The organism is Bacillus sp. FAU20 (assembly GCF_056033865.1).
In genome coordinates this window covers 402,501-460,171 of the sequence record NZ_JBVYHY010000027.1, presented here as the reverse complement: position 1 = coordinate 460,171, position 57,671 = coordinate 402,501, and the positions used below count along the sequence as shown (strand labels likewise).

The window sequence follows — 57,671 nt, the reverse complement described above, 5'->3', positions numbered from 1 at the left end:
TGTCCGTGGAAAAGAATATGGTGAAGCTATAAGAACAGACGCGCTTTTACTTGCAACATTTAATAAAGATAGCAAAACTGTTAAACTATTAAGTATCCCACGTGACACATATACTTATATTCCAATAGAAAAGAAAAAAGATAAAATTACACACGCTCATGCATTCGGTTCTGCTAAAAATGGAAAAAATGGTGGACCACAAGCAAGCATTGATGCAGTTGAAAAATTAATGAATGTTCCTGTTGATTATTTTGTGAAATTTAACTTTAAATCATTTATAAAAATCGTCGATGACTTGGGCGGTGTTGAAGTTGATGTACCAGTTGAATTTACTGAGCAAGATAGCAATGATAATGCTGAGGCAATTCACCTAGAAAAAGGTGTTCAAAAGTTAAATGGCGAAGAAGCTCTTGCTCTTGCTAGAACAAGACACATCGATAGTGATGCAATGCGTGGACAACGTCAACAACTCGTTATCGAGGCTATTTTAAAGAAACTAACAAGTGTTGGTTCTGTAACAAAAGTTGGCAGCATCATTGATGATATTAACGGACAATTCGTTACAAACTTAACATTTGATGATATGCTTTCATTCTATAAATATGGATCGGATTCGGAAATTGAGAAATTACAAATCCAAGGTGATGATTGCTATATGGCAAAAGGTGACGATACTTGTAGCAAATCTGCTGGTGGTGGTCGAACTTACTATTACAATCCAGATAAAAAAGAATTAGCTAATGTTACAAATGAACTTCGTACTCATCTTGGACTACCTGCATATACAAAGTCTGACTCAGACTCTGATTCGAAAAAGACAAAAGAATCTAAGTCTGAAAATAAGAACGAGCACAAATCAAGCAAAAATGAAAATAGTAGTGAAGGTACAGAAACATCGTCTAATGACAATGAATAATATAGAAGCGGTTCTCTATGGAGGTAGAGAACCGCTTCTTTTATTCTTCCAAATACAAAAATCAGAACTTTCTAACTATCTTTTTTAATATTTTTAAATTATAATAAATAGTAGCAATCTATTCCAATTATCAGGGGGCTCATACATATGAAAGCTGCAGTAAAACATAACATCTCAGATTTTAAAGACTACTTAAAATCCAACGATATATACATGGAAGAAAATATAGATGAAAATGATGGCTCTGTTCATTTTTCAGTAGGATTAGAGACTGAAGCTGGCGCAAAAATTCAACTTATCGCTGCTTTCCAAAACGAACATCCTACGGTGGATATATACTGCTTCAATGTTGCTCACGTGCCTGATGCAACATCAACAAATGATATTTTACATGTCATCAATGAATTAAATACATCTTATCGCTTTGCAAAATTCACATTAAACAAGCAAAATGCAATTGATATTTCAACATCTCTTGCATTCTCAGAACCAAATTTTAATCCAGCACTTGTCTTTGAACATACAAGAATGCTATATAAATTAGCAAATGACGAGTATAAAAACTTAATGAAAGTTATTTGGGCATAAATAAAAGGATGGGCTGCAAGCAGCGCCATCCTTTTATTTCGATATCATATCAATCCACATTTTAACAGCAGTGCCGACAATTAAAATCGATAACATATATTGTAGTACTTTTTGATTTATCCTCTTCCCGACTCGTGCTCCAAGTGGCGCAGCAAATATACTTGCAACCGCAATAATTAGAGCTGGAATCACAACTACTTGTCCAGTAATCATTTTTCCAGTCGTAATCCCTACTGAAGAAATAAACGTAATAGCGATAGATGTTGCTATCGTCATGCGCAATGGTAATTTTAAAATAACTAGCATAATAGGAACTAAAAGAAATGCACCGCCAGCTCCAATAATGCCCGAAACACCTCCTACAATAAACGCTAACACACTTGCTAACCATTTATTATAATTAATTGCTCCGCTATTATTTTTCTTCGGTACAAACATCATCATAGCTGCAATGGTCGCTAATACTGTATAAACAACATTTACAGCATGTTCATCTAATAGATTTGCACTAAAACTTCCTATAAAACTTCCTATTAATATACTAGCTCCCATATACACAACTAACGTTTTATTCATATCAGTACTTTTCCGATATGCCCACGCACCTGCAAAAGTTGCAAAGAATACTTGTACCGCTGTAATACCGCTCACTTCATGAGACGTATAGCCAGTAAATCCTAACAGTACTGGAATGTATAAAATCATTGGATAGTTAATAATCGCACCGCCAATTCCAACCATTCCTGATATAAACGATCCTATAAACCCAATTATAAAAAGTAATAATACTAAACTCACCTTACATCCCCCTCCTTCTAAAAAGAAGGTGATTTAAATGAATAAGTTCACATTCCCATCCGAAGCATCTGCTAAATATGCCCCTACACCTGCAAACTCTACCCCTTCCATAATCTCTTCCTCTTTTAACCCTAATAAATCTACTGTCATTTGACAAGCTACAAGTTTAATCCCCTGTTCCTTTGCCAAATCAATTAAATCTGGCAAAGGCATTGCATTATGTTTTTTCATAATGCCTTTAATCATCTTTGGTCCCATACCAGCAAAATTCATTTTAGATAACCCCATCTTATCAGCACCGCGTGGCATCATTTTTCCAAATACTTTTTCTATAAATGTTTTCTTTACATTCACATGTTCATCTTTCCTTAAAGCATTTAATCCCCAGAAAGTATGAAAAATAGTTACCTCTTGATCATACGCCGCTGCACCATTTGCAATAATATAAGCAGCCATTGCTTTATCGTAATCTCCGCTAAATAACACGATTGTCGTTTTCTTCTGTTGTTCCATATTGTTCTCCCTCCAATTACCTATAGGGGTATTTTTTTATTTATAAAAAATTGTTTCTCCCTATTCTACTTTTCCTTCCCAAGCTAACATACCGCCTACCATATTGATTACTCGAAAACCGTAACTTTCTAAAAATTGAACAGCTCTTGCACTTCTCCCGCCTGAACGACAAACGATAATATATTCCTGATTTTTATTTAATTCATGCATACGAAACTCTAATAGTCCTAGTGGAATATTACATGCTTCTGGAATTTTCCCTTCAGCTACTTCTTCTACTTCACGTACGTCCACAATATTTACCACTTCTTTACGCAACAATTTTTCTTCTAATTCTTTTGTAGTCATTTCTTTCATTTTAAAGTCCCTCCTCACAAACTATTCATACCACCTGAAACGTTTATTACTTGCTGAAACCCTAGTTTTTTCAATATCTTTGCTGCTTGCTTACTTCTCATTCCACTTTGGCAAATAACGATTACTTCCTTATTCTTATCTAATTGATTCGCCTTGCTTGCTAGATCATTTAGGGGGATATTTTGAAAGCCTTCCATATGATTCCCTCTATATTCACCTACTGTACGGACATCAATAAAATACTTCCCCTTTTTTCCCACTATACTTTTCAATTCTTTGCCATTTATATTTTGAACACCTTTCACTGGTAAAAATCGTGAAATAACAAACCATGCAGCAAGTACAATGAAAAGCGTACTTAATATTGTGTTCATATAACCAACCTCTCTATATTTACAAAACTATTGCTTCACTACGCCTTCTTAATCCAAAACTTCAGCACATCAGCTTCTTCTACATGCTTTACGATGTCATGACCAGTTTTATTTGCCCACGCTGGAATATCTTTCACTGATCCTTTATCCGTTACCTGTATTTCTAACACTTCTCCAGTTTGTAAAGTATCCATCGCTTTCTTCGTTCTTACAATCGGTATTGGACATGCTAATCCTTTCGCATCTAATACTTGTTTTACATTCATCATCTATTCCTCCATGTTTTATTTATTTTATTATTCATGAACTGCACAACGATTTGGACCAATCTCCATTTCACGTTCTTCCTCTGCACTCGGATGAATTTTACCCATATTCGTTTGACGAATTTCTTCGTAAGCATTTGGCTGAGGTGGTAAATTCTCCGTTACAACTTTACGAAACTCTCCCTCATCCTCAATATTTAATCCTGCATTATACGCAAATAAATCTTTTAATTTAGCACTAACGATACCACTCTCGTCCATTTCACTTATTTTTGAATAATGAGCCGGTAACACAACTAAGTTTTGAGATAGTTCTTTATATCGGCTATACAAAGTAGTACGTAAATCACTTACCCAATCTTCAGCTTTCCCAGCAAGGTCTGGACGTCCAATTGAATCTACAAATAAAATATCACCTGATAATAAATAGGAATCATCTACAATAAATGACGTACTCCCAATCGTATGCCCCGGTGAGTATAATGCGTCAATTTCAATTTTAGTACCCCCAACCGTAATAACAGATCCTTCAACAAGCGGTTTATATGAGAACACAACCTCCTCTGCATCTTTTGGCGGCAACCAATACGTACCACCTACTTTTTCCGCTAACTTACGTCCGCCAGAAATATGGTCTGCATGTAAATGTGTATCCATTACATTCGTAATCGTAACGCCATGCTCTTTCGCAAACTCTTCGTACGCTTCAACTGTTCTTACTGCATCAATAACTGCTGCTTCACCGTTTGAAATCACCATATATGATAAGCAACCTTTTCCAAGGCGGTTAAACTGATACATACTTCCGCCATCTTTTAAATCTCCCACTTTTATAGGCTTTACATATTCACTCCAAGCCTTCATACCACCAGATAAATAATAAATATTTTCTAATCCAGCCTCTGTTAATTGCTCTGCCACAAATATAGAAGATCCTTCTTTTGCACATACTACTAAAACATCTTTATCTTTAGGTAGTTCACCGATAATATGATCTACCCCCTCTAATAAATCAAAGTACGGTACATTTATTGAAGTAATTTCTTTTCCTTCAATTTTCCAATCTTCATAATCCGTCTCATTACGAACATCTAAAATAAACAACTCCCCGAATAAAACTTTCTCTGCAACATCTTTTGCTTGTAATGCTTTAACACTCATCTAATTACCCCCATAGGTATGTTTTTGTTTAAAAAATTTTATCCCGCTTTAATGGGCAGTAAGCCCCCACTGATTAAAGTTTCACTTTATTTTTCCACATTCCCTTGCCACTCTAACATGCCTGGAATGACATTTTTCACATTTGCATAACCTTTCTCTTTCAACATGTGGCAAGCTACATCACTACGGTTGCCAGTTCGGCAAACAACATAAATTTGCTTCGTTTGATCTAACACTGCACTGTCTAATTCTCCTAACGGTATGGAAACAGCCGATGGAATATGACCAAAAGCGAATTCCGCCGCTTCACGAACATCTACTACAATACACTCTTGACCACTTAATACTATCTCTTCCACTTCCGAATTCGTAATTGTATGAGGATATTTCACTATTTCATTCATTTCATGCTCATTTGCTTTTCTAACGTAATGCATCAATACATCACCTTCATGTTTCGTCCCGATATATTGATGACCTACTTTACTCGCCCAACTTTGTATATCCACAATAGACCCTTTATCTGTTGCCTGAACCTCAATCACTTGCCCTGACGTCAATCCTTCCATCGCCTTCTTCGTCTTTACAATCGGCATCGGACAAGCCAAACCTTTACAATCTAGATTCATATCCACTTTTATACTCATAGTCGATTCCTCCATAATTTATATACATATACCTGTATGGGTATATGAAAGTGTTTTTGAAAATCTGTCAACAATTATGTTTGACAGATTATCGGCTTTTTACAAGTAATTGAACAGCTTCTTTAATTAATTCTTCATTTGAACCATTACCGCTTTCAAACTGCTCACGCAAACATTGCTCTAAATTTGTCCCAACAACAAGTCCAATTGTACGATCAAGTGCAGAACGAGATGCCGTTAACTGTGTAATAACCTCTCGGCAATCTTTTCCTTCTTCCATCATACGAAGCACACCGCGAACTTGCCCTTCAATACGTTTTAATCTATTTTTCATGTCTTGATTATATTCCATTGTATAATCACCTCATTACCATTATGTCACTATTTATAACCTATGACAATATATTATACCCTATAGGGTATTTTGTAAACCCTATTTTTAATTTTCACCTTATATGTTCACAAAACAAAAAGTAAAACCTTAATCTATAGGTTTTCATCTTCCACTAAATCTTGAAGTAGAAAATGAAAAATATCAATATACAACACGTTCTGGCAATACTGTCCCATACAATTTAAAACCACCATCTACATTCTTTACCTTATATCCTTTTTCCATTAACATACGCGCTGCAACATACCCTCTCATACCAAGTTGACAAGTGATATATATTTCTTTGTCCATTGGCACTTCATCCAATCGATCACGTAATTCATCTAATGGAATATTAATAGTGCCTTTAATCATTCCCTGTTTTAGTTCATTAGGCTCTCGAACATCAATAAGGTACCCACCATTTTCAACAATGTGATCTATTTCATGCCATTGCACTGTGTCCACAAAACCATCTACTATATTACTTGCAGCATACCCCACCATGTTTACTGGATCTTTTGCAGAAGAATACGGCGGGGCATATGATAATTCTAAATCCGGTAAATCGATTACTGTTAAGTTTGCCTTCATTGCCGTCGCGATAACATCTATACACTTATCTACCCCGTCACGTCCTAAAGCCTGTGCTCCGTAAATCTTTCCGCTATCTTTATTAAAAATTAATTTTATTAGCACTGGCGTAGCATTTGGATAGTATCCTGCATGAGAATTTGCCTGTACATGTACTACCTCATAGGGTATATTTAATCGTTTTAATATTTTCTCATTTACTCCAGTCGAAGCAACTGTTAAATCAAAAACTTTAGCCACAGAAGTTCCCATCGTACCTTTATATAAAGAATCTGTATGACCATGAATAATATCTGCTAACATGCGACCTTGACGATTAGCTGGCCAAGCTAAAGGAATCATCGTTTCTGTTTCTATAACAAAATCTTTCACTTCAATCGCATCACCAATTGCATATACATATGGGTCAGATGTTTGAAATTTCTCATTTACCTTTATCGTTCCTCTAACTCCTAATGCTAATCCTGCATCTTTCGCTAAACTACTCTCTGGTTGTACACCAATTGCTAAAATAATCATATCTGTTTTTATAACTGAGCCACTTTTTAAACGTACAACAGTCCCATTCTCCTCTAACGCATCTACACCATCTTCAAAAACAAGCTCAACATTGTGCACCTTCATATGCTCATGTACATATGCCGCCATTTCGTAATCAATTGGTGGCATCACTTGATTTGCCATCTCTACAAGAGTAACCTCAATCCCGCGTTCTCTTAAATTCTCAACCATTTCCACTCCAATAAATCCTCCACCAATAACCGTCGCATGACGTGGTTTCTTCTCATCAATATACGCTTTTATACGATCTGTATCAGGTACATTTCGTAACGTAAACAACGCCTTCGCTTCTTCAATGCCCGGAATAGGTGGAACAATTGGTTTCGCCCCTGGTGAAAGAATCAAAACATCATATTCCTCGTTATATGTTTCATTTGTAGTTACATTCTTTATCGTAATTGTTTTCTCTTCTTTATTAACCTTTACCACTTCACTCAATACACGTATATCTAAATTAAAACGCTTTGACATCCTTTCAACAGTTTGTACTAATAACTTTTGTCTTTCTGTAATGACACCGCCAATATAATATGGCAATCCACAGTTTGCGAACGAAATGTATTCACCGCGTTCAACCATAATAATTTCATCTTCCTCACTTAAACGACGAAGCCTTGCAGCTACTGAGGCCCCGCCAGCAACTCCGCCTACTACAACAATTTTTCTGAACATATTTCAAACCTCCATCCTATTGATTATTTAATTTTCTAACACATCACAAATAACCTATACCTGTATGGGTATATGATAGAATATAAAAAAACTAATTTCAATATATATGGCTTTCTTTCACAAATTTGAAACAAATAAACAGAACGGACACAGTATCCTATGTCCGTTCTTCCCCTCACACATACTTCCGATGCACCATCTTCCCATCATAAGAAAACACAACGCCCTTACTCTCCACAATCGACTCCATATGCACTGTTCTTCCCCACAGCTGATGAAGGTATGGTAATACCTTTTCTAAGTATTTTAAATCAAGCTCGATTCCTTCGTAACTATGTTTAATGTATAATTCCCCGTTCTTTAAGTAGTCTCCATCTTCTACTACTAAGTACGGGAAGCCGCCATTTGTACGCATATTTACGAGCTGATCACGTACATGTTCCCACTCTTTATCTATTACTTTATATTCTTTTCCTTGGCGCTGGAATAAGTACATATCTTCTCTCATTACGAGATCTTTATTTAAGTAGTTTCTTAAGAACGATACGTCCCATTCGATTTCGCGCACTTCAAAGATTTTGTCACGACCAGATCCTGGTTTGACGCCTCTTCGTTTCATTTCTTCTGTCGGGTTGTTGTAGCGTTCTTCAATATCTTCAAACATTTTAATACCGAGGTAGTATGGATTAATGCTCGTTTTTGATGGCTGTACAACACCTGCATTTAATTTCGCAAATTCGATGGCTTCATCAGATGTTAAGTCCATTTCGCGAAGTATGCGTTGATGCCAGAAGGACGCCCAGCCTTCGTTCATGATCTTTGTTTCAAGCTGCGGCCAGAAATATAACATTTCTTCACGCATCATCGTTAATATGTCTCGCTGCCAATCTTCTAACTCACGGCTATATTCTTCAATAAAGAGAAGTAAATCTTTCTCTGGCTTTGGTGGGATTTTCTTCTTTTTACGCACATTGGAACGTTCCTGTTTTTTATTGCGATTATCTAAATTCCATAAGTCATCGTATTGCGACACCTTTTTCTTTTCTATTTCTTCCTCTTCTAAATCATCGATACTCCATGTGAGTTTCGGACGCATAAGCGAGGGATCAATATGCTCTTGAATGGCAAGTACGGCATCTAAAAATGTTTCTACCTCTTCTTTTCCGTACTTATGCTCATATGCTTTCACCCGTTCAGCTGTCGCCGACATACTTTCTACCATATCCCGCTTCGTATTTGAAAAACGAATATTATTTTTGAAGAAATCACAGTGTGCTAAAACGTGCGCTACAATTAATTTGTTTTGAATTAACGAGTTCGTATCTAATAAAAAGGCGTAACATGGATCAGAGTTAATAACGAGTTCGTATATTTTACTAAGTCCTAAATCGTATTGTAATTTCATTCTGAAAAATTGTTTTCCAAAACTCCAATGTGAAAACCTTGTTGGCATCCCATATGCACCAAATGTATAAATAATTTCCGCTGGACATATTTCATAACGCATCGGATAAAAATCAAGCCCAAATCCAGTCGCAATTTCCGTAATTTCCGCAATCGCATATTGCAGTGCTTTATCGTCACTTGCTCTCATTATTTTCCCTCCTTACACTTTCCCTTAAGAAAGTGTATGATGGAGAACAAGCTTTCATGAGGATTGATTGCATAATAAAAAGACACCCCCGCAAAAACGGGAATGTCTCATCTATTAACCTTCAATAATCTCCATCTTCTCCGTAATCGGAGTACGCGCTTTTCCTTCAGGCGCTTTATCAAAATAACCGATATGAAGAATTCCAACGATACGTTGGCCTCTTGTTAAACCGATTCCTTCTATAAATAATGGATTGTAGTTTAATCCGCCTGATTTCCAAACGCAACCTAATCCGCGTTCCCAAGCAAGAAGTTGGAAGTTTTGCATAAATGCACATGTTGCAGCGTAATCTTCGTCACGCTGAATTTGACGTGGATCTTCATTTATATATACAACGATTTGTGCAGGCGTGCTTAAGAAACGATCTGATAAAATTTTACCGCGTTTCGCTCTTTCTTCTTCTGTGAAAGAGTTTAATACTGCATCTACTAATTTCTTGCGGCCTTCTCCGATGTATAGTTTACAATTCCATGGTTCACGGTGCTTATGATTAGGTGCCCATGTTGCATCGTTTAATAGTTCAATTAATAAATCTTTTTCTACTGCTTTGTCTGTAAATGTACGAACAGAGCGTCTTTCTTTAATCACATTTGCGATGGAAGTATATGTAGTCATATTTTTCTCTCCCTTATTTTTATCTATATGTATACGTTTATTATTGATATTGATTTTCAATTTCGATTATACCTTAGTTTTTTACTATTAATCAATGTTTTATGTTGGAAAACTTCTAAAAAACGTCATTCCATACTGTGAATAAAAAAACTTAACTTGTTCACAAGTATTTCACATTTTATGGAAATGATATGTGTACAGTTTTCTACATTATCCATCTAGGAGGAGTTTACATGTACAAAAAAATCGCTGTTTGTATGACTATGACAGCATTATTATGCGGGATATCTACCTTCCCCGCTTCCGCTGCCACGCCAAAAGAAGTAACAATGCATCACCATAACCCAATTTCAGAAGAAGAAATGCAATCGCTAGAAAAACTCAGCTATAACAAACATGAAATTTGGAAAGCTGCTCACATTGCAAGAATGAGTAAAAAAGAAATTAAAGATGTTTTAGCTTACTATAAGCAAAATAAATCTTGGGAGAAAACAGCCGAGCATTTCGGTGTAGATCCAAGTAAGCTGAAAAAGCATCATATAAATAAAGAAACAAAGCAAGCGCTGCTACAACAGTTAGCAACTATGCAAAAATCCACACCTGATCAGCTAAAGCAAAAAATGAATGAATATAACATAAAATTGCGTCATCTTACTGTGTTAACAATCATCTCTCAAAAAAGCAATACCCCACTTGATGATGTACTAAAGATGAAAAAAGATGGAATGGACATGAAACAAATTGCCGAAAAATTAAATGTAAAAAGAGAAGATATACGAGCGGAAATGATGAAGTTAGTGCAGTCTATTAAAGAAAAGAAAGCAAATTAACACCCCAAAAAGGAAGAGGGATTCAATGCTCTTCCTTTTTCGTATGAACTTTCAATTTTCAAGTATAAATTCCCGGATTTCCCAAAAACTAACACAAGTAAATGATGTAAGTTAGGGGTGAGAAAATGTTCGGTTTATCATCTAAGAAATCAAAAAAGACTAATACGAAAACACTTTGTTCTATTCCAGAATTTATACAAACCATGAAAGAATCAAGCGATTTTGTCTCTTATAACATACTTAAAGATGAAACGTTGTGCTTGTTTTATTATAAATCTGTCGTGGAAGCACTTATTATTAAACAATTTATTTTAACTCCTCTAAAAAAGGAATCGGAACAAATCCAAAACATCTCTGATTTATGTAATATCATCTCTATTGAAGACATTATTACCTCCCCTTCTATTGATGATATTCGTGAAAAATTATTAGGTGGATATATTTTAATACGCTTAAAAAACAATGCGAATCCTGATCAATATGCTTTAATTCGTGCCGAAAGTACTGTTTTAGGAAAACGATTATATAACGATACAGAAAATGAGTATAGTGTAATCGGGCCTAAAATCGGTTTCGTTGAAAACCTTGATACAAATATCCACTTATTGCGCCGAAATATCGTAACGGAGCAACTCATTTTTAAAGAAGTTACCGTCGGATCTATATCAAAAACGAAAGTAGCAGTTGCTTATATAGAAGGAATTACAAATGAACAATTTATCAACACCGCAATACAACGGCTAGAAGACATTGATTTTGATGTCCCATTTGATGCAACTATGATTGAGCAATTTATTAGTGATAATAGCAATTCACCTTTTCCCGTTCTATTACCTACAGAACGATTAGATCGAGCTGTATTTGCATTAATTAACGGAGAAGTTTTAATTTTAACAGATGGCTCTCCATATGCTTTATCAGGACCAACAACGTTACTGGATTTTTTCATTTCACCAGAAGATTATTATTTACCGTGGATGATTGGATCTTTTTTTCGTGTTATTCGTTTTTTCGGAGCTATATTTTCTCTTTTTTTCCTCCGCTATTTATACAGCGGCTTTAACATATCATTATCAAATGATTCCTGCTGATTTACTAGGTCCTATTATTTTCTCGAGAGCTAACGTACCTTTCCCTCCTATTCTAGAAGCACTCTTTTTAGAAATTACAATTGAATTGCTTCGTGAAGCAGGAGCACGTTTACCAACGAAAGTCGGACAAACGATTGGGATTGTTGGGGGGATTGTAATTGGACAAGCATCTGTTGAAGCAGCTTTAACAAGTACAATTTTATTAATTGCAGTTGCTTTATCCGCACTTGCATCTTTCACAACACCGACTGTAAAGATGTCTTCTACTATCCGTTTATTACGCTTTCCGCTTATTCTTTTAGCCGGTGCATTTGGAGGATTAGGCCTTATTGTCGGATTTGTATTTATTTTAGCTCATTTAATTAAATTAAAATCACTTGGATCACCTTATTTATTACCTTTATATCCATTTCGTGGTTTAGGTACAGCAGAAGGTTTTCTTCGATTACCATTTAGCCAAACGGCTCAAAGACCTTCTTTTCTGAGACCAAAATCAAAATGGCGCTATAATCCAAACAAATCGAAGCAAAAACATGATGGTGAGAATGAATGAAGAAAATTTTATTGCACCTTATCATTATCTTCTTCGTTTTACAAACTGGCTGTACACAAACGTATATAGTAGATGCACAGCGTATTATTCATATTGCTGGATTTGATATCACAAAAAACAAAAGATTCCAAGGAACTATTCTATTCCCAGAGTACACACATGGTGTAAAGTCTAAGCCAGAGACTCAAACAACATCTGCCCGTTCACTTGAAACAATTGCTTCACGATTGAATGCGAAATCTCCTCACAATGTTGTTGTAGGTCAAATGCGTGTTGTCCTATTTGGAAAGGCTCTAGGAGAACGCGGAATGGGAGAGATTATTACTAACTTACAACGTGACCCAAATATCGGGCGTGATGTACAACTAGCAATTGTAGATGGATCGGCTGAAGAGCTTTTAAATTACGGAAAAAAAAATGGGTCTTTATATATCGCTGATTTACTCGAGCAAAATATAAGAAATGAGAACATCCCACAAACCACATTAAACATTTTTTTATATAATTATTACTCTTCTGTATGTGATGCCTATGTTCCTTATATTAAAATGGACGATAATCATTCTATCGCTGTCAAAGGACTTGCCTTTTTAAAAGGCGATAAAGTAGTCATGTATACAGATAAAAGACATTCTGTTTTAGCAAAATTACTTATTAATCCTACGAAAAATGGACGTTACGAAGCAGTAATAAAAAAGGATAAGCATAAAGGTATGGTTGTTATACAAAACTTAGCTGGAGAAAATAAGTATGATATAGATCAAACTGACGACATACCAAAAGTAAAAATTCATTTAAAATTAAATGGATTAATTAAAAACTCTCCTAATTGGATTGATCTAAGAAAAAAAACAAATATCAATTATATAAAAAAACAAATTGAACAAAATGTTGAAAAAGACTGTGAAGATTTAATAAAACAATTTCAAGAAAAGGAAATTGACCCTTTAGGAATACGAGATGAAATTAGAAGCCATACGAGAAAATGGAATATAAAACAAATTCGAAATATGTATAAAAACGTAGCGGTGGATATAAATTTAGATCTTAATATTGTACAATCTGGAATCGGGGAATAGTGAGGTGAAATGAGCAATGAATACAATGAATAAGACAAAAACTGTCTCTCCATATTTTGCATTTATTTTATTGCATTCTCTCCAAATCGGCATAGGAATTCTCGGCTATCAACGTGTAATTTTGAAAAATGCAGGTTATGATGCTTGGATTTCTCTTATTATTGCGGGGATTGCAACTCATATTGTACTGTTTTGTATGTTAAAAATGCTTGAAAAAGACGGAGATTTAATTAGCATTCATACAACCACCTTTGGAAAATGGATTGGCTCTATATTTTCTGTAATTTTCACTCTTTATTGCTTATTATTTTGCCTTACTGTTCTTCGTACATATATGGAAGTAATACAAGTTTGGATTTTCCCTACCATTAAGTTATGGAAACTAACCTTTATGTTTTTATTAGTGACTTGCTATATTATAAAGGGTGGATTTCGCTCTGTAACCGGAATATGTTTTTGGGGAGTCGTTCTACCTATTTTCGTTGTATTCTTTTTAATTTATCCAATGAAATATGCACATTTCCGCAATATTTTACCTATTTTTACACATTCACCTTTTGACATGCTTATATCAGCAAAACACTCTGCGTTAGAGTTTCTTGGTTTCGAGACAATCTTAATCTTCTATCCATTTATTAAAAAAGGAAAATCCTTAAAAAGATGGGCCCATGCTGGAATTGCTTTTAGCACCTTAATTTATGTAATTTTAGCTATCGTATCTTTTATGTATTATAGCGAGGGACAATTAAACCGTACTATTTGGCCTACTTTAACGATGTTAAAAATAATTAAAGTTCCTTTTATTCAGCGTTTTGAATATATTATTATTTTCGTTTGGTTTTTAATTATTTTACCAAACCTTTGCTTAACTATTTGGTCATCATGTCAAACGATGAAGCGCTCCTTTCATATTTCATTTAAATTTACATTACCGTTTTTTATTTTCATCATATTTTCAGCTTCTCTGCTTTTCACAAACCGTGAAAGTATCAACACATTAAATACCATACTATCTCAAGCTGGTTTATATATTGTATACGCTTATATCCCAATTTTATTTCTATTTCATTCGCTAAGATGGCGCTTCAAAAATCAGTCAAAAAAATCTTCAACCGATACACCGTAATCTCTGATACAATTTGATTAATACATTTGTAAAGGGGACAAGCGAATGAAAAAGTATGTATTTTCTTTACTTGCAGTACTAAGTTTAATTCTTGCTGGATGCGGAAGTACTGGTACAAATGACCAAAAATCTTCTGAATCAAAAAAAGAAGAACATGACCATGCATCGCACACTCAGCAAGCTGACATTCAAGAGAAAACAAAAGGAGTCGACACACTTCCGGCCTTCCTAGATAAGCTTGATCCACAAATGAAAGATATCTACACCGTCGCTGGACAAAATGCAGAGCTATTAGATTGGATTCCATGCTATTGTGGTTGCGGTGAAAGTGTAGGACATAAAAATAATAAAAACTGCTTTATTCGTGAAATTAAAAAGAATGGTGAAGTTGTTTGGGATTCCCACGCAACGACTTGCGTCAATTGCCTAGAAATCGCAGTTGAATCTGCTTCCATGAAACAAAAAGGAAAATCAACGCTTGAAATTCGTAACTATATCGATAATAAATACAAAGAAGGTTATGGCAAACCAACACCTACGCCAATGCCAAAAGCTTAAAAAACGAGGAAACTCCTCGTTTTTTCTTTTCATTCACTTTTTTTCTTAACAAATTCTTTCAAGTGTATTTCCCCTTACTTATCACACACTATATATAACTCTCGGTAAGGAGGGTACACAGTGCAAACATACAACGACTATGATAAAGCTCTCTATTACACGTATTGCTGTAATTGGGATAAATTACTCGTTCTCATGGTTCAAACGAACGATCAATTATTTTCTAAGCGTATTGAGCATTTTTTACACGCTTATCAATACAGTAAAGAACTGCCAGAAGTTGATAAACAATTGCAGCTCCTATTTCAATATATTGACCACGCATCCCAAAAGTCGCATGTAGAAGAAGTAGAACAAATTCAAATGTAAAATATAGCGCTATTCTCTTCCAGAGAATGGCGCTTTTTTAAAATATTAATACTAATAAAAGTTTCCTCTTATAAAACTTTTATTGATAAACATATTTTTTCTTTCTTTTCCATACCACTTCATACTATAATTTAGTATGTAACTATTATAAGAGAGGTATAAAATATGGGACGAGAAAAAAAGCAAGAATATGCTTTACTTACCGCATGGGGAGCTTCTTTTATTGCTACACTAGGAAGTCTGTACTTTTCCGAAATCATGAAATTTGAGCCTTGTGTCCTTTGTTGGTATCAACGCATTTTTATGTATCCATTCGTTTTATGGCTTGGTATTGCTGTAGCAAAAAAAGACTATCGCATCACAAGTTATTCTTTACCAATCGCAACTATTGGCGCTTGTATTTCTTTATATCACTATGCAATTCAAAAAGTCGCAGCATTTTCAGCTGCTGGGGCAGCTTGTGGACGTGTACCATGTACGGGAGAATACATAAACTGGTTCGGCTTTGTGACAATCCCGTTTTTAGCACTTATCGGCTTTATTACAATCGCTGTTTGTAGCTTTATTGTCATCAAAAACAAATAAGGAGATGAAAGAATGAAAAAAATGCTTATATTTGGTGGTATTATTATCGCCTTGTTCGTGGCAATTTTTGCAGTAACACAAATGGAAGAAAAAAATGCTACTAGCCAAAAAATTGATAATCCTACTGAAAGTAAGACAAACGGTTCTGACTACTACACAAATAAAATTTCTCTTTCAGATCTTCAAAAGAACTTAAAAGAGAAAAAAGAAGAAACAGTATACTTTTATCAAACATCTTGCGTTCATTGTCAAAAATTATCTCCTGTCGTAGTACCAATGGCTAAAGACTTGAACGTTGATATGAAAGTTATGGATATTGAAAAATTAGATGCTCCTTGGGATGAATATAAAATTCAAGGTACACCAACAATCATTCATTTTAAAGATGGCAAAGAAGTGAGCCGTATTAGCGGTGAACAGCCGAAAGACAAATTAAAAGAATGGCTTGAGCAAACGAAAAAGTAACGAGAAAAGGAAACTCCTTCTACACATGAAATGGGCGTAAAATCCCAAACTAATGTATAAGGAGGGGGTTTTATGCCAGAAGTAAGATGTTCTGTTTCCAACTGTTCTTTTTGGGGACAAGGTAACTTTTGTCAAGCAAGTGCGATCATCGTTCAGCCTGATGCAGATGAAACTGGTCAAACTGAAAATGATTCATATACAGCTGCTGTTTTAACAAACGAGACGCTAGAAAGTTCTGTAGCAACGAGTGTAGAGACTTGTTGTCATACATTTAAGCCTAGATATTAACAATTATTCCACCTCATATACGTGAGGTGGTTTTTTCTTTCCCTCTTCTTGTTTACGTCATCTCTAATTCTCCCTATAATAAAGTTAACATTTTTATGAATACGAAGGTGAAATACTATGGCTAAAACAATTGCAGATATCGCCAAATTGGCTGGAGTTGCAAAAAGCACAGTCTCTCGTTACTTAAACGGCGGATATGTAAGTGATAAAACAAAACTTAAAATCGAAGGTATTATTCAGGAAACAAATTTCTCTCCCAATACATTTGCTCAAAGTTTAAAAGCAAAAACAACAAATTTAATTGGTGTCATCATCCCCCGATTAGACTCCTTCGCTACAATGAAAACACTTATCGGGATTGATAAAACATTACAGGAAAATAACTATCAAATGCTTGTAGCAAATGCAAATCAAACAACCGAAACTGAAATACAAGCTATGGAAAACTTTATAAAACAAAGAGTAGCTGGCATTATTTTATTAACAAAAACATTAACGAATGAACATCAAAAAATTATGGCTAATTCAAACATCCCTATTTTATTCGTCGGGCAAGAATATAAAGATCAATATTGCCTCGTTCACGATGATTATGATGCAGCTTATGAGTTAGGGGCATACGTGTTATCACAAGGTCATCGACATATTGCCTATTTAGGGATAGAAAAAGATGATATTTCTGTTGGAATAAATCGAAAAAATGGTTTTCAAAAAGCAATTGAAAATTTAGAACCGGCTTGCAACGTTTCATATTACGAAACAACTTTCCGCATAGAAGATGCCATGAAACAAGTACAACATATTTTAGATAATAATCGCCCAACTCTTATCGTATGTGCTACAGATAACATCGCTCTTGGCGCAATGAAAGTGATTCACTCCCACTCCCTTTCTGTACCAGGTGATATTTCTGTAACAGGATTCGGTGGATATGATATTTCAGAAATGGTACACCCTAGCTTAACGACAATTGCGTTTGACTATGAGTATGCTGGAAAGCTTGCTGCCACTTCTCTTTCACAGCTTGTTGAAAACAAAACTATACCAAAAATATTACACTCTCGTTATACATTAAAAATCCAAGAAAGCGTTGACAAAATATAAAGGCGCTCTATAATAAAATTAAAACCGGTTCCACATTTTAAAAACAGGATTTTCAACATCATTTCCCTGTTTTTTATTTTAACTTATTGCGGAACCGGTTCCACAAGAGAAATTTATAGTAAGGGGGAATTTTTATGGATATGAAACAAATTGCAAATCAAGTATTACAGAACATTGGTGGAAAGGAAAACATTGTTCGTGCCACACATTGCGCGACTCGCCTTCGTCTTATATTAAAGGATGATACGAAAATAAACGCTGCAGAAATCGAAAACATCGATGGAGTAAAAGGTGCTTTCGCAACGACCGAGCAATATCAAATTATTTTTGGAACTGGCATAGTAAACAAAGTATATGATGAATTCTCAAAACTAATTGGAATAGCCGAACTAGATTCTACAACATCAAACGATATACCTAAGAAAAAAATGAATCCTATCGCCCGCCTAGCAAAGACACTATCCAATATTTTCGTTCCAATTATTCCAGCTATCGTCGCAAGCGGTTTACTTATGGGTCTACTCGGAATGTTGAAAGCGTTTAAATTAGTTCCTGGAGATCACTCACTTATCCAATTACTTGATATGTTCTCAAGTGCAGCTTTCATTATTTTACCTATTTTAATTGGAGTAAGTGCCGCTAAAGAATTTGGTGGAAATATTTTCTTAGGGGCAGTTGTTGGTGGTATATTAACTCACCCAAGCTTAACAAATCCTTGGACTCTTTCAAATGCAAAACCAACTGTTTTACATTTCCTTGGCATGGATATTGATATGATTGGCTATCAAGGTACTGTTTTACCTATTTTATTATGCGTATACGTTATGAGTACAATTGAAAAAGAACTTCGAAAACGTGTTCCGAACTCTTTAGATTTATTAGTTACACCATTCTTAACAATTATTATAACTGGCTTTTTATCACTTATTATTATTGGACCAATTGGATATAAAATCGGTGACGGTATTACGTACCTTTTAAATACAATTTATCAATTTGCAGGACCAGTAGCTGGTCTTATATTCGGTGGTCTATATTCAACAATTGTTCTTACTGGTTTACATCATAGCTTCCATGCTATTGAAGCAGGCTTACTCGCAAATAAAGATATCGGTGTCAATTTCTTACTCCCTATTTGGTCAATGGCGAACGTTGCACAGGGCGGCGCTACTTTAGCTGTCTATTTCAAAACAAAAAACAAAAAAACGAAAGAAATTGCAATTCCGGCAGCAGCTTCAGCATTTTTAGGAATTACAGAACCAGCTATTTTTGGTGTCAATTTAAAACTAGGTAAACCATTTATTGCAGCAGCTATTGGCGGCGCAATTGGAGGCGCTTACGTTGTTTGGATGCAAGTAGCAGCTAACGCATACGGTTTAACAGGTATTCCGATGCTTACAATTGTTGCACCTCTTGGCATGATGAACATGATTCACTATATAATTGGCTTCGCTATTGCAGTTATCACTGCTTTTGTTGCCACATTCATTTTATATAAAGAAAGTAAATAATAACGAGGTGAAAACCTATGTCAAAATATAAAACAATACTGCAATCTAATAAAGACGAATTACATTCTTTATATGAAATTGCAAACCAAGATTCATGGAAACCAATTTATCATATCCATCCACCATTTGGATTAATGAATGATCCTAACGGTGTATCATACTACAATGATGAATATCACGTTTTTTATCAATGGTATCCATTTGGTCCCATTCATGGAATGAAGCATTGGGGGCATGTGAAGTCAAAAGACCTTATTAACTGGGAGCGTATGCCTGTAGCCATCATCCCTACTGAAAGCTATGAATCACACGGTGCATATTCTGGTAGTGCTATTGTAAAAGATGGCCTTCTTCATTTACTTTATACAGGGAATATAAAAAATCCTGATGATTCCCGTGATGCAAAACAATGTATGGCAACAATGGATTCACAATATACGATGACGAAATATAGTAATAATCCTGTTATTGATATAATTCCTGACGGATATACAAAACATGTACGTGATCCAAAAGTCTGGAAACATAATGATATGTACTATATGTTACTCGGTGCCCAACGTGAAAATAAAACAGGAACTCTATTACTATACAAATCACAAGACCTATACAATTGGCATTTCCAAGGCGAAATTACAACAAATTTAAAAGAATTTGGATTTATGTGGGAATGCCCCGATTACTTCCAATTATCAGGGAAAGATGTACTTCTCTTTTCACCGCAAGGAATTGAAAAAGACGGAGAAAACTTTCACAATGTATACAATGTCGTTTATGCTATAGGTCATTTCGATATTAAAAATTTATATTTCCATATTGATTCCTATTACGAAGCTGATAAAGGATTCGATTTTTATGCCCCTCAAACTTTAGAAGACTCTACTAGTCGTCGCCTATTATTTGCTTGGGCAGGATCAAGTGAAATCACATATCCTTCTGATGATTATATGTGGGCTCATTGCCTAACACTTCCACGTGAATTAACATTAGAAGATAACATCATAAAACAAAAACCAGTTTCAGAATTAACAAAACTACGAACAACAAAAAAAGACATTTCAGGAGATATAACAGCTGGATTAAATGTATTATCAACGCTTGATGATGAAGGCTCCTATGAATTAATTGTTACACTTAAAACAGAAGATGCAAAGCGTTTTGGGCTTTCTCTCTTCCACAATGAGGAGGAATGTTTCCCCATTACATTTAATCGGGAACAAGGTACTATTTCTATAGACAGGGGCAACTTCTACCATCAATTTGGCGGAGAATATGGATTTGAACGCTGTAAAAAAATCGATATTCAAGATACGATAGAACTACAAATATTTGTAGATAAAAGCATCGTGGAAATTTTCTTATACGATGGTTCAACAGTCTTTACGTCCCGAGTTTTTCCTCGAAAAGACATGAAACATCATATCGCAATCTTTTCAGATGCAAAACTAAACTTTACCATCACACAATATAAGCTGAAAAGAGGGATTGTATGAGAAATGTCTTTTGTATAGGTGAACTATTAATTGATTTTGTGTGCCGAAATACTAACGTTTCTTTAGTAAACGGTTCAGATTTCGAAAAAAAAGCTGGTGGAGCACCCGCTAACGTTGCTGCTGCGATTACAAAATTAGGTGGACACGCTACATTTATGGGGCAAGTAGGAAACGACCCATTTGGTGAGTTTCTTGAACAAACTTTACAGCGTGCGCAAGTCGATACATCCATGCTCATAAAAGATAAACAAACAACACTTGCATTCGTATCCATCGATCAAGATGGCGAACGTGATTTTACTTTTATGCGTGGTGCAGATGGTGAATATCAATTCAATAGCATTGATTTATCAAAAATACAAACAAATGATTTAATACATTTCGGTTCAGCGACAGCTTTACTATCAAGCCCATTAAAAGAAACGTATTTCCAGTTGTTACAATATGCGAAAGATAACGGCCATTTTATTTCTTTTGATCCAAATTATCGAAGTGCACTCATTACAAATACAGAACAATTCTCTCAAGATTGTCTAACCTTTATAAAACATGCACACTTCGTAAAAGTAAGTCAAGAGGAAGCTACTATGCTCTCTAAAGAAAGTGATTTACAACAAGCTGCACTCAAATTATTAAATTATGGCGCAAAAGTAGTAGCTATTACACTTGGAAAAGACGGTACCCTTCTTGCGACAAATGAAGGTCAAACCATTGTCTCTTCTATTTCCATTCAACAAGTCGATACAACTGGTGCTGGTGATGCTTTCGTTGGAGCAATGTTATATCAGATTGCCCAAAGTGAACATACACTTTCGTATCATTTCAAAGACTTAACAGCGTTTATCTCCTTTGCAAATAAAGTAGGCGCTATCACATGTACAAATTACGGTGCAATTGCCTCTCTTCCATCATTAACAGATATAAAAGCATACGATTAATCGTATGCTTTTTTTACATTCCTCTCCAAAAATCATGCATAATAAAAAAGTACAAAATAACGAGAACGGCCGTCCCGCATAGGGTAATGCGCCGATATATACTCTTCTCTCCTTCCCTTGCTTTCACAAACGCCCAAATAAATCCGAAGAACAATATTAAATCAACATATGGAACATAAAAAGAAAAGACGAGAAACGCATATAAATACACGATAAATAAACAGGTCGTTACTAAGAAAACTTTAAACGCAAATTCACTTTTCATAATATAACCGCCCCCTATCTGTACTGTATTATATTCAGCAAAATACAATAGTTGCAGTTAAACTCCAAGTATAAATAAGCTACCGTCTATAATACGGTAGCCATTACGGAACATTGTATTTCCGTTTATATATATTACTTAAAATCGAAGAAGGAATTTGCTCGTAACGAATTTTCTCTCCTGTTTCATCTATAATATACGAATTGTTTCCTATATAATATATTCCATCTTTTCGTTTTGAGTACACTGGATATCTTTCATTTGGCAATACCGTTTTCACTTTCGTTAACTGTCCATTTGGTTCTTGCCAATATATATCCGCGCGGTCTACTAGCGTAAGTACTCCAATTTGTTCTTCTTCTATTTTTCGACCATTCCAGCTCACAACGCGATAACCAAGCTTATTCGCTTCATATTCGGGACTCGTATGAAAACGAGAAATGATTACTTTTGTTTGTAATTGTACTCGGTCATATAACCATTGTATATCCCTGTCATGCATGCGAATACAACCATTTGATTCCCTACTTCCAATCGTCCATTCCCGATTTGTCCCGTGAATCGCATATTCATTCTTATCTAGTCCCAGCCACCTCGTACCGAGAGGGTTATTCGGTGCACCCCCAGGTATTTTTTTTCGATGGTATTCTTTATTTTTAAATTTAGTTATAATACAAAAGTTACCTTCAGGCGTAGGTGTACGCTCTCTTCCAGTCGTTACTGGAAATGTTTTTGTGTAATTTCCATTTTCAAAAAAAGACAACTGGTTTGTCGTAAGATTTACTAATATTAAATGATCTGTATTAGCAAAAGCACTAACCGGTAGGATGAAAAATAATAGTATGACGAAACATGACTTTTTCAGCTATATCCCCCCTAGTGCTCACTATAATAAGTGGAATTAACATTACTTTGCTCTTATAAATGAAAACTATCCATTTACAATAACTCCCCCATTTACATGTATCATTTGTCCGCTAACATAGGATGAATCACTAGACGCTAAATATACATATGCTGGCGCTAATTCATATGGTTGACCAGGTCTTTGCATCGGAACATTGCTCCCAAACTGTGATACTTTTTTCTCATCAAAGCTTGATGGAATAAGTGGTGTCCAAATTGGTCCTGGCGCAACACCATTTACACGAATCCCTTTTTGCACTAACGATTGGGAAAGTGATCTTGTAAAAGCTACGATTGCCCCTTTCGTTGCGGAATAATCAATTAAAGTTTCATTTCCTTCGTATGCAACGATAGACGCTGTATTTATAATGACATCACCTTGCTTTAAATGAGAAAGCGCGGCTTTCGCAACGTGAAAATAAGAAAAAATATTAATACGAAAAGTCTTCTCTAGCTGTTCTGCTGTAATATACTCTAAGCCTTGCTGCGGATATTGCTGCGCGACATTATTTACCAAAACCTGTAAACTACCTAACTGCTGGACGGTCTCTTGAACAACATCTTTACAATGCTGTTCATCACTTAAATCACCCGGCAACAATACACACTTTACACCTTCTTTCTCAACATATTGCTTCGTCTCATTAGCATCCCCCTCCTCATCTAAATACGCAATCGCAATATTTGCTCCCTCTTTCGCAAAAGCGATGGAAACAGCTCGTCCAATTCCGCTATCTCCACCTGTAATTAATACATTCTTTCCTTTTAACTTTTCGCTTCCTTTATAATTGGGATCTTCAAACTGCGGTAGAGGATTCATTAATGATTCAATGCCAGGCTGTTTATTTTGATGTTGCGCCGGCATTGTTACAAAGTTTTTTTGCTGTGGCATAGCTTCTTTCAACTCCTTTTTCTTATAATGTGCATAATAAAAACTGGAATTCGCACATCATATTACGATTAATATTCGAATTTAAGACACAAAATATGAATTGTTGTAAACTTTTTATGCAAAACTATTGCAAAATAGTTAAAAAACGAATATTATATATAACTGTTGTGAAAATTATTCGTAAACAGAAAGGATGTTTATATGTTTAACCTTTCAAAACATAAAACTTCTATTAAAACTGAAATTATGGCAGGTATTATTACCTTCTTAACAATGGCATATATCATTGTCGTAAACCCTGTCATCCTTGGGGATGCAGGTGTTCCATTTGAACAAGCATTTACAGCAACAATTATTGCTGCTGTTGTCGGAACATTATTTATGGCAATCTTTACAAACTTACCAATCGCAATCGCGCCAGGTATGGGATTAAATGCTTACTTCTCTTACTCTGTTGTAAAAGCACATGAAGGCATGACTTTCGCAATTGCATTCTCTGCTGTATTCGTAGCAGGTATGATTTTAATTTTGCTATCATTTACATCTTTCCGTACAAAATTAATGGAAGCAATTCCTGAAAACTTAAAACATGCAATTACTGCTGGTATCGGGCTATTTATCGCCTTTATCGGTTTACGTTTAACAGGTATCGTTACAAAAAATGATGCAAACTTAGTTGGACTTGGTGATCTTCACTCTGCTCCAGTTCTACTAGCATTAGCTGGACTTGGAATTACTATTATCCTTATGTCTTTAAATGTAAATGGCGCACTATTTATCGGCATGCTATTAACTGGTATTATCGCTTTCTTCACAGGACAATTAACATTCTCAAATGGTGTTACATCAATGCCTGGATTACCAGAAGGAATTATCGTTTCAAATCCAATTACTGCTGTATCTGATGTAATTAACTACGGATTGTACGGCGTTGTATTTTCATTCTTCCTTGTTACATTGTTCGATACAACAGGTACATTACTTGGGGTAGCTCAACAAGGTGGATTTATGAAAGATGGGAAACTTCCAAAAGCTGGACGAGCTCTTCTATCTGACTCATTCTCGGCAACAATCGGTTCTATGTTCGGAACAACACCATCAACAGCTTACATTGAATCTTCTGCTGGCGTTGCAGCTGGTGGTCGTACTGGTTTAACAACTGTTACAGTAGCTGTTCTATTCGCACTAGCAGCATTCTTTGGACCATTAGTAAGTGCCGTTTCTGGTGTATCAGCTATTACTGCCCCATCATTAATTATCGTTGGTAGTCTTATGATGGGTTCAGTTCGCCACATCGATTGGGACGCATTTGATGAAGCATTCCCAGCATTCTTAGTAATATTAAGCATGCCACTTACATCAAGTATCGCAACAGGTATCGCACTTGGATTTATTTCATACCCACTTATGAAAGTAGCAAAAGGTAAATTCCGTGCTGTTCACCCACTTGTATATGTATTTGGAATTTTGTTTGCTTATCAATTAATATTCTTACCACATTAAAAAAGTAGAGCATCGAAATCCGATGCTCTACTTTTCTTTTATAACAATCATTCAAACTATAACGGTCCCTCCAAAATATGAAGGAGCTTATAACCTTTTAATATTTCTCTTCTACCTGTAATTCTTTACTATACTTTTGAATGAAAACTGATGAAATAACCATTACTATGCCCACACTAAAACTAATAAGTTGATCTAATAACATTTCATCATGAATAAACCAGCGAAGTAAAAATACGCTACCAAAAATAAACATCATAATAAATCCAGTATGTCTAAGTCCTTTATATACATTTTCCATATGTATCACCTCTTCACATACTTTTATCCATATTATACCATAATCTAAAAACGTGTATAACCAACATTCGGTATTGAAACCAATAATAAAAAGACTGCAGAGAACTCCATCTCCACAGCCTAATTATTATTTTTGCAAAAACGCCTGCAAATCTGCAAACTGTCTCTTTGCATCTTCATAGCCTTGCTCATATAGATTTTGTAGTTTTGCTGTATCTTTTTCCATACGATCTACTTGAAGCGGCACTTCTGGACGAATAACAAATAAATTCCCAGCTTGTTCTTCTTTTTCAATGTAGTGAAGTGTTTCATTATACACTTCATAACGATTCAGCATCGTGTTAACAAGGTTCGGATATTTTTTATAAGCTTTCGCTGCAACCCATCCAAACTTTGATTTTTTCTTCGCGTAACCATGATTTCTCGTTAAAATAACGACTGATTTTTTAAAACCATCTTCCTGTGCTTTACGAACTGGAATTGGATCCGAAATCCCGCCATCTAATAATTGCTTACCACGGTAATTTACTACAGGTGCAATGAAAGGCAATGAACTAGATGCTTGTAATAAATTTAGTGCATCATCATTCGTTCCTTCTTTTTCAAAATAAATAGACTGTCCTGTTTCACAATCTGTCGTTCCTACAAGAAAACGTTCCGGGCTATTAAAGTATGTTTCAAAATCAAACGGAACATGCTTTTCTGGAATCTCATGAAAAATGAACTCCATATCGAATAACTGGCGTTTTCTCCATAAATTTTTATACGATAAGTATTTTGGGTGTGATGCATAATCAATATTTACTGTTTTATTTCTATTTCTTTGTCTGGAAAGATACGACGCTGCATGACAAGCACCAGCTGATACACCGATTACATATGGAAAATATAAATCTTGTTCCATAAAGTATTCTAATATCCCGCCCGTGTACACACCACGCATACCGCCGCCTTCTAATACTAACCCCGTATTTTCAAGCATGTTACTCTCTCCTCTATATATATTGACTCTTTAATTATTCACCATGTTAAGTATCTTTTTCTATTATATATGAGTTCTTTCAGAAATTATATTCAAAAGACTTGAGAAAAAGGAGTTTTTTCTTCCAATTATATTTCCAAATGGTTGGAGACATCCTTTATAAATCTTTGAATAAAATCTTGCTCTTCTTTCGTATATCTATCTAAAAATAACAGCCACTTTTCTTCAGCTTGTTTATGTAATTTATCATGAGCTTTATATATTTCATTTCCGCTTTCCGTTAAACGGAAGAAGATTTCTTTTTGATTATCTAACATTTGCATCTTCTCAACGAATTTCTTTTGAAACAACTTTGTACAAATTTTAGAGATTGCACCCTTCGTCATTCCCATTTCTGTCGTAATAGCAGTTACATTCATCAAACCATTTTTCCCGATACACTCGATCACATGTAACTCAGATAAAGACATACCACTTATACCTGTCTCACGAAGAAATTTCTCATTTTGCCCTTTCAAATGTTCTTCTTTTTTATGCAAAAGTGTACGAATGTCCGAAAGTATTTCCATTTGTTTCGTTGCATAATCCAATCCGTTCGCCTCCTGAGTTTCTAAAGAAACAAATTAACTATATACCATTTTAAAATCATTTTTTCATATTTACAAGTGAGAAAATCATGTTAAAATAAATTTAGTTTCCGAGGAAACTAAATGACAAGGAGGTTAACATAATGAAAAAATCCAAAATACATTTCATTTTATATGTCGTCTGTATGAGTGCCTTACTCGGTTCCTTCGCTCAAAATATTTACACGCCTATCTTGCCCATGATTCAAGGTTCTTTTCACACTTCTCTTTATCTTGTAAATGTAACAGTTTCCCTTTTCACATTCGTTCTTGCGATTATGCAGCTCATATATGGACCTTTCATTGATACAAAAGGGAGAAAATCTGTCCTTATCCCTAGTTTGATCATTAGTACAATTGGTTCAATCGGATGTGCTTTTTCAGCGAACATATATGTATTTCTATTTTTCAGAGCTGTTCAAGCTATAGGAATAGCAGCTATACCTGTAGTAGCAGCAACGATTATCGGCGATTTATTTGAAGGAAAAGAACGAGGAGAAGCAATGAGCCTGTATCAAATGTTACTTGCTCTTGCACCTGCGATCGGCCCTCTCATTGGTGGTTATCTAGGCAGTATAAATGGCCACGTATCCGTATTTCTCTTTTTATCTATACTTGGCATTCTCTTATTAACGATAAATATTTCACTACTTCCAGAAACAAAACCAACTGTAAGTAAACAACCGCAAGCAAAAAAGAATTACTGGTTTATCTTAAAAAATAAAACTGGATTTTCTATTACTCTTATTGGCTTCATTCAATTTTGTATTTACTTTTGCTTCCTCGTTTTTTTACCGAGCATTTTAACAAATTCATTTCACTTAACTGCAAGTGAAATTGGTCTTATGTTTGTACCGATGTCTCTTTCTATTATGCTAGGAAGTTATTGCTACAAGTTTTTGCAAAAACGCCTCACAACAAAGCAAGCTTTATTCATTACAAGTTTCTTCAATATTATATGTGTCACTTTATTCTCTTTCACATATAACATCAATATCACGTTCATCATTATCGTTACATCTTTGTACGGTTTTAGTATGGGACTTTCTATGCCAACTCATACTACTTTATTAACAGAAGAATTTGTACAAGAACGCGCAACAGCTATCGGTATGTACAACTTCATCCGCTATCTTGGTATGGGTACAGGGCCACTTATAGGTGGATTTCTTTTATTTAACCAAAAATACTTTTGGATTTTCTTCCTAGGCGCAATTATGTTTTTACTTGTAATCTTATATGCAATGAAAATGCTACGCTTTCATGCTGTACAAAAAGTAAAATAGGGCCCCAAAAAGGTCAGCTCTATTTTACCCTCTTTGATCCGCAACAATATGAATATCAATAAATTTTGTTTGTCTCATAATTTCATTTACAATAGAGCCTTTTCGTATTTCTTCCCACCTTGTTCTTGCCGATTGTCCAAGTAAAATTTGCGTCACCTGTAATCTTTTTGCCACTTCAATAATAACATCTGCTGGCTTTCTTCCTTTTGCTTCTTCTAATACAAAGCTTGCATCAAATTGATTCGTTAGCAACTTCCACTCTTCAATCGTCTGCTTTTTTCCAGCTGAAATAGAATCTATATTTTCCCTCTCAACGTTTAATACGTACAATTCAGCATTTAACCGATCAGCCATGCGCCATCCCCGTCGTATTAATTTCTCCGCTGTCGAACTGTATTGTACACAAACAAGAATTTTTTCTTTTACACCAATCGGTTCTATTACTGTTTGGCTAATTTTCTCGTCCATATCATCTGCCACTTCACGAAGTGATAATTCTCTTAGTGCCCCTAAATTATTGAGCGTAAAGAAATTTTGTAAGCTTTGTTGAATTTTTTCTTCCTTATATATCTTTCCATCTATTAATCTCTTCCTTAATACTTCCGGCGTTGCATCAACGAGCTGAATTTCATTTGCTTTTTGTAAAATAAAATCTGGAATACGTTCTCGCACTTTAACATTCGTAATTTGAGCAACAATGTCATGAACACTTTCTAAATGTTGAATATTAAACGCTGATAATACGGATATACCAGCATCTAACAATTCCTGCACATCCATATAACGTTTCTTATGTTTAGAACCAGGAACATTACTATGCGCAAGTTCATCCACAACAACGACTTGCGGTGCCCGTTTTATAATTCCTTCCACATCGAGTTCATAAAACACTTTCCCTTTATAATCTATTTCTTTTAAAGAAACTTGTTCTAAATCAGCAATTGCGTCTTCTGTCTCTTTTCTCCCGTGCGTTTCAATTAAACCAATTACAATATCCGTACCATCCTTTTTCATCTCTCTAGCATCATAGAGCATTTTATAACTTTTTCCTACGCCTGGAGCTGCTCCTACATATAGCTTTAACTTTCCGCGATTTTGCTGACGAATATATTCTAAATATTCCTCTGGCGTTCGCCTTTGAAACTTCGGTTCATAATCATCTGCATACAAAATAAACACTACCTTTCATTCGAAACAACGCTACCTCAATCCATTAGATTGAGGTAGCACTGTTACTATTTCATTAATTTCTGTAATGCCAAATTTAGCTTTAAGACGTTCACTCGATCTTCTCCAAATAAACCAAGTGCTGCACCTTCTGTTTGATCTTTAATCAACTGATCCAGCGTTTCTTTCGGGATTCTCGTTAATTTCGAGATGCGCTCTACCTGTACGGACGCCCCCTTCGGACTAATATCAGGATCTAGCCCTGAACCTGAATTCGTTACTAAATCCATCGGCACTTCTGTAACTGGAACAGTTGGATTTTGTTTCTTCCACTCTTCAATACTTTTCTCTACCCGTTTTGCTAAATCTGGATTAGATGGTGCATAGTTATTTGAACCAGATGCTTCAGCCTTATATTCAATACTAGAAACACGCCCTTGAAAATAACGTGGATCCGTGAAGTTTTGACCAATTAATTTAGAACCAATCACTTCATTTTTATCATTATATATTAGACTTCCATCCGCATTATCCTTCATCACTGCTTGTGCAATACCAGTAACAATAAGTGGGTATACAAGTCCACACAACACTAGAAATGTAAAAGTAATACGGATAATTGGTGATAGTATACTTTGTTTCTTCTCCATCTTTTTCCCCTCTTCCTTATATAAACAAGCCGACAATCATATCAATTACCTTAATTCCAATGAACGGAACGATAACTCCGCCAAGCCCATAAATAAGTAAGTTTCGGCTAAGCAATGCATTAGAACTCATCGGTTTATATGCAATACCTTTCATCGCTAACGGAATGAGTAATGGAATAATAACAGCGTTAAATATTAATGCTGATAAAATCGCTGACAGTGGTGATGTTAATTTCATAATGTTCAATGCCTCCATTTGCGGAATCGCAAGTGTAAACATTGCTGGAATGATTGCAAAATATTTCGCTATATCATTCGCAATACTAAACGTCGTTAACGCACCTCGCGTCATTAACAATTGCTTACCGATTCCTACAACCTCAATAATTTTCGTCGGATTCGAGTCTAGATCAATCATGTTCGCCGCTTCTTTCGCTGCTGTCGTACCACTATTCATCGCTAATCCAACGTCCGCCTGTGCTAATGCCGGCGCATCATTTGTACCATCACCTGTCATCGCTACAAGTTTCCCTTTATCTTGCTCTGCTTTAATAACAGCAATCTTATCTTCTGGTTTACACTCGGCAACGAATTCATCTACTCCTGCTTCTTTTGCAATCGTTGCTGCTGTTAACGGATTATCACCTGTACACATAACCGTTTTAATCCCCATTTGGCGCAACTGTTCAAAACGATCACGCATACCCGGTTTTACTGTATCCTTTAAATAAATTAAGCCATAAATACGATTATCTACTGCAACTACAAGTGGTGTTCCGCCCTCTTTTGAAATTAAGTCTGCTTTTTGATTTACATCTTTCGGAATTGTTCCGCCTTGTGACTCAACCCATTCAATAACGGCACCTACAGCACCTTTTCTCACTTTCGTTCCGTCTTGTAAATCAACACCACTCATTCTCGTTTCTGCTTTAAACGGAACAAACTCACCTTGTTCTGCAAGTTCTCTATTATATGATATAGATTTTCCCTGCACATACTCGATAACAGATCGGCCTTCTGGTGTTTCATCTAAAACAGAACTAATAGCAGCCCACTTTCCAACTTGCTCAATCGTTTCATTTCCTACAGGTAATAATGTATGAGCCATTCGGTTCCCAAAAGTAATCGTACCTGTTTTATCTAAAATAATTGTATTAATATCGCCCGCAGCTTCTACTGCTTTCCCTGACATCGCTAACACGTTAAATTTTGTTACCCGGTCCATCCCAGCAATACCAATTGCCGATAATAGCCCACCAATTGTCGTTGGAATTAAACAAACTAATAATGCAACTAGCACAGCAGTATCAATTTGAAAACCTAAATAATTTGTAAAAATCGGCAACGTCATAACGACGATCAAGAAAATAAGAGTTAAGCTCGTTAATACTGTATTTAAAGCAATCTCATTCGGCGTTTTTTGACGAGCAGCTCCTTCTACTAAAGAAATCATTTTGTCGATAAATGATTCACCAGGATTACTCGTAATGACAATTGTAATTTCATCACTTACGACCATCGTTCCACCTGTTACGGAACAAAAATCACCGCCTGCTTCTTTTATAACAGGAGCTGATTCCCCTGTAATTGCAGATTCATCTACAGATGCTAACCCTTTGATTACTTCACCATCACTTGGAATCATTTCTCCTTGTTTTACGATAACAACGTCACCTTTTGTAAGATCAGTTGCTGAAACTTGGACAATGTCTCCATTTTCTTTTACAACATTTGCAAACACATCTTTCTTCGACTGCTTTAAAGAATCGGCTTGCGCTTTACCACGACCTTCTGCTAATGCCTCTGCAAAATTCGCAAATAAAACTGTAAATAATAGAATGAGAGAAACTGTTATATTAAACCAACCTGGTATACTACTAGAACTACTTGGAAGAAAAGATAAAATGAACGTAATGATAAATCCAATTTCCACAACGAACATAATCGGATTCTTTATCATGACTTTCGGATTCAATTTCGCAATGGATTGCTTCATCGCATGTGTTACGATATCACGATCCATCGTTTTCGCTTGTCTAACTTCATCTTCTACAGCATGTATTTGTGACTCATTTAATTGTTTTTCTTTTACTACTACCGGTCTCATCATTTACCCTCCATTACTTCAATGTAAGAAATTCTGCAATTGGTCCGAGTACTAACATCGGGAAGAATGTTAATGCACCGACAATTACAATTGTTCCGATGAAGATGCCACCAAATAAACTATTATCTGTACGGAACGTTCCGACTGTTTCTGGCACTACCGTTTTTTCTTTCAACGAAGCTGCCACAGCTAGCATCGTAATTAAACTGAAGTAACGTCCTAAAAACATAACTAAACCAGTCGTAATATTCCAAAACGGTGTATTATCTCCTAATCCTTCAAATCCAGATCCGTTATTCGCAGCTGACGATGTATATTCATATACAACTTGCGTTAAACCGTGGAAACCGGAATGAGAAATAGCATCCGTCCCTAAATTTGTTGAAAGAGCTAATGCCGAAAAGCCTAAAATGAGCAATGGATGAAATAAAATCGTGACCGCAATTAATTTCATTTCCTTACCTTCAATCTTTTTACCTAAAAACTCTGGTGTCCGTCCAACCATTAACCCAGATATAAACACTGCAATAATTGCATACATAATAATATTTACAAAACCTGCTCCAACGCCGCCATATACTGTGTTTAACATCATATTTACAAGTGGAACTAAACCGCCAATTGGTGTTAACGTATCATGCATCGTATTAACGGCGCCTGTTTCAGCAGCTGTCGTTACCGTTGCGTATAGTGAAGAAAATACTGTTCCAAATCGTACTTCTTTCCCTTCTGTACTTCCTTGTACATGTTCGATACCCATTCCATTTAATGCCGGATTCCCGTTTAGTTCAGATGTCGTAATTGTTATAAATCCTAGTAAAAACACCATAAAAAGTGAAACGAAAAGGATGCGACCTTGTTTTTTATTTCCTACCATTCGTCCGTACGTAAATGGAAGTGCTGTTGGTAATAACATCATAAGCATCATTTGCAAAATATTACTCATTTGTCCTGGATTTTCAAAAGGATGCGTAGAGTTTGCTCCGAAAAATCCACCGCCGTTATTTCCAAGTTCCTTAATGGAAACGAATGATGCAACAGGTCCACGTAATATACTTTGTTTTGCCCCATCAATCGTTTGTGCTGTAACCGCTCCATCTAACGTTTGCGGTACGCCAAGTGCGACAAAAACTAGTGCCGCAATAAATGCGATAGGAAGAAACACTCTCGTTAACGCTCTCGTAAAATCAACGAAAAAGTTACCAAGTTCTTTTCCAGCAAGTCCTCTTATAAAAGCCATAACGAGCGCCAATGTCGTTGCTGGTGCCGCAAACATTAAAAATGTAATCCCGATTAATTGTGATAAATAGGATAAACCATTTTCACCGCTATAATGCTGTAAGTTTGTATCAGCCATAAAACTAATCGCTGTATTAAAAGCGAGCGTAGGCTCCATCCCTTCAATATGCGCTGGATTTAGCGGCAACACACCTTGTAATCTGAAAATGAAATATACAATAACAATCATAAATCCGTTGAGTAAAACTAATGATAATGCGTACTGTTTCCACGTTTGATTGTATTCTTTTACACCCGTAATTTTAAAAATAAGTTTTTCAAAAGGCCCGAATACTTTATCTAGCATTTTGCTACCTTGAAAAGCTTTTTCTAAATAAATTCCCATTGGCTTTGCTACTAAAATAAACAAGAGCATTGTAATAATGACTGCAACCCAAATCATAATGAATGATTCCCCCTAATTAAAACTTCTCTGGATTTAATAATGCATACACTAAATACACTGTAATTGCTGCGACAATAACCGATAAGACAATCATCATGATTGCTTTCCTTCTTTCACAACTTTATCTGACCAACTTGCAAGACTTGCCATTGATGCAACTAATAAAATAAAAATCCCGACCATTACAACATCTAACATAGCTATCCCTCGCTTTGTTTTTGTTAAAATTTACCATTTGAATATTAAAAAAGAACACTGAGCTCTACTCAGTGTTCAAAAAATGAACAACAAAAAGTAAACCTCCTCTCTAAACGCTTACGAGGTTAGCTGTCGGATTCGGGCCTAAAGAGTAGCCCTACTTTCAAAACTGAAAGATTCACCCCAAGTGACGATGCACAAAATTGGTTCCCCCGCTCCATTTCTGGAACTCAGCGATTTTAGGTTTTTTTGGAAATTTTATGAATGATTTATGAGAGTAAATATACTCCTCTATATTTCACTTGTAAAGGGTTAAATTACTGAAAATAATAATATTTACATTCATTTAAACGCTTACATTGAAGATTATTACTATTATTTCATCTATTTTCTTTATTTCTCTTCTCTTTTCTTAAAAATGACCTTTTAAATATGAAATAAAAAGAGCGAATGAGATGAAGTGCATAGCTTGTTGCACTCAGCATTCGCTCTTTTTTATTCAACCTTTATTCTCCTCGTAAAAATGCACGTAAATTTCTCCCACGAATATAAACTTGTGTCAATTCTGCATGTAGCTGCTCATACTCGGTAATATCCACCTCTAAATACAAAGCATCTTTTGATGGTAATATAATATACGGCCCTGGAAAAAGGGGATCGATCTTAACCAATTCTTGAACTCGCTCTACCGATACTGCCCAACGATTTGCTATATCTCCAAGTAATAGTACCTTCATCATTTCTTCCCCCGCCCTATTCAAAAAATAAAAAAGAAATATTATCACAATTTGTAAACACGACAAACTTAGCTCCAATTGTTTCATAGAGCCTCGCTGGATATCGTTTATTCCTTGTAACAACAGTAATAGGTGCTTGAAAAGAAAAGCGAATGTGTTCTGTGAAAAAACTAACGATTGGAAGCTCATCCCCTAGTAAAATCACCTTCTTAATACACTCAAAAATACTAGTAAAGTCCTGCTCCTTACTGCAGCTATAAGTCCAATCAAACCCACAATTCCTAACTTCAGCCGCTATCTCTTCATTTGCTGTAAAAATAATTAACTCATGTTGAAATGATACTAGATCTCTTAAACTATCTACCTTACTTTCTTCTCCAACACAAATAAGTGTTAGTTCCATGTACCTCATCCTCCTTAGTATAAAAGAAATCAAACATAAATTGATATTCCCCTATACTAATCAGATCGATGAAGTGATGTATCCATCATGGCACCGTCCTCTCTCAAGACGCTTACGAAGTTAGCTGTCGGATTCGGACTTTGAGAGTAGCCCTACTTTCAAACTTGAAAGATTCACCCCGAGTGAAACTGCACAAATTGGTTCCTCCGCTCCATTTTTGGAATTCAGCGATTTTAGGATTTTTTGAAAATTTTCAAAAATGATTTATGAAAGTAAATATACGCCTCTATATTTCACTTGTAAATAGGTAAATTACCTAGAATAAGAAAACATCTCATTATTTAAACGCTTATAATATGTATTTTTAATACCCTTTCATCTGTTTTCTTATCATTTCTTTTTTCACAGAAATGATATTTTACATACAAAAAAGCAAATGTATATAAGCACCTATCTTAGGTGTCCTTAACATTTACTCTCTCTTTCTTTCAAAATTTATCCCGCGAATGCAACTTACAAAAATTCTGCACGTAAGGTAATATCCGCCTCTAAATATATCGTATTTTATTATAACGATATAATATATAACTTCAAGAATATTATATACTCACAATCTAAACTACACTTGCAAAAAAACTCAAAAATATTCTTCCTTTAATTTTTTTGCAAGTGTAGCAAGAGAATTACAATAGGTAAACAAACTGATTTTATTTATTTTCTTAATCCTACGATAGCCGTTAGCCTATAATGTAACTTATCATCCAATTCATTAACCCATGTTTTTTATTTAACAATTTTCATCTCATTCAAAGGCCAATAAACAACATTTGTTTTTCCAATAATATTATTTGCCGGTATAAAACCAATATCGCGACTATCTTTACTACCACGGCGATTGTCTCCTAATACAAAATAATGCCCCTCTGGAACTATAGGACTAAGAGTTGATGGCAATGTTTTTATATTAAAGTCATCAGTAAGTAACTCCTCCCTTTCCAAATCTTTCTTTTGACTCTCCAAATAAGCCTCACTATATTTTTTACCATTTATATATAGCTGGTCATTTTTATATTCAATATAATCCCCTGGAAGGCCTATAATACGCTTTATATAATTCGTTCCATCTTTATGCTTGAATACAGAAATATCAAATCGTTCTAGACCATTTAATTTGTATCCAATTTTATTCGCTACCATTCTATCTCCGTCCTGAAGAGTTGACATCATTGAGCTTCCCTCAACTACTACAGGAGTAAACATAAAGTGGCGTAGCAAGAGAATCAATATAACTATTATTAAGGGTAGAATCCAACTTCCTTGTATTCTTTTTTTAGATTCATATGGCTCATTTTTCCTCATTATCTACCATCCCTTCCACCTTTGAAAAACCTATAAAAAATTTTCAAGTCAATATTTTTTAGTAAACCTTTCCATCTACTATATTTATTATTCCATCACACTGTTTCGCAACCCTATCATCATGGGTTACAATTAAAATAGTTTTTTTCTGTTCTTGATGTATACTTTTAAAAATGTCTAAAACTTGCTGACCTGTTCTTTGATCCAATGCTCCAGTTGGTTCATCAGCTAGAATAATATCTGGATTGTTAATCAATGCTCGGGCAATTGCCACACGTTGCCGTTGTCCACCTGACAAATTATATGCATATTCAGATGCCTTTTCCTTCATACCAAGCCTTTCAAGTATTGATAGCACTCTTTCTTTTTTATTAGTTTTGTCCTTACTATATAGAATTGGGATTTCAACATTTTTCATAACAGTGTAGTCCTCAATAAGTGCAAAATCTTGTACAACAAAACCAAAGTGCTCATTTCGTATAGTAGCTAATTTCCTTCGATTTAAAGATTGCAATTCTTGATTATACAACTTATAAGTACCCATACTCGGGATATCTAAGCAACCAAGTATATTCAACAATGTAGATTTCCCTGAACCTGATGGACCCATAATCGCTAACATACTACTTTTTTCTATTTTCAAGTCAATATTTTGAAGAACTTTCACTTCATTGGCCTTCGATTTATTATAAACTTTTGAAATATTATTCAGCTCAATCATTTATTCTTTTCTCCTTAATATGTCACTTATCTGTAAACTAAAAAGTTTAATAAAGCTAGGAATACATGTTATTAAACAAAGAAATAAAATCGCTCCTGAAACCCCTAATACTATGAAAGGTTGATTGGATACTAGCACAGAAATAATAGAAGCAAGGATCCAAACAATAAATATTTGTAAAAAAATCCTTAATGCAATATCCGATCTGTTTCCACCACAAAAAATATGAATACTAAATTCTCTTAAATTTTTTCTAACAAATTCTAATGTATTAATAATAACTAATGAAAAGGCAAAAATAATTACCCATATTGATATAAACAAAAATACACCTACAGATTTTTTGGTAGACATCTCCATATACTTTGAGACGCCACCTACATTATTGAAGTTATAATTATATAGTCGTGATTTTTCTGTAATATTTCTAAGTTCTGTTATATCATTTTTATTCTTTGTTATAATTGTTGCATTTTCAAGATAGGTTTCATATGCATAATTTCCATTCACATACATATTATCAAATTTTGTAACATCCATTGGTATTAATACCGTGTCATCCAGCTCTATAACACCTTTGCCGGATGATATATCAACGAAACTTTGTCCTTCTTGTAAAAAACCAACCACCTTATACTTTAAATTATCTATATTAACAAACTCATCATTGATATTCATAAACTTTTGATAAGAATGCCCCAGTACAACTGGTATACTCTCGTTACTTGTATACTCCCAATCGGAATCAAAAAATTCTCCCTTTGATAAAGCTAAATCAAAAACATCTATAAAACTATGTGAAATAGCTAAACTTTTATAGGCTTGAACCTTAGTTTGTCCTTGCTCTATTTCAACGGAAAGAGAATTTTGTGGAATACCCTTTATTTCTATATAATCTTCAATATCAGAAAAAATTGTATACTTCTCATTTTCATTGACATATGTATATAAATCTTTCATAATACTTTCTTCATATTCGCCACCTACATACTTTTCTTTTTCTGCAAGTGATACATAATAAACATTAGAAATATCAAATGTCTTAGATAAATAGTTAAACGCATCTTGCTTTTTATACATTAAAGAGAAACATTCCGTAATTAACAATGTGATAATCATAATCTGAGTAAAAAACAAAATAAAATAAAGCTTTTTCCTCCAAATATCTTCAAGAGCATATTTTAATTGAGTTGACATCTTCCTACCTCATTATCTTGATTAATTGTTTCCTTTGATTGATAAACAACATCGGGAACGTGTAAAATATATCCATAAGAAAGAATAGTATGATACCTACAACGATTGATTCCAAACGAAATACAGTATTATACGGTAATAGGTTTAAAACATCAGTAATCAGAAATGTTATCGAGCTTCCAATTATGATCCCTATTACTCGAATAACTAGCATATTAGTATAAACTCTTAATAATAAACTTGTTTCTCCCGCACCTGATAATCGCCTAACAAACATCTCACGCTTATATTTTTCTACCCATGAAAGCACGATAGTAAATCCTGATACAAATAGCATCGCACTAGTTCCAAGAAATATAAAAAGCGCATATTTTTGGTTTAATAGATTATTTATCCATGTTTGCTTAACCTTTTCATAAGAGATTGTAATTGTATTATCTGTTTCTTGTATAGTAGTTAATAAATCCTGTATAAGGGACTCACTATTTCCTCCTGCATCCAAGAAATACTCTCCCTTTATTGATTCTTTTGGGGTTGCTTCTAACGACGACTCAAGATTCGCTACTACATTAGTAAAAGTATCAATATAGCCAATTACTTCATACTCCCTACCATCAAAGTAAAAGTACTTTTTACCATTTTTAACAACTTGATCATCTTTGTTCCAAACATTAATATAAGCTTTTCCCTTCTCCACGCTATACATAAAAGTATTTTCATTTGAAAAGCTTAATCGACTAGCTTCTTGCGGTATATTCTTATAAAATGTAAAATTGGCACGTTGTTTATTTAACCATGATAGTAAGTCTTGGTTTGTAAAATTTGTTTCTACTTCATTTTGGTTAATAGAAATCCGATACGTATTTTTATTAATATTATTTGACATCTGTTCTTCTACAGATAAAATCATCGAAATTCCGCCAGCAATAGTCCCAAATACAATGAATGTAAAAAAAAGAGGTAACCATGATTTTTTTATTATTTTAGACATTATACTCATTATCCTTCACGTCTTTATCATGTTTAATAATAAAGTTATTCTTTATAAATGAAACTATTTCTAACAGTAATGTACATACTGTTAGAAATAGTTTTGTAAAAGACTAAACTAGTATCTCCAACTATAGTTTGTATAAGCCGTGTTGAATGGATTATTGACTTTTGATAATTTCTTTGTCCATCCTCCTCTCTTGGCATAATTGTTAGCTGACTCATTAAAACTGCCTTCTTTTAAAGTTACTTTAACACCCGTCACTACTTTATTTTTGTTTGTACCATAAGCACCAGTACCTTTGTGACCAACTTCGTTAAACCCTTGAATGTAAACAGTGGCACCAGAACCCATAGAAATATGCTGTAGTCCCATTGCTTGTGCTGAAACAGCACCAGTACCTATAATCCCTAACGTCGCCGCACCAACAATAAATGTCTTCATTTTTTTCATTTTCATGATAAACCCCCATTCAATAATTTTATCATTACGTTTTATTAGTATTATATATAGATTAGTAGTTGTAAATTATACTTCACCAATAATCCCAGAGAAAATACTAGTCAAATATAATCATTTGTTCTAAATAATCTAAATTAATAATAAAATTCGCAACAACTTAATAATAAATTAACATCTTTTAAAAGCAAAGGAACAAATTACATTTTTTAGTATTATTTTAAAAAGCATCCTTTTTTACCTATATTAGTTTTTTAGATTATCGAACAAGGCAGGCAGTTGATATGAAATATATAAAATAGTTTCCGAGGGGGAACTGTGGAGTAATTATCAGATAGTAATATGAAGGAGTACGTACAAATTATTAGTGTTTATAAAAGACTTTTCAATCTTATAAATGTAGCAGTGAAAATATTCGTCTCATCTATTTGCTTCGTTCAAGAATAATCTATGTTCTATGAATTCAGCCTTGCTTAAAACAATATATTCTTTCACTATTTTTTTATTAAACTGTTATATTTTACTGCTATTTCTATTTTCTCCTCGAAAAAAACAAGCCCTCCATCCTCTTAGAAAATATAAGGGATAGAGGATTTAATTGTCTTCAAAATTCATTTCTTTATGCTTTTGTTATACTCAACTTATATGCAAAATGATTCGTCGGCCCATGGCCACTACCAATATTCAATGGCTCTTTAATTGCTATACTAATAAAGCGTTTCGCTTCTTGAACAGCATCTTTAATTGAGTATCCTTTCGCAAGTCCTGCTGTAACCGCTGAAGCAAATGTACACCCACTTCCATGCGTTTGCTTTGAAGGAATTCGCTCGCTTCTAAACTCAATAAATTTTTCTCCATCAAAGAGGAAATCAATTACTTCATTACCTTGATATTCTGCATGTCCGCCCTTCATAAGCACATATTTAGCACCTAATTCGTGCAATACTTTTGCAGCTTCCTTACTATCTTCAACATTATGAATCTCCATCCCAGTTAACACTTCTGCTTCTGGGACATTCGGTGTTATAACAGTTGCTACTGGTAATAAATATTCTTTTAATGCTTGCACTGCTTCTTGCTGTAATAATGATGCACCGCCTTTTGCAATCATAACGGGATCTAGCACAATATTATTCCAGCCAAACTTTTTAATTTGTTCTGCAACAATTTGAATTATTTCACTACTAAATAACATTCCTAGTTTCACTGCATCTGGTGTTAAATCTGTACCAATTGAATTCAGCTGTTCTGTAATACCTTCTAACGGAACAGGATATACCCCTTGAACGCCAAGCGTGTTTTGAGCAGTAATTGCCGTAATAGCCGTCATTCCGTATACACCAAGCTCTTGGAATGTTTTTAAATCTGCTTGAATTCCAGCACCGCCGCCGCTATCAGACCCTGCAATTGTTAAAGCTTTATTCACTTTCATCCCACTCATCCTTTTCTATCCAAAATAGCGATGATAAATCGTTTTTGCTTCGCTTATATCTTTCGTTCCATGTACGAGTACACGACCATCTTTAAAAGCAACTAATCTCTTTTCTTCCACAGAAAATGATAATAAATATGGATTTACATTTAAATCATTTACACGATCATCCAGCAGCTTTTTGTACCTCTCAAAATCCATTTCCTCTTTATGAGGTGGTCTAATTTGAACTGTATTTCTCCCGCATAAAACTGCTGTTTTCGATGTGTTTTCTTTATTTAAATACGGGTATATCGCATTCTCTCCGCACGAAGGACAATTGTGTTTACGAAGCTTTTGCACATTCATACATGAATATTCATTCTTCCATACATCAAATGACACAAGTCCATCTCGCAGTGATTCGTAATCTTCTACTAACAGTTTAAGAGCTTCTGTTACTTGATGAGAAACGACGAGAGATACAGCAGGTGATATAATACCCGCTGTATCACATGTTGCCCCGCCAAGCGGAATCGACTGTAATAAACATGATAAACATGGTGTTTTACTAGGAAGGATTGTGTAAGAAAGACCGTAACTACCTACACATGCACCGTAAATCCATGGAATAGAATATTTTTGTGCTATATCATTCACAATAAAGCGTGTTTCAAAATTATCAGTCGCATCAATAATTACATCAACATTTGTAACAAGTTCTTCTAGCTCTTCAGCTGTTACATCTTGAACGAGAGCTTCTATTGTTACATCACTATTGATCTCTTCTAAACGTTTTTTAGCCGCTATAGCTTTTGGAAGATTATTCTTTACTTCGCTCTCTGCATACAATTGTTGTCTTTGTAAATTACTCCAATCTACATAATCACGGTCAACAATTGTTATCTTGCCAATACCTGCTCTTACAAACATCTCTGCATTTGCACTACCTAATGCACCTGCACCGATAATAAGCACATGCTTTTCTCTTATCTTTTGCTGTCCTTCTTCTCCAATTGGAGAAAATAGTTCTTGGCGAGAATATCGATTATTCAACTACGCTCATTCCTTCTAAAGGACTACTTGCAGTTGCACAACGCTTACGTGCAATACGACCTGCTTCAAAGCCTAAACGTCCTGCCTCAATACTTAATTTCATTGCTTGTGCCATTTTAATAGGATCTTTTGCTCCTGACACAGCCGTATTTAATAACACACCATCCGCTCCTAATTCCATTGCAAATGCCGCATCAGCTGGACTACCAATACCGGCATCAACGATAACTGGTACTGTCGCTTGTTCAATAATGAAGCTCAAATTTAATGGATTTACAATACCAAGCCCTGAACCGATTGGTGATGCTCCTGGCATAATCGCATGCACGCCAAGCTCTTGTAATTTACGTGCTAATACAACATCATCAGATGTATACGGAAGTACGATAAATCCTTCTTCTAGTAACATTTCAGATGCCTTTAACGTTTCTACCGGATCAGGTAATAACGTTCTATCATCACCAATAACTTCTACCTTTATCATGTCACAAAGCCCAGAGGCTTTTGCTAATTTTGCAATACGAACAGCCTCTTCAGCGTTTTTTGCCCCTGCTGTATTTGGTAATAACGTATATTTTTTCACATCAAGTTTCTCTAATAAATTAGGTTGCTTTGCATCAAAGATATCCATACGACGTACTGCAAACGTTAAAATTTCAGCTTCAGAAACGTCAATTGCCTTTTGCTGCACGTCAAAATCAGGGAATTTACCTGTTCCTAATAAAAGTCTAGAATGAAATGAAAATGGTCCAATGTTTAACATAATCAACCGCCTCCTACGAAAGTTACAATCTCAATTTGGTCTCCATCAAAAACAGATGTATCTGTATGATCATCTTTTTGTAAAATATCTTTATTACGCTCTACTACAACAATTCTGTTATCTAGCTCTAAATGTATAAGTAGCTCGGCTACTGTTTTTACACTCTCTGGCACTTCAATTTGATTACCATTAATTTTCAAATTCAAACTTCCATCCCCTTTCTAAACCGTTTTAGAAAGCAATGAATCTAGCAAATAATTCTCTTGCTTTCCTTCTATTAAATCAGCCATATATTGGCCAGAAACAGGACTTAATAAAATACCGTTTCGATAATGGCCCGTGCAAGCATATAAACCTTTTATTTCTTCATGCTCTCCCATATAAGGAGCTTCATGATTCGATTGTGGTCGTAATCCTGCCCACGTGCTTTCCCATTCTGCTTCTTTTAAAGCTGGCAATATTGTATAAGCACGCTCTAATATAGAAGTTATACTTTCTGGCTGCACAGTTTTATTGAACGTATGTGGCTTCATTGTTGCCCCAATTACGTAACGTCCACCGCGCTTTGGAGTAATGTAAAATCTTTCTTGAAAAATAGGTGCTTTTAAAAGTTGTTTTCTACTTTTTACCGCAACCACTTCTCCTTTAACTGGATATGTACCCCAATCACGGTGAAAATAACTGAGTAACTGCGTACTCCATGAACCTCCTGCAATAACGACTTTCTCACATGTGACAATACCTTCACTTGTAATAACTCCAGTCACTTTATTATTTTCAATACGGATATCAAATACTTCTGTTTGCTCATATATATCCGCACCGGAAATTGTCGCAGAATGTGCAAATGCTTTCGTAAGCTCTGGTGCAATAACATGACCGTCTTTCGGATAATATACTGCTCCTATAATAGATTCGGATAGATATGGCTCTTTTTCCCGCACATGGTCTCCCGTTAGAAAATAAGAATCTTCACCTGTTTTCTGCTGCCAATCCATAATGTGAAGAATTCTTTCCTTCTCATCTGCATTTTGAGCAATACGATAAATTCCTTTTTCTTCATATCCAATATCAATACCCGTCTTTTCACGTAAAACTGCTGCAAGTTGTGGAAATATAGCTCGGCTTTCTCTAGCAAGTTCAAATAGCGGATCATACGCATCCCATTCTGCTTGAACACCAAGTAAACCAGCAGCTGCTTTCGAAGCTTCCGATGCAATTCTTTGCTTTTCTACAATCGCTACTTTATGTCCTCTTTCTGCTAGAAAATGTGCAACTGAACTACCAATTACACCACCACCAATAATCGCTACATCATACTTCTCACACATGTTTTTCCGCCCACTTTCTTATTGATTCCTTATAAGACTTCGCTTTGCTATACGGGTTACTACTACTTAAAATTCCAGACATAACAGCAATTCCACTTACTTCACTTGCCAGAATATCCTTTGTATTCTCAGGAGTAATCCCTCCAATAGCTATAATTGGTATCGATAAGCTCCTTGCAATGTCCGAAATTTCTTCAAGCCCTCTCGCTGGCACACCTTTTTTACAATCTGTCGGAAATACATGGCCATAAACGAGTGAATCCGCTCCATTTTTAAATGCTACTATCGCTTCATCTAGCGAATGCACAGAATAACCGACATGCAAATAAGAAAACTTTTCTTTCACTGACTTTACATCTGTGCTTCGATATCCTAGTTGAACACGAGGAATATTTAATAAAATTGCAATATCAATTCGATCGTTTATGACAATTTTAGAAGCCGGAAAGCCCTCCATTAACAGAATTTCCACACCTTCATATAATTCCTTTGTACTCTTCTCACGCTCACGAATATGCAAATAATCAATCTCACTCTCAATTTGCATCGCTACATTCACTAACTCTTCGAATGGCATATGGCCATTTGAGATTACGTGGAGCTCATTTTTCATATTCATTCGCCTACTTTAAAATATTTTCGAATAGTTCATCGGCTGGGACGGTTTCTTTTGTCATTCCTTTGTCCTTCAGCCACTTATTTTGTTTCTCCCAAGACTCTTTTGAATCTGATAAGAATGGCTCATCTTTCGTTTCCATCTTCTCTAATAAAATTTTCATACTTTCCTTTTCAACTTCTGGCACAAGTGGGAAGTTTTCTTTTTCTTGATGATTTAATAAAATATTTAATGCTTCATCTGGATTTTTCTTCATGAAATCATAGCCTTTTTTCGTACCACGTAAGAAGGCTTGCAACGCTTCTTTATCTTTTTTCAACGTTTTATCACCTGTTACAAATACAAGCTCATGATAATTCGGTACACCATAATCTGCTGGATTAAAGTACGCTGGTTCATGACCTTCATGACGCATAACAGGTACTTCATGGTTAATGTATGCCCCTGTTACCGCATCCACTTTTTTCGTAATTAATGCTGGTACTAAATCAAAGCCAACATCGACTACTTTCACTGTATCTGGATTACCACCAGCTTCTTTTACCATCGTTTTTAAATACATCTCACTTAAAGGTGTTCCAGAATATCCCACTGTTTTCCCCTCTAAATCTTTTGGCGATTGAATGCCTGCTGACTTCAGTGATACAACATGATTTAATGGGGAACGTACGACAGCTCCAATTGTTTTCACTGGAATTTGTTCGTTTGCTTTTGCCATAACAACATCTGGTTGATAATATAGGCCAACCGTTACTTTTCCTGCAGCTGCTAAAGTTAATGGGTCAGTCGGATTGGAAGGGAATTTAATATTCACCTTTACACCTTCTTCTTTAAAGTAGCCTTTTTCAATTGCTGCATAAATAAAGCTATGTACCGCATTTGGGTACCAATCAAGCATGACCGTTATTTCTTTTTCTTTTTTACTCTTATCTGATGCTGAATTACTAGAACATCCAGCAATCATTGCAACTAATAATGTAAACACAAAGATGCGTTTTAATAATTTCATGAATGCTTCCTCCAACTAATGAATTTCTTTTCTAATATCGAAATAAGTATGACGAAGAAAATAGCTAATAACGATAACAATACAATGGGTGCAAATACACCTGCTCCGTCTAACTGCGTCATCATTCTTTTACTGAAATATCCTAGCCCAGCTTGTGCACCGAGCCATTCACCAATTGCTGCCCCAATTACACTAAGCGGAACTGCGATTTTTAAAGCTGAGAAAAAATAAGGAAGAGCAGACGGCAATTTTAATTTAAGAAAAACATCTTTTTTCGTTGCCCCGTATGTAACTAAAAGCTCTTCCCATTCTTTTTTCGTACTGCGTAGTCCATCATACGTATTGACCGCAATCGGGAAAAACGTAATTAAAACCGTAACAACGACTTTACTCCAAATCGTATATCCAAACCATAAAACGAAGAGCGGAGCAAGCGCTGTAATAGGAATCGTTTGTGAAGCGACTAATAATGGATAAAATGCTCTCTCCATCCATGTACTCGCATTCATTAACATCGCTAGCCCTACCCCAAGTACGATAGAAATTGCCACACCTATTAAAACGACATATAATGTTGCCGGCAAATGAACCGTAAATAATATATCTTTTAGTTTCCATATCTTCATTACAATTGCAGACGGTGACGGTAAAATGTACATTTCATCTACAATTATTGCTCCTACTTCCCAAAGGGCAAGTAAGATACTAGAAAGTGTAAGAGCAGGTAATAGCTCCTTCAACCGGTTCATCATACGAGTACCTGCCTTTGTAACATACTAAGAAGCTCATCTTTCAGCGCCAATACTTCCGGTTTATATAAATCTTTTCGTGTTCTGTTATGATCAAGCGGCACTATCCGCTCAGTCAAAGTAGTTATCGGCTGCTGCTCCACTACTAAAATTCGATTAGAAAGAAACAATGCTTCTTCCACATCATGAGTAATAAATAAAATTGTTTTTTCCCACTCTTTCCATTGTTCAAACAGCCATTCTTGCAAAGATGCCTTCGTTAAAGCATCCAACGCGCTAAACGGCTCATCTAATAACAATATCTCCCCGCCTGTTAATAAAGTTCGAATAAAAGATACACGTTGTCTCATACCCCCAGATAAATCTTTCGGATATTTTGTCTCATACCCTTGTAAACCAAATTTATGCAATAGTTCCTTTGCCTTTACTTGTGCTTCTTTCTTCGGCACGCCTTGGCATTCTAATGGCAAAGCAGCATTCTCAATAATCGTTCTCCACGGCAAGAGCATATCTTTTTGAGGCATATACCCTACAGGATGGCTCTTTGTTTCTATCAGCTCTATCTGACCAGTACTTACTTCTTCTAAACCTGTAATAAGGCGAAATAAAGTACTTTTCCCACATCCACTCGGTCCGATAATACTTACAAACTCTTTATCTTGTATAGAAGCATTTAATTCATTGATGATTGGTTTCTCATCATAATGAAAACAAACATTATGAAATTGTAGTATGTTCTTGCTCCTCAAATCCCCACATCTCCTTACGATAGGACATATCCCAGAATAAATATTCAAATCGACTGGAATATAGGAAAATCTCCTCTAATCGGTCAAGCTCTTTTTCAGACTTTCCAACTGCCATTTCATTTAATAAATCTATTAACCAAATACAGAGGTTGCCGTATTCTTCAGAACTATATCCTTGAATCCACTCACCAAAGAATTCATGATCCCTTGCTCCCGGAATATCATTTAAACGCTTTCCAATCTCCCAATAGCTCCACATACACGGAAGAAGTGCTGCTATTAATTCTGCAAGTGTGCCATTTTGAGATACAGACATCATGTAATTTGTATAAGCTAAATTTTTAGCAGATGGCTTTGCAGACTCTATCTCCTCTATAGAAATTCCAAGTCTTTTTGCATACTGTTTATGGATTGTCATTTCTCCATTTAATATTCCATCAATTTGTTCAGCAAATTTCCCCATAACTTGTGGATTCGTTGCCTTTACAACACCGATAGCATATAACTTTGCATAATCTAACAAGTATAAATAATCTTGAATAATGTAATACTGAAACTTATCTTTTTCTAACGTACCATCCCCCATACCTACTACAAATGGATGATTATGACTCATCTCCCAAACTGGTTGTACAGTTTCTAATAATCTATCGCAAAATTTCATTTCTCTATCCCCTTCCAGTATGTGTATATAAATAAAAAACCACTTCTCTATATAAGAAGTGGTTACAGCCAATAAAATTATAATTTATTCGTTGTTCCACTTCCCTTCGCTAGTATTACCTAGATCAGGTGTTATAAGGGTTAAGGATTATTCCTCTCTCAGCACAACAAGCACCCCTAGTGGTTTCAATATGAAATTTTCAAATAAAAAAGCCCCGTTTCTATACGCAAAGAAACGGGGACTCATTATTAGTGTCCGAATTGCTTCCCTACGCTAGCATAATCTAGATCAGGTAATAAAAAGGATCAAAGACTTAAGGTCTTACTCTCAGCTGGCAACACCAGCTCTCCTAGCAAACTATAAAATTATCACTGTCAGTATAACACCGTAATAAGACATCATCAACTTTTTTAATTTTCTTAATTATCAACATAATATCGAAGTTATACAATACATACATTCTATTTTAGAAAATAAAACACCAATTAATTGTATAAAAAGGAATCATTATCCTCAAAAAATTTATTTTTATATTGATTTCATATTACATTTATGTGAATACACCCACTATATTATATCTTTATACTATAATAAAATTACAACTATACAACTAGAGGAGGTCTCTATTCCATGAATATGAAAGCTACTGCTTTAACAGCAACTACTGTAGCGATTGCTTCTTTACTTCCTTCTATGGGTGAAACAAATGTACAAAAAGCAAACGCTGAACAATTATCTAATATTAAAACTGGGTATGTCAAAGTCGATCAAGTAGCATTACATACAGAAGATAACGTAAAAAGCACATCAATTGATACAATTCGCTTTAATACAAAAGTGAACATCCTTGAAACAACTAATGGTTGGTATAAAGTATCTGTTCATAATAAAGTAGGTTATGTACAAAAAGATGCTATTTTACTAAAAAACAAACTTCAATCTAATGATCAATACATCGTTAATGCTAATGCATTAAACGTTCGCTCTGAACCTAATTTAGAATCTTCCATTTTAGATGTATTACCAAATGGCAAGTTTATTACCGTTCAAGAAGATCAAGGCGAATGGTATAAAATCTCACATAATGGCCAAACAGGTTACGTACAAAAAGCATTCATCTCTAATGGTTCACAACCCTTAGTAAAAGGAATCACCGTTCAAAATAATACAAAATATACCGTTGCAACACCTAATCTAAATGTACGTAGCAACGCTAGTACAAGTAGCGCTCTACTCGGTTCATTACAAAACGGTACACAAGTACAAGTAGTAGAAACTGTAGGAACTTGGTATAAAATTCGTTTTGGCACAGGATACGGATATGTAGCAAAACACTATGTAGTACAAAATCAACCACAAGCTAAAACAGATCAGCCTTCATCAATTCCAGCTGCTTTCAAATTCCCCGCTCAAGGAAGAATTAGCTCAACCTTTGATATACGCTGGGAACAAATGCATTATGGTATAGATATTGCCGCTCCAGGAAACGTCTCTATCCAAGCTGCTGCTGCAGGTAAAGTTGTGAAATCTTATTATTCAGCTAGCTATGGCAATGTTGTTTTCATTGCGCATCAAATCAATGGGAAATTATATACAACTGTTTATGCTCATATGAAGGATCGCACTGTACAAGCTGGTGATCAAGTACAAACTGGACAATTAATAGGTCATATGGGAAACACAGGTCATTCATACGGGCAACATCTTCATTTTGAATTACATAATGGAGAATGGAATTTTGAAAAAACAAATGCAGTAAATCCACTGCCATATTTAGTTAGGTAAATTGTATGCCACGCAATATACCTCTTATAATTGAATACGTAGCCTTTTTAGGTTTAATCTGTTGTTTAATCATTTACAATACAAACATTGTATTTTTATCTATTATTATTGCTTTTGTTGCATTAGAAATTATGATGGAATCATTTCAAGTGCAACTAAAACAAAAAATTGCCCATATTTATAATGCTATTTTTCTTTTAAGTGCTCTCATAACAAATATAATTAGTAATGGCTTTTATTTATCTACTGTATTTCCAGTATTCTTTATGGCTGTTTTATTATTTGTAGCTAGATATATTAATGTCCCTTATAACCAAAAACAAAAACAAGAAGCTTAGAAAGAGGAGACACTGTGTACCAATCTTTCAAAGATACTCCAATAAAATACATATTGAATTTGTATAAGAAAACCAATACTTTTTTTGGTATACAAGGAAGTTATACTGCACAACTCCTCCTATATGGAATGCTTTTTCTTGTCTTAATCACTTTCTCCTTGTTTTACTAACAAAAAAGGATCTCACATAAACTGGAGATCCTTTTTAATTTATATGAATTTTTCATATCGAAAATATTGTTTATCCACAAGCATATTTTTCATAAATAAAGCTCAGATTATATTTTTTCTCTAAACTCATTCGTTGTTCGTCATCGCACCAATAGAAAAGAATATCATGAATCGTTGCGTAACGCTTATTTTTAAGAAATAGCCTAAAGAATGATGGTAAACAATCATGTAATTGTATAAATATATAATTGCGTAGTATTTCTTCTTTATATTCAATGCCCTTACAAATATACAGTAATTCTTCACAATAATATGCATGCTGTGGAACTTGTATCATTTCGAAAAATGGCACATAAGATAGTAGCTTTCCAATAAAATGACCGTATCGATCCATTACTCCTATCGTCATATGCTCCATCATTTCTTTCATCACATATAAATAATCATCTACATGCGTTGTCTTTAATGGGTCTAAGCGATCGGAAATTTGAGATAATACAGCTCTTTGACATGCTAAAACTGCCTGACTAGGTCCATAATATGATAGGAAATCTGTACACTTACGATATTTCCGTAATAAATCATGTGTATACAAATCATATACAAAAGTATTACAATACATCGCTAAACTCATCATATCACTATTTAATTGCTCTTTTGATAATGATTTCGCTCTCTTGCACATATAAAAGAATGTAAATTCCAATACTTCTTTATGAGATAATAAATGTTTACAATCGGTTATACACTTCTCATTAAATTTAACTCTATCCCAAATTTCAATATCCCTATCTGTCAATTCACCTATACGATATTTAATAATTAAATAATTTAAAGCAACTGATTGCGTCAAAAGATCCCATGTTTCATATTCCAATGAAGTATGAACAAACTCAGCTAATCCTTGCGCTATCATAAAATCATTTGCCTCTTCATACCAACCAATCTCTTGGCATAAGCGAAGAATACGCACTAAAGTTGGAATTTCATCTTTATGAAACTGCGGTAATTTCTTTGCTTTATTCATGCCATATACGATAAATGACGCTAAATTTTCTTCTTTATAAAATTCTTTCTCTTTCCATACTAATATAGTTCGTTCTTTCCCCTCACCTTTTGGGTGACAAGGTACAAGCAAAGAAAATAATTCAGCGAAATTATTTGGTTCTATATATGTATCTGTAACCAAATTCCAATTTGGATCGCCCTGTACAGCCTTCATATAATTCCCCTTCCCTTTTCATCTATGTAGGAAATATTAATTTATTATCGCGCCACTAAAAATTAATATTGTTATATTCAAAATCTCTCATAATACTTATATCTATCAGTATATCATCTTTTCTCTTATTAAAAATGAAGAATAACAAATTTTAAAAAACTGTCGAAATTATTAACCACATACTTATTATATAATGTCTCAGATACATCACGCTAACATATTAGTTTAATCCATATATGCTAGAATAATGTATCTGAACTTTATATATAATTTAGCTCTTTATGAGTGACCATCAGACTCTCGGTTAATGAAAGTTTCAATTTACTCTGTATGCTCTGAGATTTCGCTCAAGGCAAATCCAGCTTGATCATCTGCTGATTCCCTTATAGCTAAATCTCCTAGTGCTAACATGCCAATAAGTTGACCACTATCAACTACTGGTAATCGTCTAATTTGATGCTGTGCCATTAGCTCTGTAGCTTTTTCAATAGAATCATTTGGAGAAACTGAGATAATATTTGTTGTCATCACATTTGTAATTTTATTAGATCCAGGATGTTTTTCAGCAATCCCTCGAACGACTAAATCTCGATCAGTAACAAGCCCAACAACTTGCTCATTTTCAACAACTGGGATTAATCCAACTGATTCTTCCTTCATTTTAACAGCTGCCTCATATACATTGTCTAGCGGTGTACAATGTACAATATGGGTACTCATTAAGTCTCTAACTCGTGTCATTATTTATTTCCTCCTTTTTATACATACCATAGCTTTTCCAAAATCCCTTTATTTATTTCTGGAAAGTAACGTAATAAAAAGGATTAACAAAATAAAAAAGAGCCAGCATAATGCTGACTCTTTTTTGTATGACCCGTACGGGATTCGAACCCGTGTTACCGCCGTGAAAGGGCGGTGTCTTAACCACTTGACCAACGGGCCATGGCTCCGCAGGTAGGACTCGAACCTACGACCGATCGGTTAACAGCCGATAGCTCTACCACTGAGCTACTGCGGAATAATATATGGTGGGCCTAAATGGACTCGAACCATCGACCTCACGCTTATCAGGCGTGCGCTCTAACCAGCTGAGCTATAGGCCCATATACTTTACAGGGGCAGTAGGAATCGAACCCACACTGGAGGTTTTGGAGACCTCAGTTCTACCTTTAAACTATGCCCCTAAATGATGCCGGCTAGAGGACTTGAACCCCCAACCTACTGATTACAAGTCAGTTGCTCTACCAATTGAGCTAAGCCGGCATAAAAAAATGGTGGCTCGGGACGGAATCGAACCGCCGACACGAGGATTTTCAGTCCTCTGCTCTACCGACTGAGCTACCGAGCCAACATAAATGGCGGTCCCGACCGGGGTCGAACCGGCGATCTCCTGCGTGACAGGCAGGCATGTTAACCACTACACCACGGGACCATTTGGTTGCGGGGACAGGATTTGAACCTGCGACCTTCGGGTTATGAGCCCGACGAGCTACCGTGCTGCTCCACCCCGCGACAATATAAAGTTTTAAAAAATGGAGGAGGTAGAGGGATTCGAACCCCCGCGCGACTCTCGCCGCCTGTCGGTTTTCAAGACCGATCCCTTCAGCCGAACTTGGGTATACCTCCATGAAGGAAAAAATATTTTATTATTATATGTCTAAACCATTAAAGAAAAAATGGAGGAGGTAGAGGGATTCGAACCCCCGCGCGATTCTCACCGCCTGTCGGTTTTCAAGACCGATCCCTTCAGCCGAACTTGGGTATACCTCCGAGACATATATTAAATAAAGTGGAGCCTAGCGGGATCGAACCGCTGACCTCCTGCGTGCAAGGCAGGCGCTCTCCCAGCTGAGCTAAGGCCCCATGTTTTTTGGGAATATCGGGAAGACAGGATTTGAACCTGCGACCCCCTGGTCCCAAACCAGGTGCTCTACCAAGCTGAGCCACTTCCCGTTAATAAAAGCGCGCCCGAGAGGAGTCGAACCCCTAACCTCTTGATCCGTAGTCAAACGCTCTATCCAATTGAGCTACGGGCGCATATGGTGCCGAGGGCGGGGGTCGAACCCGCACGGTGGTCACCCACCGCAGGATTTTAAGTCCTGTGCGTCTGCCTGTTCCGCCACCCCGGCATGTCATATTGAAAATTGGAGCGGAAGACGGGATTCGAACCCGCGACCCCAACCTTGGCAAGGTTGTATTCTACCACTGAACTACTTCCGCAAGACATGTATGAGTTATTTTATTAAAAGTGCGGGTGAAGGGAGTCGAACCCCCACGCCAAAGGCGCTAGATCCTAAGTCTAGTGCGTCTGCCAATTCCGCCACACCCGCATATTTCATTAAAATGGTGAGCCATGAAGGACTCGAACCTTCGACCCTCTGATTAAAAGTCAGATGCTCTACCAACTGAGCTAATGGCTCTTAATGGCTGGGCTAGCTGGATTCGAACCAGCGCATGACGGAGTCAAAGTCCGTTGCCTTACCGCTTGGCTATAGCCCATTAATTAAGAATGGTGGAGGGGGGCAGATTCGAACTGCCGAACCCGAAGGAGCGGATTTACAGTCCGCCGCGTTTAGCCACTTCGCTACCCCTCCGACATATATGGTGGAGGATGACGGGATCGAACCGCCGACCCCCTGCTTGTAAGGCAGGTGCTCTCCCAGCTGAGCTAATCCTCCATTTTGCCTGGCAACGTCCTACTCTCACAGGGACAAGGTCCCAACTACCATCGGCGCTAGAGAGCTTAACTTCCGTGTTCGGTATGGGAACGGGTGTGACCTCTCTGCCATCATTACCAGACTGTATTCATTTAAGACAAGAATCATTGTAACTTATTCACTTCTGAAAGTCAACAAGTTTTTTATATTCTTTCAAAACTAGATAACATTGCTACATATTATATGGTTAAGTCCTCGATCTATTAGTATTCGTCAGCTCCACATGTCACCATGCTTCCACCTCGAACCTATCAACCTGATCATCTTTCAGGGATCTTACTAGCTTACGCTATGGGAAATCTCATCTTGAGGGGGGCTTCATGCTTAGATGCTTTCAGCACTTATCCCTTCCGCACATAGCTACCCAGCTATGCCCTTGGCAGAACAACTGGTACACCAGCGGTGCGTCCATCCCGGTCCTCTCGTACTAAGGACAGCTCCTCTCAAATTTCCTACGCCCACGACGGATAGGGACCGAACTGTCTCACGACGTTCTGAACCCAGCTCGCGTACCGCTTTAATGGGCGAACAGCCCAACCCTTGGGACCGACTACAGCCCCAGGATGCGATGAGCCGACATCGAGGTGCCAAACCTCCCCGTCGATGTGGACTCTTGGGGGAGATAAGCCTGTTATCCCCGGGGTAGCTTTTATCCGTTGAGCGATGGCCCTTCCATGCGGAACCACCGGATCACTAAGCCCGACTTTCGTCCCTGCTCGACTTGTAGGTCTCGCAGTCAAGCTCCCTTATGCCTTTGCACTCTACGAATGATTTCCAACCATTCTGAGGGAACCTTTGGGCGCCTCCGTTACACTTTAGGAGGCGACCGCCCCAGTCAAACTGCCCACCTGACACTGTCTCCCGGGTCGATAAGACCCGTAGGTTAGAATTTCAATACAGTCAGGGCGGTATCCCACCAGCGCCTCCACCGAAGCTAGCGCTCCGGTTTCAATGGCTCCCGCCTATCCTGTACAAACTGTACCAAAATTCAATATCAGGCTACAGTAAAGCTCCACGGGGTCTTTCCGTCCTGTCGCGGGTAACCTGCATCTTCACAGGTACTATAATTTCACCGAGTCTCTGGTTGAGACAGTGCCCAAATCGTTACACCTTTCGTGCGGGTCGGAACTTACCCGACAAGGAATTTCGCTACCTTAGGACCGTTATAGTTACGGCCGCCGTTTACTGGGGCTTCAGTTCAGAGCTTCGCTTACGCTAACCCCTCTCCTTAACCTTCCAGCACCGGGCAGGTGTCACCCCCTATACTTCGCCTTACGGCTTCGCAGAGAGCTGTGTTTTTGCTAAACAGTCGCTTGGGCCTATTCACTGCGGCTTTCCGTTAAGAAAGCACCCCTTCTCCCGAAGTTACGGGGTCATTTTGCCGAGTTCCTTAACCAGAGTTCTCTCGCACACCTTAGGATTCTCTCCTCGCCTACCTGTGTCGGTTTGCGGTACAGGCACCTTTTATCTCGCTAGAAGCTTTTCTTGGCAGCGGGGAATCAAAGACTTCGCTCCATAAGGAGCTTCCCCATCACAGCTCAGCCTTCACGATAAGCGGATTTGCCTACTTATCAGCCTAACTGCTTGGACGTGCACAACCAATCGCACGCTTCTTCTATCCTTCTGCGTCCCTCCATTGCTCAAACGATAAAGAGGTGGTACAGGAATATCAACCTGTTGTCCATCGCCTACGCCTGTCGGCCTCGGCTTAGGTCCTGACTAACCCTGAGCGGACGAGCCTTCCTCAGGAAACCTTAGGCATTCGGTGGACGGGATTCTCACCCGTCTTTCGCTACTCATACCGGCATTCTCACTTCTAAGCACTCCACCAGTCCTTACGGTCTGACTTCACTGTCCTTAGAACGCTCCCCTACCACTGATACCATTCGGTATCAATCCGCAGCTTCGGTGGTGTATTTAGCCCCGGTACATTTTCGGCGCAGAGTCACTCGACTAGTGAGCTATTACGCACTCTTTAAATGGTGGCTGCTTCTAAGCCAACATCCTAGTTGTCTAAGCAACTCCACATCCTTTTCCACTTAATACACACTTTGGGACCTTAGCTGGCGGTCTGGGCTGTTTCCCTTTTGACTACGGATCTTATCACTCGCAGTCTGACTCCTAAGGATAAGTCATTGGCATTCGGAGTTTGACTGAATTCGGTAATCCGATGAGGACCCCTAGTCCAATCAGTGCTCTACCTCCAAGACTCTTACACTTAAGGCTAGCCCTAAAGCTATTTCGGGGAGAACCAGCTATCTCCAGGTTCGATTGGAATTTCTCCGCTACCCACACCTCATCCCCGCACTTTTCAACGTGCGTGGGTTCGGGCCTCCATTCAGTGTTACCTGAACTTCACCCTGGACATGGGTAGATCACCTGGTTTCGGGTCTACGACCACGTACTAAACGCCCTATTCAGACTCGCTTTCGCTGCGGCTCCGCCTCTTCAGCTTAACCTCGCACGGGATCGTAACTCGCCGGTTCATTCTACAAAAGGCACGCCATCACCCGTTAACGGGCTCTGACTATTTGTAGGCACACGGTTTCAGGATCTCTTTCACTCCCCTTCCGGGGTGC

Annotated in this window: 60 protein-coding genes, 20 tRNA genes, 2 rRNA genes, 1 pseudogene and 4 riboswitches (2 of these 87 cut by a window edge); of the genes and pseudogenes, 19 read left to right on the top strand and 64 right to left on the bottom strand. The window is 36.2% G+C overall.

Annotation, left to right across the window (positions count from 1 at the left end; all coding sequences use genetic code 11):
• Both AC0OM3_RS28050 and AC0OM3_RS28045 read left to right on the top strand, forming a co-directional pair.
• A protein-coding gene (locus tag AC0OM3_RS28050; protein WP_000437394.1) for an LCP family protein crosses the window boundary here: on the top strand, positions 1–916 show its 3' portion. It extends 266 nt beyond the left edge of the window; only the last 916 of its 1,182 coding nucleotides appear in the window; the start codon falls outside the window, past its left edge; it ends in the stop codon at positions 914–916.
• Between the two features lie 147 nt (positions 917–1,063).
• Entirely contained in the window at positions 1,064–1,504 is a 441-nt protein-coding gene (locus AC0OM3_RS28045) for a hypothetical protein (RefSeq protein WP_000642362.1), read from the top strand.
• 33 nt (positions 1,505–1,537) lie between these two features.
• Here AC0OM3_RS28045 and AC0OM3_RS28040 read toward each other — a convergent pair whose 3' ends face one another.
• The 11 genes from AC0OM3_RS28040 to AC0OM3_RS27990 all read right to left on the bottom strand — a co-directional run bounded on the left by AC0OM3_RS28040 (position 1,538) and on the right by AC0OM3_RS27990 (position 10,089).
• Complete coding sequence (locus AC0OM3_RS28040; RefSeq protein WP_000060624.1) at positions 1,538–2,302, bottom strand: sulfite exporter TauE/SafE family protein; 765 nt, start codon at positions 2,300–2,302, stop codon at positions 1,538–1,540.
• A 33-nt stretch (positions 2,303–2,335) separates the two neighbouring features.
• Positions 2,336–2,815, bottom strand: coding sequence for a DsrE/DsrF/DrsH-like family protein (locus tag AC0OM3_RS28035; protein WP_000437741.1), 480 nt, complete (start codon positions 2,813–2,815; stop codon positions 2,336–2,338).
• 60 nt (positions 2,816–2,875) lie between these two features.
• Positions 2,876–3,172 carry a rhodanese-like domain-containing protein gene (locus tag AC0OM3_RS28030; RefSeq protein WP_000661812.1) on the bottom strand — a complete coding sequence of 99 codons (297 nt, stop codon included), beginning with the start codon at positions 3,170–3,172 and terminating at the stop codon, positions 2,876–2,878.
• A gap of 14 nt (positions 3,173–3,186) precedes the next feature.
• The gene (locus tag AC0OM3_RS28025) at positions 3,187–3,546 is read right to left on the bottom strand and encodes a rhodanese-like domain-containing protein (RefSeq protein WP_001092316.1); all 360 of its coding nucleotides are present in this window, start codon (positions 3,544–3,546) and stop codon (positions 3,187–3,189) included.
• A gap of 38 nt (positions 3,547–3,584) precedes the next feature.
• Complete coding sequence (locus tag AC0OM3_RS28020) at positions 3,585–3,815, bottom strand: sulfurtransferase TusA family protein (RefSeq protein WP_002163852.1); 231 nt, start codon at positions 3,813–3,815, stop codon at positions 3,585–3,587.
• 27 nt (positions 3,816–3,842) lie between these two features.
• On the bottom strand, positions 3,843–4,973 hold the full coding sequence (locus tag AC0OM3_RS28015) for an MBL fold metallo-hydrolase (protein ID WP_474213328.1): 1,131 nt from the start codon (positions 4,971–4,973) through the stop codon (positions 3,843–3,845).
• 86 nt (positions 4,974–5,059) lie between these two features.
• Positions 5,060–5,635: a sulfurtransferase TusA family protein gene (locus tag AC0OM3_RS28010; protein WP_102947847.1), complete on the bottom strand. Its 576-nt coding sequence runs from the start codon at positions 5,633–5,635 to the stop codon at positions 5,060–5,062.
• Positions 5,636–5,708: 73 nt separating this feature from the next.
• Positions 5,709–5,972 carry a metal-sensitive transcriptional regulator gene (locus AC0OM3_RS28005; protein ID WP_000456206.1) on the bottom strand — a complete coding sequence of 88 codons (264 nt, stop codon included), beginning with the start codon at positions 5,970–5,972 and terminating at the stop codon, positions 5,709–5,711.
• A gap of 183 nt (positions 5,973–6,155) precedes the next feature.
• The gene (cdr, locus tag AC0OM3_RS28000) at positions 6,156–7,820 is read right to left on the bottom strand and encodes a CoA-disulfide reductase (protein WP_474213322.1); all 1,665 of its coding nucleotides are present in this window, start codon (positions 7,818–7,820) and stop codon (positions 6,156–6,158) included.
• A 175-nt stretch (positions 7,821–7,995) separates the two neighbouring features.
• Positions 7,996–9,414 (bottom strand): stage V sporulation protein SpoVR, encoded by a 1,419-nt coding sequence (gene spoVR, locus AC0OM3_RS27995; RefSeq protein WP_001202720.1) that lies wholly within the window; start codon positions 9,412–9,414, stop codon positions 7,996–7,998.
• A gap of 114 nt (positions 9,415–9,528) precedes the next feature.
• Positions 9,529–10,089, bottom strand: coding sequence for a nitroreductase family protein (locus AC0OM3_RS27990; protein ID WP_000214819.1), 561 nt, complete (start codon positions 10,087–10,089; stop codon positions 9,529–9,531).
• 233 nt (positions 10,090–10,322) lie between these two features.
• Here AC0OM3_RS27990 and AC0OM3_RS27985 point away from each other — a divergent pair, with 233 nt between their 5' ends.
• The 13 genes and pseudogenes from AC0OM3_RS27985 (at position 10,323) to AC0OM3_RS27925 (ending at position 22,079) form a co-directional block, all read left to right on the top strand.
• Positions 10,323–10,919 carry a hypothetical protein gene (locus AC0OM3_RS27985; RefSeq protein ID WP_474213318.1) on the top strand — a complete coding sequence of 199 codons (597 nt, stop codon included), beginning with the start codon at positions 10,323–10,325 and terminating at the stop codon, positions 10,917–10,919.
• Between the two features lie 125 nt (positions 10,920–11,044).
• Positions 11,045–12,563, top strand: a pseudogene (locus tag AC0OM3_RS27980) (spore germination protein).
• Positions 12,560–13,642 carry a Ger(x)C family spore germination protein gene (locus AC0OM3_RS27975; protein ID WP_474213315.1) on the top strand — a complete coding sequence of 361 codons (1,083 nt, stop codon included), beginning with the start codon at positions 12,560–12,562 and terminating at the stop codon, positions 13,640–13,642. Before AC0OM3_RS27980 ends, AC0OM3_RS27975 begins: the two are co-directional and overlap by 4 nt.
• A 16-nt stretch (positions 13,643–13,658) precedes the next feature.
• Positions 13,659–14,768 (top strand): GerAB/ArcD/ProY family transporter, encoded by a 1,110-nt coding sequence (locus AC0OM3_RS27970; protein WP_001095033.1) that lies wholly within the window; start codon positions 13,659–13,661, stop codon positions 14,766–14,768.
• A 45-nt stretch (positions 14,769–14,813) separates the two neighbouring features.
• Positions 14,814–15,326 (top strand): PCYCGC domain-containing protein, encoded by a 513-nt coding sequence (locus tag AC0OM3_RS27965; protein WP_000761025.1) that lies wholly within the window; start codon positions 14,814–14,816, stop codon positions 15,324–15,326.
• A gap of 120 nt (positions 15,327–15,446) precedes the next feature.
• The gene (locus tag AC0OM3_RS27960; RefSeq protein ID WP_001195459.1) at positions 15,447–15,695 is read left to right on the top strand and encodes a YhdB family protein; all 249 of its coding nucleotides are present in this window, start codon (positions 15,447–15,449) and stop codon (positions 15,693–15,695) included.
• Between the two features lie 165 nt (positions 15,696–15,860).
• Positions 15,861–16,280, top strand: a complete 420-nt coding sequence (locus AC0OM3_RS27955; protein ID WP_089149616.1) for a disulfide formation protein C — start codon at positions 15,861–15,863, stop codon at positions 16,278–16,280.
• Between the two features lie 12 nt (positions 16,281–16,292).
• Positions 16,293–16,745, top strand: a complete 453-nt coding sequence (locus AC0OM3_RS27950) for a thioredoxin family protein (protein ID WP_000738451.1) — start codon at positions 16,293–16,295, stop codon at positions 16,743–16,745.
• A 72-nt stretch (positions 16,746–16,817) separates the two neighbouring features.
• Positions 16,818–17,033, top strand: a complete 216-nt coding sequence (locus AC0OM3_RS27945; RefSeq protein ID WP_001115482.1) for a DUF1540 domain-containing protein — start codon at positions 16,818–16,820, stop codon at positions 17,031–17,033.
• A 117-nt stretch (positions 17,034–17,150) separates the two neighbouring features.
• Positions 17,151–18,137, top strand: a complete 987-nt coding sequence (locus tag AC0OM3_RS27940; protein WP_001140399.1) for a LacI family DNA-binding transcriptional regulator — start codon at positions 17,151–17,153, stop codon at positions 18,135–18,137.
• Positions 18,138–18,271: 134 nt separating this feature from the next.
• Positions 18,272–19,648, top strand: a complete 1,377-nt coding sequence (locus AC0OM3_RS27935; protein ID WP_000367316.1) for a sucrose-specific PTS transporter subunit IIBC — start codon at positions 18,272–18,274, stop codon at positions 19,646–19,648.
• A gap of 17 nt (positions 19,649–19,665) precedes the next feature.
• Entirely contained in the window at positions 19,666–21,141 is a 1,476-nt protein-coding gene (gene scrB, locus AC0OM3_RS27930; RefSeq protein WP_474213311.1) for a beta-fructofuranosidase, read from the top strand.
• Positions 21,138–22,079: a carbohydrate kinase family protein gene (locus AC0OM3_RS27925; RefSeq protein ID WP_001246642.1), complete on the top strand. Its 942-nt coding sequence runs from the start codon at positions 21,138–21,140 to the stop codon at positions 22,077–22,079. Before scrB ends, AC0OM3_RS27925 begins: the two co-directional genes overlap by 4 nt.
• A 13-nt stretch (positions 22,080–22,092) precedes the next feature.
• Here the strand turns inward: AC0OM3_RS27925 and AC0OM3_RS27920 are convergent, their stop codons facing one another.
• The 3 genes from AC0OM3_RS27920 to AC0OM3_RS27910 form a co-directional block, all read right to left on the bottom strand.
• Complete coding sequence (locus AC0OM3_RS27920; RefSeq protein ID WP_000834195.1) at positions 22,093–22,344, bottom strand: hypothetical protein; 252 nt, start codon at positions 22,342–22,344, stop codon at positions 22,093–22,095.
• A 103-nt stretch (positions 22,345–22,447) separates the two neighbouring features.
• Positions 22,448–23,209 (bottom strand): L,D-transpeptidase, encoded by a 762-nt coding sequence (locus tag AC0OM3_RS27915; RefSeq protein ID WP_033669406.1) that lies wholly within the window; start codon positions 23,207–23,209, stop codon positions 22,448–22,450.
• A gap of 66 nt (positions 23,210–23,275) precedes the next feature.
• Entirely contained in the window at positions 23,276–24,142 is an 867-nt protein-coding gene (locus tag AC0OM3_RS27910; protein WP_001136284.1) for an SDR family oxidoreductase, read from the bottom strand.
• Positions 24,143–24,343: 201 nt separating this feature from the next.
• On the opposite strand from AC0OM3_RS27910, the gene AC0OM3_RS27905 reads away from it, so the two are divergent.
• Positions 24,344–25,645, top strand: coding sequence for an NCS2 family permease (locus AC0OM3_RS27905; RefSeq protein ID WP_000482710.1), 1,302 nt, complete (start codon positions 24,344–24,346; stop codon positions 25,643–25,645).
• Positions 25,646–25,742: 97 nt separating this feature from the next.
• Here the strand turns inward: AC0OM3_RS27905 and AC0OM3_RS27900 are convergent, their stop codons facing one another.
• The 3 genes from AC0OM3_RS27900 to AC0OM3_RS27890 form a co-directional block, all read right to left on the bottom strand.
• The gene (locus AC0OM3_RS27900; RefSeq protein ID WP_000432808.1) at positions 25,743–25,946 is read right to left on the bottom strand and encodes a hypothetical protein; all 204 of its coding nucleotides are present in this window, start codon (positions 25,944–25,946) and stop codon (positions 25,743–25,745) included.
• Positions 25,947–26,072: 126 nt separating this feature from the next.
• Positions 26,073–26,927, bottom strand: a complete 855-nt coding sequence (locus AC0OM3_RS27895) for a patatin-like phospholipase family protein (protein ID WP_474213308.1) — start codon at positions 26,925–26,927, stop codon at positions 26,073–26,075.
• 128 nt (positions 26,928–27,055) lie between these two features.
• Positions 27,056–27,517 (bottom strand): MarR family transcriptional regulator, encoded by a 462-nt coding sequence (locus tag AC0OM3_RS27890; RefSeq protein ID WP_000384217.1) that lies wholly within the window; start codon positions 27,515–27,517, stop codon positions 27,056–27,058.
• A gap of 140 nt (positions 27,518–27,657) precedes the next feature.
• Between AC0OM3_RS27890 and AC0OM3_RS27885 the strand changes: the two genes are divergently transcribed.
• A complete protein-coding gene (locus AC0OM3_RS27885; protein ID WP_474213306.1) occupies positions 27,658–28,839 on the top strand; it encodes an MFS transporter in 1,182 nt (393 codons plus the stop codon).
• 24 nt (positions 28,840–28,863) lie between these two features.
• Here AC0OM3_RS27885 and kdpDN read toward each other — a convergent pair whose 3' ends face one another.
• From kdpDN to tenA, 23 genes are all read right to left on the bottom strand, one after another.
• Positions 28,864–30,018, bottom strand: coding sequence for a KdpD-like non-kinase potassium sensor (gene kdpDN, locus AC0OM3_RS27880; RefSeq protein WP_474213304.1), 1,155 nt, complete (start codon positions 30,016–30,018; stop codon positions 28,864–28,866).
• A gap of 56 nt (positions 30,019–30,074) precedes the next feature.
• Entirely contained in the window at positions 30,075–30,656 is a 582-nt protein-coding gene (kdpC, locus tag AC0OM3_RS27875) for a K(+)-transporting ATPase subunit C (RefSeq protein ID WP_046946542.1), read from the bottom strand.
• Positions 30,657–30,672: 16 nt separating this feature from the next.
• A complete protein-coding gene (gene kdpB, locus AC0OM3_RS27870) occupies positions 30,673–32,763 on the bottom strand; it encodes a potassium-transporting ATPase subunit KdpB (protein WP_001247994.1) in 2,091 nt (696 codons plus the stop codon).
• A 13-nt stretch (positions 32,764–32,776) separates the two neighbouring features.
• Positions 32,777–34,444 (bottom strand): potassium-transporting ATPase subunit KdpA, encoded by a 1,668-nt coding sequence (gene kdpA / locus AC0OM3_RS27865; protein ID WP_000638318.1) that lies wholly within the window; start codon positions 34,442–34,444, stop codon positions 32,777–32,779.
• A 19-nt stretch (positions 34,445–34,463) separates the two neighbouring features.
• Complete coding sequence (gene kdpF, locus AC0OM3_RS27860) at positions 34,464–34,541, bottom strand: K(+)-transporting ATPase subunit F (protein WP_223153441.1); 78 nt, start codon at positions 34,539–34,541, stop codon at positions 34,464–34,466.
• Positions 34,541–34,645, bottom strand: coding sequence for a SipW-dependent-type signal peptide-containing protein (locus AC0OM3_RS27855; RefSeq protein ID WP_000887894.1), 105 nt, complete (start codon positions 34,643–34,645; stop codon positions 34,541–34,543). The genes kdpF and AC0OM3_RS27855 overlap by 1 nt, the downstream gene beginning before the upstream one ends.
• A gap of 100 nt (positions 34,646–34,745) precedes the next feature.
• Positions 34,746–34,891: riboswitch (cyclic di-AMP (ydaO/yuaA leader) on the bottom strand.
• Between the two features lie 260 nt (positions 34,892–35,151).
• Positions 35,152–35,385 (bottom strand): hypothetical protein, encoded by a 234-nt coding sequence (locus AC0OM3_RS27850; protein WP_002163849.1) that lies wholly within the window; start codon positions 35,383–35,385, stop codon positions 35,152–35,154.
• Between the two features lie 13 nt (positions 35,386–35,398).
• The gene (locus tag AC0OM3_RS27845) at positions 35,399–35,785 is read right to left on the bottom strand and encodes a hypothetical protein (protein WP_000424070.1); all 387 of its coding nucleotides are present in this window, start codon (positions 35,783–35,785) and stop codon (positions 35,399–35,401) included.
• Between the two features lie 93 nt (positions 35,786–35,878).
• Positions 35,879–36,025, bottom strand: a riboswitch (cyclic di-AMP (ydaO/yuaA leader).
• A 543-nt stretch (positions 36,026–36,568) separates the two neighbouring features.
• Positions 36,569–37,144 carry a signal peptidase I gene (lepB, locus tag AC0OM3_RS27840; protein ID WP_001230620.1) on the bottom strand — a complete coding sequence of 192 codons (576 nt, stop codon included), beginning with the start codon at positions 37,142–37,144 and terminating at the stop codon, positions 36,569–36,571.
• A gap of 58 nt (positions 37,145–37,202) precedes the next feature.
• Positions 37,203–37,865, bottom strand: coding sequence for an ABC transporter ATP-binding protein (locus AC0OM3_RS27835; RefSeq protein WP_000571593.1), 663 nt, complete (start codon positions 37,863–37,865; stop codon positions 37,203–37,205).
• Complete coding sequence (locus tag AC0OM3_RS27830) at positions 37,866–39,062, bottom strand: ABC transporter permease (protein ID WP_000107177.1); 1,197 nt, start codon at positions 39,060–39,062, stop codon at positions 37,866–37,868. It lies immediately after the preceding gene.
• A 4-nt stretch (positions 39,063–39,066) separates the two neighbouring features.
• A complete protein-coding gene (locus tag AC0OM3_RS27825; RefSeq protein WP_000034766.1) occupies positions 39,067–40,053 on the bottom strand; it encodes a hypothetical protein in 987 nt (328 codons plus the stop codon).
• A 117-nt stretch (positions 40,054–40,170) separates the two neighbouring features.
• A complete protein-coding gene (locus tag AC0OM3_RS27820) occupies positions 40,171–40,497 on the bottom strand; it encodes a hypothetical protein (RefSeq protein ID WP_474213299.1) in 327 nt (108 codons plus the stop codon).
• A gap of 634 nt (positions 40,498–41,131) precedes the next feature.
• Positions 41,132–41,953 carry a bifunctional hydroxymethylpyrimidine kinase/phosphomethylpyrimidine kinase gene (thiD, locus tag AC0OM3_RS27815; protein ID WP_474213297.1) on the bottom strand — a complete coding sequence of 274 codons (822 nt, stop codon included), beginning with the start codon at positions 41,951–41,953 and terminating at the stop codon, positions 41,132–41,134.
• A 6-nt stretch (positions 41,954–41,959) separates the two neighbouring features.
• The gene (gene thiF / locus AC0OM3_RS27810; protein WP_131250574.1) at positions 41,960–42,979 is read right to left on the bottom strand and encodes a thiazole biosynthesis adenylyltransferase ThiF; all 1,020 of its coding nucleotides are present in this window, start codon (positions 42,977–42,979) and stop codon (positions 41,960–41,962) included.
• Positions 42,972–43,742 carry a thiazole synthase gene (thiG, locus tag AC0OM3_RS27805; protein ID WP_000931981.1) on the bottom strand — a complete coding sequence of 257 codons (771 nt, stop codon included), beginning with the start codon at positions 43,740–43,742 and terminating at the stop codon, positions 42,972–42,974. The genes thiF and thiG overlap by 8 nt, the downstream gene beginning before the upstream one ends.
• Positions 43,743–43,744: 2 nt before the next feature.
• Positions 43,745–43,948 carry a sulfur carrier protein ThiS gene (gene thiS, locus AC0OM3_RS27800; protein WP_001049504.1) on the bottom strand — a complete coding sequence of 68 codons (204 nt, stop codon included), beginning with the start codon at positions 43,946–43,948 and terminating at the stop codon, positions 43,745–43,747.
• Positions 43,949–43,963: 15 nt separating this feature from the next.
• Positions 43,964–45,073, bottom strand: a complete 1,110-nt coding sequence (gene thiO, locus AC0OM3_RS27795; RefSeq protein ID WP_000333301.1) for a glycine oxidase ThiO — start codon at positions 45,071–45,073, stop codon at positions 43,964–43,966.
• Positions 45,066–45,686: a thiazole tautomerase TenI gene (gene tenI / locus AC0OM3_RS27790; protein WP_000787159.1), complete on the bottom strand. Its 621-nt coding sequence runs from the start codon at positions 45,684–45,686 to the stop codon at positions 45,066–45,068. Before tenI ends, thiO begins: the two co-directional genes overlap by 8 nt.
• Positions 45,687–45,696: 10 nt before the next feature.
• Positions 45,697–46,698 carry an ABC transporter substrate-binding protein gene (locus AC0OM3_RS27785; protein ID WP_474213293.1) on the bottom strand — a complete coding sequence of 334 codons (1,002 nt, stop codon included), beginning with the start codon at positions 46,696–46,698 and terminating at the stop codon, positions 45,697–45,699.
• Positions 46,695–47,447: an ABC transporter permease gene (locus tag AC0OM3_RS27780; RefSeq protein WP_002163847.1), complete on the bottom strand. Its 753-nt coding sequence runs from the start codon at positions 47,445–47,447 to the stop codon at positions 46,695–46,697. Before AC0OM3_RS27780 ends, AC0OM3_RS27785 begins: the two co-directional genes overlap by 4 nt.
• Complete coding sequence (locus tag AC0OM3_RS27775) at positions 47,447–48,196, bottom strand: ABC transporter ATP-binding protein (RefSeq protein ID WP_001256780.1); 750 nt, start codon at positions 48,194–48,196, stop codon at positions 47,447–47,449. The genes AC0OM3_RS27780 and AC0OM3_RS27775 overlap by 1 nt, the downstream gene beginning before the upstream one ends.
• Positions 48,165–48,860, bottom strand: coding sequence for a thiaminase II (gene tenA, locus AC0OM3_RS27770; RefSeq protein ID WP_000666825.1), 696 nt, complete (start codon positions 48,858–48,860; stop codon positions 48,165–48,167). The genes AC0OM3_RS27775 and tenA overlap by 32 nt, the downstream gene beginning before the upstream one ends.
• An 84-nt stretch (positions 48,861–48,944) precedes the next feature.
• A riboswitch (TPP riboswitch) is annotated at positions 48,945–49,048 on the bottom strand.
• Between the two features lie 60 nt (positions 49,049–49,108).
• A riboswitch (TPP riboswitch) is annotated at positions 49,109–49,221 on the bottom strand.
• Between the two features lie 269 nt (positions 49,222–49,490).
• On the opposite strand from tenA, the gene AC0OM3_RS27765 reads away from it, so the two are divergent.
• A complete protein-coding gene (locus AC0OM3_RS27765) occupies positions 49,491–50,645 on the top strand; it encodes an SH3 domain-containing protein (protein WP_001056036.1) in 1,155 nt (384 codons plus the stop codon).
• Between the two features lie 5 nt (positions 50,646–50,650).
• Positions 50,651–50,983, top strand: coding sequence for a hypothetical protein (locus tag AC0OM3_RS27760; protein WP_001137823.1), 333 nt, complete (start codon positions 50,651–50,653; stop codon positions 50,981–50,983).
• Positions 50,984–51,223: 240 nt separating this feature from the next.
• On the opposite strand, the gene AC0OM3_RS27755 is transcribed toward AC0OM3_RS27760, so the two are convergent.
• From AC0OM3_RS27755 to AC0OM3_RS27640, 24 genes are all read right to left on the bottom strand, one after another.
• Entirely contained in the window at positions 51,224–52,375 is a 1,152-nt protein-coding gene (locus AC0OM3_RS27755) for a DUF3965 domain-containing protein (RefSeq protein ID WP_046946538.1), read from the bottom strand.
• A gap of 321 nt (positions 52,376–52,696) precedes the next feature.
• The gene (locus AC0OM3_RS27750; RefSeq protein ID WP_000199010.1) at positions 52,697–53,116 is read right to left on the bottom strand and encodes a CBS domain-containing protein; all 420 of its coding nucleotides are present in this window, start codon (positions 53,114–53,116) and stop codon (positions 52,697–52,699) included.
• A 129-nt stretch (positions 53,117–53,245) separates the two neighbouring features.
• Positions 53,246–53,317: transfer RNA gene (locus AC0OM3_RS27745), tRNA-Glu, on the bottom strand.
• A 1-nt stretch (position 53,318) separates the two neighbouring features.
• Positions 53,319–53,393: transfer RNA gene (locus AC0OM3_RS27740), tRNA-Asn, on the bottom strand.
• Between the two features lie 8 nt (positions 53,394–53,401).
• Positions 53,402–53,478 (bottom strand) — tRNA-Ile (locus AC0OM3_RS27735).
• A 10-nt stretch (positions 53,479–53,488) separates the two neighbouring features.
• A tRNA-Trp gene (locus tag AC0OM3_RS27730) sits at positions 53,489–53,559 on the bottom strand.
• 6 nt (positions 53,560–53,565) lie between these two features.
• Positions 53,566–53,638 (bottom strand) — tRNA-Thr (locus AC0OM3_RS27725).
• A 9-nt stretch (positions 53,639–53,647) separates the two neighbouring features.
• Positions 53,648–53,723: transfer RNA gene (locus tag AC0OM3_RS27720), tRNA-Phe, on the bottom strand.
• Between the two features lie 8 nt (positions 53,724–53,731).
• Positions 53,732–53,807 (bottom strand) — tRNA-Asp (locus AC0OM3_RS27715).
• Positions 53,808–53,810: 3 nt separating this feature from the next.
• Positions 53,811–53,887, bottom strand: a tRNA-Met gene (locus AC0OM3_RS27710).
• Between the two features lie 21 nt (positions 53,888–53,908).
• A tRNA-Ser gene (locus AC0OM3_RS27705) sits at positions 53,909–54,001 on the bottom strand.
• 51 nt (positions 54,002–54,052) lie between these two features.
• Positions 54,053–54,145: transfer RNA gene (locus AC0OM3_RS27700), tRNA-Ser, on the bottom strand.
• A 20-nt stretch (positions 54,146–54,165) separates the two neighbouring features.
• Positions 54,166–54,238: transfer RNA gene (locus AC0OM3_RS27695), tRNA-Ala, on the bottom strand.
• A gap of 16 nt (positions 54,239–54,254) precedes the next feature.
• Positions 54,255–54,328: transfer RNA gene (locus AC0OM3_RS27690), tRNA-Pro, on the bottom strand.
• A gap of 10 nt (positions 54,329–54,338) precedes the next feature.
• Positions 54,339–54,412: transfer RNA gene (locus AC0OM3_RS27685), tRNA-Arg, on the bottom strand.
• A 3-nt stretch (positions 54,413–54,415) separates the two neighbouring features.
• Positions 54,416–54,504 (bottom strand) — tRNA-Leu (locus AC0OM3_RS27680).
• A 16-nt stretch (positions 54,505–54,520) separates the two neighbouring features.
• Positions 54,521–54,595 (bottom strand) — tRNA-Gly (locus AC0OM3_RS27675).
• A 29-nt stretch (positions 54,596–54,624) separates the two neighbouring features.
• A tRNA-Leu gene (locus AC0OM3_RS27670) sits at positions 54,625–54,705 on the bottom strand.
• Positions 54,706–54,719: 14 nt separating this feature from the next.
• Positions 54,720–54,795, bottom strand: a tRNA-Lys gene (locus AC0OM3_RS27665).
• A gap of 4 nt (positions 54,796–54,799) precedes the next feature.
• A tRNA-Gln gene (locus AC0OM3_RS27660) sits at positions 54,800–54,874 on the bottom strand.
• Positions 54,875–54,885: 11 nt separating this feature from the next.
• Positions 54,886–54,969: transfer RNA gene (locus tag AC0OM3_RS27655), tRNA-Tyr, on the bottom strand.
• An 8-nt stretch (positions 54,970–54,977) separates the two neighbouring features.
• Positions 54,978–55,053 (bottom strand) — tRNA-Val (locus tag AC0OM3_RS27650).
• Positions 55,054–55,058: 5 nt separating this feature from the next.
• Positions 55,059–55,174: ribosomal RNA gene (gene rrf, locus AC0OM3_RS27645) — 5S ribosomal RNA — on the bottom strand.
• A 101-nt stretch (positions 55,175–55,275) separates the two neighbouring features.
• A 23S ribosomal RNA gene (locus AC0OM3_RS27640) occupies positions 55,276–57,671 on the bottom strand; it runs 527 nt beyond the window's last position.

Coding starts and splice junctions, on each gene's coding strand:
- AC0OM3_RS28045 (WP_000642362.1), top strand. CDS start 1,064: ATGAAAGCTGCAGTAAAACATAACATCTCAGATTTTAAAGACTACTTA.
- AC0OM3_RS28035 (WP_000437741.1), bottom strand. CDS start 2,815: ATGGAACAACAGAAGAAAACGACAATCGTGTTATTTAGCGGAGATTAC.
- AC0OM3_RS28030 (WP_000661812.1), bottom strand. CDS start 3,172: ATGAAAGAAATGACTACAAAAGAATTAGAAGAAAAATTGTTGCGTAAA.
- AC0OM3_RS28025 (WP_001092316.1), bottom strand. CDS start 3,546: ATGAACACAATATTAAGTACGCTTTTCATTGTACTTGCTGCATGGTTT.
- AC0OM3_RS28020 (WP_002163852.1), bottom strand. CDS start 3,815: ATGATGAATGTAAAACAAGTATTAGATGCGAAAGGATTAGCATGTCCA.
- AC0OM3_RS28015 (WP_474213328.1), bottom strand. CDS start 4,973: ATGAGTGTTAAAGCATTACAAGCAAAAGATGTTGCAGAGAAAGTTTTA.
- AC0OM3_RS28010 (WP_102947847.1), bottom strand. CDS start 5,635: ATGGAGGAATCGACTATGAGTATAAAAGTGGATATGAATCTAGATTGT.
- AC0OM3_RS28005 (WP_000456206.1), bottom strand. CDS start 5,972: ATGGAATATAATCAAGACATGAAAAATAGATTAAAACGTATTGAAGGG.
- cdr (WP_474213322.1), bottom strand. CDS start 7,820: ATGTTCAGAAAAATTGTTGTAGTAGGCGGAGTTGCTGGCGGGGCCTCA.
- spoVR (WP_001202720.1), bottom strand. CDS start 9,414: ATGAGAGCAAGTGACGATAAAGCACTGCAATATGCGATTGCGGAAATT.
- AC0OM3_RS27990 (WP_000214819.1), bottom strand. CDS start 10,089: ATGACTACATATACTTCCATCGCAAATGTGATTAAAGAAAGACGCTCT.
- AC0OM3_RS27985 (WP_474213318.1), top strand. CDS start 10,323: ATGTACAAAAAAATCGCTGTTTGTATGACTATGACAGCATTATTATGC.
- AC0OM3_RS27975 (WP_474213315.1), top strand. CDS start 12,560: ATGAAGAAAATTTTATTGCACCTTATCATTATCTTCTTCGTTTTACAA.
- AC0OM3_RS27970 (WP_001095033.1), top strand. CDS start 13,659: ATGAATACAATGAATAAGACAAAAACTGTCTCTCCATATTTTGCATTT.
- AC0OM3_RS27965 (WP_000761025.1), top strand. CDS start 14,814: ATGAAAAAGTATGTATTTTCTTTACTTGCAGTACTAAGTTTAATTCTT.
- AC0OM3_RS27955 (WP_089149616.1), top strand. CDS start 15,861: ATGGGACGAGAAAAAAAGCAAGAATATGCTTTACTTACCGCATGGGGA.
- AC0OM3_RS27950 (WP_000738451.1), top strand. CDS start 16,293: ATGAAAAAAATGCTTATATTTGGTGGTATTATTATCGCCTTGTTCGTG.
- AC0OM3_RS27945 (WP_001115482.1), top strand. CDS start 16,818: ATGCCAGAAGTAAGATGTTCTGTTTCCAACTGTTCTTTTTGGGGACAA.
- AC0OM3_RS27940 (WP_001140399.1), top strand. CDS start 17,151: ATGGCTAAAACAATTGCAGATATCGCCAAATTGGCTGGAGTTGCAAAA.
- AC0OM3_RS27935 (WP_000367316.1), top strand. CDS start 18,272: ATGGATATGAAACAAATTGCAAATCAAGTATTACAGAACATTGGTGGA.
- scrB (WP_474213311.1), top strand. CDS start 19,666: ATGTCAAAATATAAAACAATACTGCAATCTAATAAAGACGAATTACAT.
- AC0OM3_RS27925 (WP_001246642.1), top strand. CDS start 21,138: ATGAGAAATGTCTTTTGTATAGGTGAACTATTAATTGATTTTGTGTGC.
- AC0OM3_RS27920 (WP_000834195.1), bottom strand. CDS start 22,344: ATGAAAAGTGAATTTGCGTTTAAAGTTTTCTTAGTAACGACCTGTTTA.
- AC0OM3_RS27910 (WP_001136284.1), bottom strand. CDS start 24,142: ATGCCACAGCAAAAAAACTTTGTAACAATGCCGGCGCAACATCAAAAT.
- AC0OM3_RS27905 (WP_000482710.1), top strand. CDS start 24,344: ATGTTTAACCTTTCAAAACATAAAACTTCTATTAAAACTGAAATTATG.
- AC0OM3_RS27900 (WP_000432808.1), bottom strand. CDS start 25,946: ATGGAAAATGTATATAAAGGACTTAGACATACTGGATTTATTATGATG.
- AC0OM3_RS27895 (WP_474213308.1), bottom strand. CDS start 26,927: ATGCTTGAAAATACGGGGTTAGTATTAGAAGGCGGCGGTATGCGTGGT.
- AC0OM3_RS27885 (WP_474213306.1), top strand. CDS start 27,658: ATGAAAAAATCCAAAATACATTTCATTTTATATGTCGTCTGTATGAGT.
- kdpC (WP_046946542.1), bottom strand. CDS start 30,656: ATGGAGAAGAAACAAAGTATACTATCACCAATTATCCGTATTACTTTT.
- kdpB (WP_001247994.1), bottom strand. CDS start 32,763: ATGAGACCGGTAGTAGTAAAAGAAAAACAATTAAATGAGTCACAAATA.
- kdpA (WP_000638318.1), bottom strand. CDS start 34,444: ATGATTTGGGTTGCAGTCATTATTACAATGCTCTTGTTTATTTTAGTA.
- kdpF (WP_223153441.1), bottom strand. CDS start 34,541: ATGATTGTCTTATCGGTTATTGTCGCAGCAATTACAGTGTATTTAGTG.
- AC0OM3_RS27855 (WP_000887894.1), bottom strand. CDS start 34,645: ATGTTAGATGTTGTAATGGTCGGGATTTTTATTTTATTAGTTGCATCA.
- AC0OM3_RS27850 (WP_002163849.1), bottom strand. CDS start 35,385: ATGATGAAGGTACTATTACTTGGAGATATAGCAAATCGTTGGGCAGTA.
- AC0OM3_RS27845 (WP_000424070.1), bottom strand. CDS start 35,785: ATGGAACTAACACTTATTTGTGTTGGAGAAGAAAGTAAGGTAGATAGT.
- lepB (WP_001230620.1), bottom strand. CDS start 37,144: ATGAGGAAAAATGAGCCATATGAATCTAAAAAAAGAATACAAGGAAGT.
- AC0OM3_RS27835 (WP_000571593.1), bottom strand. CDS start 37,865: ATGATTGAGCTGAATAATATTTCAAAAGTTTATAATAAATCGAAGGCC.
- AC0OM3_RS27830 (WP_000107177.1), bottom strand. CDS start 39,062: ATGTCAACTCAATTAAAATATGCTCTTGAAGATATTTGGAGGAAAAAG.
- AC0OM3_RS27825 (WP_000034766.1), bottom strand. CDS start 40,053: ATGTCTAAAATAATAAAAAAATCATGGTTACCTCTTTTTTTTACATTC.
- AC0OM3_RS27820 (WP_474213299.1), bottom strand. CDS start 40,497: ATGAAGACATTTATTGTTGGTGCGGCGACGTTAGGGATTATAGGTACT.
- thiD (WP_474213297.1), bottom strand. CDS start 41,953: ATGAGTGGGATGAAAGTGAATAAAGCTTTAACAATTGCAGGGTCTGAT.
- thiG (WP_000931981.1), bottom strand. CDS start 43,742: ATGTTAAACATTGGACCATTTTCATTTCATTCTAGACTTTTATTAGGA.
- thiO (WP_000333301.1), bottom strand. CDS start 45,073: ATGTGTGAGAAGTATGATGTAGCGATTATTGGTGGTGGTGTAATTGGT.
- tenI (WP_000787159.1), bottom strand. CDS start 45,686: ATGAAAAATGAGCTCCACGTAATCTCAAATGGCCATATGCCATTCGAA.
- AC0OM3_RS27785 (WP_474213293.1), bottom strand. CDS start 46,698: ATGAAATTATTAAAACGCATCTTTGTGTTTACATTATTAGTTGCAATG.
- AC0OM3_RS27780 (WP_002163847.1), bottom strand. CDS start 47,447: ATGAACCGGTTGAAGGAGCTATTACCTGCTCTTACACTTTCTAGTATC.
- tenA (WP_000666825.1), bottom strand. CDS start 48,860: ATGAAATTTTGCGATAGATTATTAGAAACTGTACAACCAGTTTGGGAG.
- AC0OM3_RS27765 (WP_001056036.1), top strand. CDS start 49,491: ATGAATATGAAAGCTACTGCTTTAACAGCAACTACTGTAGCGATTGCT.
- AC0OM3_RS27760 (WP_001137823.1), top strand. CDS start 50,651: ATGCCACGCAATATACCTCTTATAATTGAATACGTAGCCTTTTTAGGT.
- AC0OM3_RS27755 (WP_046946538.1), bottom strand. CDS start 52,375: ATGAAGGCTGTACAGGGCGATCCAAATTGGAATTTGGTTACAGATACA.
- AC0OM3_RS27750 (WP_000199010.1), bottom strand. CDS start 53,116: ATGACACGAGTTAGAGACTTAATGAGTACCCATATTGTACATTGTACA.